Below are 57,671 nucleotides of genomic sequence, written 5' to 3' on the forward strand. Positions count from 1 at the left end.
TTCTTCAGCCTTAGTTAGAGCATCATTCACAGCTGAAAGAACTAGATCTTGCAGCATTTCAACATCTTCTGGATCTACTGCTTCTGGCTTGATTGTTACGCTTAGAACTTTCTTGTGTCCATTTACTTTAACCGAAACAACACCGCCACCTGCAGTACCTTCGATTTCTTGTTGACCCAATTGCTCTTGCGCTTTAAGCATTTGCTCTTGCATTTTCTTCACTTGCTTCATCATTTGGTTCATATTGTTCATGGGTTCATACTCCTCTGCATATTAAAGTTTGTTTACTCGTCTTTGATCGTAACGAGATCCTCACCAAAAAGCTTAAGTGCTTCGTTCACATGGTCCATCTTACCCCCGCTAGCACCTGGCTCATCCTGCGGTTCGAGTTTCAACTCCTCGACCGGGGGAGCTGCTGAAGATTTCGCATCTGCCCAATCTTTAGCCATTGCGGTTACAAGACTTACCTTCTCGCCAAGGATTTCGCTCATCGCCTGTTCGATCAGCAACTTATTGTCCGGCTTCTCCGTCGTATCCCGATGCATGACACTTCGAAATGTAACGAGCAGCGCATCTCCATGATACGCTACTGGTTCGCCGTCTACAAGCCATGCATGAACGGTAATTTTGCGCTCTTTGACAACACTCAAAATTTGACTCCATTTGGAGGCTGCCATGCGTAAAGCGGCGTCATCTCCGCCGCTGACGAACCGGTCGAGCTGCGCTCTCGACCGGGCACTTGCTGCCGCCCCGCCCGATGAGGATGGGGCGCGTCGCCCTGGCGCCCGTGCTCCTTGGGCGCCTGTGGTGGTGCCGGCGCTAAGCGCGGCGCCACCGTTTTGGAGCAGCTGGGTGAGCTGCTCCTCCATGCGCTGGACGCGTTGCGCCAGCGCACCCGCATCTTCGCCGCTACCAGCGGGTGAGGATGCGGGCCTTGACCCGCGGGGCACAGCGGCGGGTGAGGTTTGTGCCGCTGAGGCTGTGCCAGCAGCAGGCTCTTCTGCAGCACACATCCGCAATACAGCAATCTCTAGCAGTGTCTGCGGTTGGACTGAATATTTCATTTCACTGTGATAATGATTCAATGTTTCAACCATGCGCATTAAATGATCGGGCTCAAAATGATGTGCGATGCCACGTAAACGTTCACCATCAAAAACCCGTTCCGTTAATGTGGATGAATCTGGAATCATCCGCAGCAACAATAAATCTCGAATAAAATGCATTAAGCCTTCTGTGCATTTATCTGCACTTTTACCCGCTTGCATAAACCCGTCAATCAACTGCAAGGCTTCGCCAATATTTTGTGTTCGCACAGCATCCAGTACTCGCTCAAATCCTTCGGTTGGTAAGCCGCCTGTCATCGATAGGACATCATCTAATGTGATACAGCCTAGGCTAAATGAAGAAGCTTGGTCAAGCAAACTAAGTGCATCACGCATTCCACCATCGGAAAGTCTCGCAATATAATGCAGCGCATCCTCTTCAACTTCGAGTTGCTCCTGTTCACATACGTATCGCAAGCGTCCGATCTGTTCCGTCAAAGCGACTCTACGAAAATCGAATCGCTGACAACGCGATAAAATCGTCGCTGGTATACGATGTGGCTCAGTTGTGGCTAATATAAATATCACATGGGCAGGAGGTTCCTCTAATGTCTTAAGAAGCGCATTAAACGCTTCTGTTGTAAGCATGTGAACTTCATCGATGATATAGACTTTATATCGAACCTCGGTTGGTGCATATTTCACCTTGTCACGAAGATCTCGAATCTCATCTACACCACGATTAGAAGCCGCATCGATCTCAACAACATCGATAAGCGCCCCTTCTGTCATTCGCCGACATGCCGAGCATTCATTGCACGGCTCTTCAGCTGGACCATTTTCACAATTGAGTGCTTTAGCCAAAATCTTGGCTGTACTCGTCTTACCCGTACCACGTGGACCGCTAAATAAGTACGCGTGTGTGAATCGGTTATCACGAAGCGAATTTTGCAGTGTTTGGGTAATATGCTTTTGTCCGACCACCTCGGCAAATGTTTGCGAACGCCATGTTCGGTATAAAGCGATATGAGTCATAGTGTCCCTCGCAATTCATTGTCAATGTGTTCATTATACTATATCACTGGCTTGGAATAAACCGCGTCATGGGTAGGGGATGCAAATGGTAAAGGTCGTTCCAAAGCCTTTGGATGACACCCTAATCTGTCCGCCTAAATCATGAATAATACGCTGGCAGACAGATAGTCCAAGCCCTGTCCCCTCTTCTTTAGTTGTGAAAAAGGGGTCAAATATCTTATCTATAACATATAACGGAATCCCTGGCCCTGTGTCGTGAATTTCCACACGTACGCTGCGTTCCTGCACGTCCACACGTTCTGTAATACTTAAAGCCCCTCCATCTACCATCGCTTCAATCCCATTTTTACATATGTTAAGAAACACTTGTTTGAGCATTTCCTGATCCGCGATGACATCTGGCAAATGATTCTCTGTCTCATAGGACAATTGCACATTATGAAGTAATGCCTCACTTTGAATAATCGGCATCAGCCCACGAAGCACACCTGTAATGTTGGTTTTTTGGAACTTGGCGTTTTTAGGTTTGGATAATTTCAAAAACTCATTCACCAGTTCATTCACACGGTTAATTTCATCTAACATAATTTCGACATATTCTTGTTCTCTACTCAAACCCAATTGATCAAACGATTTCCGAAATACTTGTAAAAAACCTTTTATTGAAGTGAGTGGATTTCGAATCTCATGAGCTGTCCCGGCAGCAATCTGCCCAATCATCGCCAGTCGATCACTTCGTTCCACTTGTTGTTCCAATGACCTTAGGTTCGAGACATCTTTAAAAATGACATAGGCACCAACAATCACCCCACGTTTATCCCGCAGCACATTGGAATCCAGCAACAGTTCATAACGCTTCTGATCGTTCATCCAAGACATCGCATGATTACGAACAATAACACCGTCTAAGATCGTCGACTGCACAAGGTGATATTCAATTGGTACAGACATGAACACTTCATTCATTGGTTTGCCGGTCACAGCTTCTTTTTCAAGTCCAAGGATTTTACAAGCCACTTCACTAATCTCGACGAGTGTGTAATCGGTATCTACGAGCAGAACGCCCAAATTCACATCCTCTAAAAATGCCCCAGAGAAGCGCTCAAATAAATTTTTGATATTCTCTTCTACGTCTTTTAAAAAGAGCACAAAACCCGCACGTTCCCCTTCAAGCTCAATGACTTTACATTCCTTTACGACTGTTGTTCCTGTTAGCGTCCGGATGCGCAAGTAGTAGGGAACCCCTTTGCCCCCCAGCTCTGTTGCAAGATGACCATGGTTGCACAATTCCTGTAGAGGCAATTCTAATACAACGATATCACTGATCCGAGTCCCGGCTAATTCCGCGGATGAATACCCAGTCAACGTTTCAAAATTAGTATCGCACCTTACTATCTTATAATCCGGATCTACTTGAATCACACCTACATCCGTAATTAAGCTCCAACACCGACTCAAATCTCCAAATGTTAGATGGCCGGGTGAATTACTAGGATTGAACATCAGATCACCTCATTCTTTAAAAAGGGCCGATTGGTTATATTAAAATATAAAGTTCGTTCTAAAGCGCCTTATTCCTTCCTTACATTACCAATTACACAAAAAAACGTCCATTCCAAACCTAAGATAATCTTAGCTCTCGAATAGACGTTTATTCTTATAAATTTATAAACCGTGCACCTATTATTGAATATGCGACCGAAGCGTTCCCTTACAGTTAGCTCAAACCAGGCTGCCCTCCGGCACATGAAACGTCCTGCTTACGGCTGCTTCCTTCCAGACCTGACCGGATTCACAGGGTTCCATTGCGGAGGACCCGACTCTCAACACCACTTATAAAGGACAGACCAACCATCGACATAGCCTCTAATAGGAATTCAACCCCGCTACAGCGGACTGCGGGTTACAGGGCACCGCTACCTCCCCATCTAGCACGGCAAAAATAAGTATAGCTGATTGTCCACCAAATATCAACCTTAGGAGAATTTTCCCTCTGAAGTGACCTAACTTTTCGAACACACTTTAAAAAGAAAAAACCTCCCATAAAGGAGGTTTGATTGTAAAAATTAGATGCCGTATTTCTTTTTAAATTTATCAACGCGGCCACCCACATCAATAAACTTCTGCTTACCAGTGTAGAATGGATGACAAGCGGAACAAATTTCCACACGAAGGTTTTCCTTGATGGAACCTGTTTCAAATGCATTACCACATGCGCAAGTCACGTTAGTAACATGGTACTTCGGATGAATAGCTTCTTTCATTACGTTCACCTCTTTCCGCCCTGGCGTCTTTCTGCGACCCAGAGATAATGGAATTAACTTCGAAATTATATCATAGTTTTTTTGGCATAACAAGCTTATTTGCCGCTTACTTTCTGGAAGAAATCCGGTGTGTGTGTATAAGAACCAATGACCACATCCGGCAATTCTTGCTCAAAAATCTCCATCATTTGCTTCATACCGAGCATCTCTCCGCGTGCTTTCGGAATTAAATTCAGATAACTCTCCGGATCAATGTTCAAGTTACGCATTTGAATGAGCTTCAGTCCTGAACGACGAACAAATTCGATCATCGCTTCTACTTCTTCCTCACGGTCGGTCACACCTGGGAATACTAGATAGTTAATGGAAGTAATGACCCCTTGATCTGTTGCATAACGAATCGACTTTTCTACATTTTTAAGTGTATAAGCCCGAGGTTTGTAATACGCATTATAGTGATCATCTAGTGCTGAGATCGTACTAACACGCATTAAATTAAGACCTGCATCTACTATTCCACGAATGTGGTCGGTTAATCCTGCATTGGTATTGATGTTAATAAATCCCTGTTGCGTATGTTGACGCACTTCTTTAATCGCCTTAATAATAAGAGGCGCTTGTGTAGAAGGTTCCCCTTCACAGCCTTGACCAAAGGAAATAATGCTTTGCGGTGTGCGAAGATGCTCAAGCATCACTTGAACGACATCTTCTTGAGAGGGTTTGAAATTCATACGTGTCTGCGGAGCAGGGAATCCACTGTCATCCGGCTGTTCAGAAATACATCCAAAGCAACCTGCATTACAGGAATAAGATACAGGAACTGCACCTTCCCAGCGGTTTAGGAATGTATTGGACGCCGTTAGGCATTCATATTCAAGTGCACAATTGGATAAGTGCTCGTACAATTTATTGTCTGGATACTGCTCACGAATTCGCTTCACACTTAGCTCAAGCTCATTCACATCACAGTTGCGCGGGTTCCAAGGCTCTGGATCATCCGTACAGCGAGCTGCTACATAAAACCCATCATCTTTCCACACGACAGCTGTATAACCGAAGAGTGGGAAAAGCTGTGTTTGATCTGTCTTTACATAGCTTGGCAGTAGTAAGCGGGTGAAGCCTTGCGGCAACAATGCACCAACTGCTTGTGTGCCATCCAATCGTTCCATTTGGCCCGTTTCAGGATTCAAACCTACCGCATTGGTAAAAGGTAACGATACTAAAGTCGCACCTTCCGGCAATGGAATAAGCTCTTCATCCATAATTTCCACAATCATATCCGCACTACGTGCAAGACCTATAAAATCCGGATCGTCATAAACTTGTCCGGAGTCATCTGCATAAACCAAATTCATAGCGTTACTCCTCTATGATGCCGAATTTTTGACTTTCCCTTCACGCGGCTCTCTGCCTCTTGGTGAACTTCCACTTGAAGAGGAAGAGCTACTACTCGTTTTAGGTGCATTTGTTCCTTTTGGCATCTGAATATTATCTAAGAATTCTTGATTTGTCTTCGTTTCACCAAGCTTCTTAATAAAGTTTTCCGTATATTCGTAGGAATCGTTCATTCCTTTGCGAAGCGCCCAAATTTTATCGAGCTCATCTTTACCTAACAAAATTTCTTCCCTTCTCGTACCCGAGCGACGAATATCGATAGCAGGGAATACACGGCGCTCTGCAAGCTTGCGATCCAAATGTAATTCCAAGTTACCCGTACCTTTAAATTCTTCATAAATAACGTCATCCATACGCGAACCTGTTTCAACTAGGGCCGTCGCCAAAATTGTAATGGAGCCACCCTCTTCAATGTTACGCGCTGCTCCAAAAAAGCGTTTTGGACGATGGAATGCCGCAGGGTCTACACCACCCGATAATGTACGACCAGATGGAGGAACTACAAGATTATAAGCCCGTGCAAGCCTTGTGATACTATCGAGTAAAATGACGACATCTTTCTTATGTTCAACGAGGCGCTGAGCCCGTTCCATAACAAGTTCTGCCACTTTAATGTGATTCTCCGGCAATTCATCAAATGTAGATGCAACAACTTCACCTTTTACCGAACGCTGCATATCCGTCACTTCTTCTGGTCGCTCATCAATTAGCAAAACGAACAATTCAATATCAGGATAATTGGTAGAAATGGAGTTCGCAATTTCTTTAAGTAAGAGTGTTTTACCTGCTTTAGGAGGAGCAACGATCAAACCACGCTGACCAAGACCAACTGGGGCAAGCATATCCATAATACGCGTTGAAAGTGCGGAAGGGGTTGTTTCTAAAGTAACTCTTTCCTGTGGGTAAAGGGGAGTTAAGGCTGGAAAATGAAGACGTTCTGCTGCTGTCTCCGGCTTTTCACCGTTAACGGCTTGCACATTAAGTAGTCCAAAATAACGTTCATTCTCTTTGGGTGGACGGCATTTCCCCGATACCAAGTCACCCGATCGGAGATCAAACTTCCGAATCTGTGAAGCAGAGATATAAATATCTTCAGCACTCGGTAAATAGTTAATCGGTCGGAGAAAACCGAAACCTTCCGGTAAGATGTCGAGGATTCCCTCCATGAACATAAGGCCTCCGCGTTCTGCCTGTGCTCGCAAAATCGCAAAAATTAATTCTTTCTTCTTCATTTGCCCGTAATACGGGATTTGAAATTTCTTCGCTAACGTGTATAGCTCCGTCAGCTTCAGCGCCTCTAATTCGGCTAGATGCATGTCCACTGGATTCAACCACCAAACTATTAAATTTTCTATTCTAGATTACTAGGAAATACTATTCATTGTTGCCGGACAAAACGAGCTTTATTCCGTTTTATCCGTACCGTTTATTATTCTTTAATCGTTTCACGCCAAATTTCAGCGCCCAGTGAGGTGAGATTTTCCACTAAATTATCGTACCCGCGATCAATATATTCAACACCGGTCACTTCTGTTATCCCTCTGCCGCTTGGTACAGTTAAGCCTGCAATAACCAGTGCCGCACCAGCACGTAGATCCGTTGCATGAACTCTAGCAGGGCTTAAGGTAGCACCTTCAATAATCGCAGAACGACCTTCCATCTTAACTTTAGCTCCCATACGCAATAGTTCTGGGATATGTTTAAAGCGGCTACCGTAAACATGATCAGTTAAAACACTGACACCACTGGATTGTGTCATGAGTGTACACATTGGAGATTGCAAATCCGTTGCAAAGCCAGGATACACAAGAGCTTTCACATCCACATGGTTATATTCGGGCTGGCCTACAATCCGAATCGATTCATCCATCTCATAGACTTTTACACCCATTTCTTGCAGCTTAGCCGTAACAGCTTCCATATGTTTGGGAATGATCTGATCGATTGTCACATCACCACGAGTAGCAGCTGCAGCAATCATATAAGTACCTGCTTGAATGCGATCTGGTATGATCGAGTGACGACAGCCATGCATGGTGTCTACACCTTCGATGCGAATGGTCTCCGTACCCGCACCTTTGATATTCGCCCCCATCGAATTCAGCAAAGTTGCTACATCAACAATCTCCGGTTCTTTAGCTGCATTTTCAATTAAGGTCGAACCCTTGGCTCTGGAAGCAGCCAGCATGATATTAATTGTTGCACCGACACTCGCCATATCTAAGTATATTTTCGCGCCGCGAAGTTCTTTCGCCTTAATGTGTAGCGCGCCATTTTCATTCGTAACGATTGCACCTAAGGCTTCAAAGCCCTTAATATGCAAATCAATCGGACGTGGTTCAAAGTTACACCCACCAGGAAGCCCAATAACTGCCTCTCCGAATCGTCCTAATAATGCTCCCATTAAATAATAAGAAGCTCTCAATTTCTTCACATTTCCATTCGGCATTGGAGCTGATCGCATCCCAGATGGATCAATTATCATTTCGTCAGCATGCCAAGAAATCGATGCACCCAGCTCACTCAGAATTTCACCATAAATGGCAACGTCACTTAATTGCGGCAGATTATCCAACGTGACGGTCGTCTCCGCCAAAACAGCAGCAGGAATTAACGCGATTGCGCTATTCTTCGCACCACTAATACGGACGGTTCCATGGAGTGGACGCCCCCCAGAAATCATCAATTTGTCCATTAAATCTATTTCCCCCTAAAGCGCTGCATCACAAAAACAACTATTCATTTTATTCAATCTATCAAAATACCACTTTTTCAACTAGGAAAATATAGAAAACATGCCTGAATACCAAGAAAAACGGTTTCACCGTCTTAAAGAGAAGATTTTTACCTCACTAATAAAAGGGAAACGCATCGGAATCGATGTGTTTCCCATATTTATCAATGACTAGACTTGCTATTCAAACAAGCAGAATCGCTAAGCGATTAAGCTTGATTCTCACTACCGAAGATCTTAATTTTGGATTTAACGACTTCAACCATTGCTTTGCGGGCTGGAGTGAGGTATTTACGAGGATCATACACTTTACCGTCAGCGTTCAATACGTCACGGATTGCTTGTGTACATGCAACTTGGTTCTCTGTATTTACGTTGATTTTACCAACGCCAGCTGCGATTGCTTTCATAAGCATATCGTCTGGTACGCCGGATCCACCGTGTAATACAACCGGTACTGGAATCGCTTTGGATACTTTCTCGATAATATCAAAGTGAATGTTCGGCTCACCAGCATACATACCGTGCGCAGTACCAACAGCGATTGCTAAGCAGTCAACGCCAGTTTCTTCATAGAAACGGATTGCTTCTTCTGGTTTAGCAAGACTTGCATTCTCTTCGTCAACGGAGATATCATCTTCAACGCCGCCGATTGTTCCAAGCTCACCTTCAACGGAAACGCCCATTGCGTGTGCAGCTTTAACAACTTCTTTCGTCAAACGAATGTTATCTTCAAAGGAATGGTGGGAACCGTCAAACATAACGGAACTAAATCCTCCACGAATACATTGCATTGCAACTTCAAAAGTTGATCCATGATCCAAATGTAAAGCAATTGGCAATCCGGATTGTGCTGCTGCAGCTTTAGCAATTGCAACTGTGTATTCCATACCCATATACTTTAGCGCGCCCTCAGATACACCGAAGATGAACGGAGAGTTCAATTCTTTCGCTGCTTCCGTAATCGCTTGCGCAAACTCCAAGTTGTTCATGTTAAACTGACCTACCGCAAATTTGTTGGCTTTTGCTTTTGGCAAAAACTCATTCATAGAAACTAATGGCATGTTCTACTCCTCCTAGTTAAGTGATTGAAATTAAGATTCGTTACCCTCTTCCATCACACTGTGATATTATAACACACATGGATATAAAAGATAACCGAGCCCTTGAAAAACCAATTTTTGGATTTAATACTCCAATATTTTCTCATTAAAAAAGACCCTAATCCATTGACGGAATTAGGATCTTTTTATTATCCAAGCTTGCGTTCAGTAGTTGGCGTCATGAACTGCTCATTAACTGCATGACGTAATTCATCAATATCAAACGGTTTGGTAAAATGTTTAAGCACACCGAGTTCCGTTGTTTCTTTTATCATATCGAGCTCACCATAAGCTGTCATCATGATGACTTTAATTGATTCGTCCATACGCTTGATATGCCTCAAAATGTCCAGACCGTCCATACCTGGGATCTTCATGTCAAGCAAAACAAGATCAGGCGCTTCTCGGCTTACAATATCAAGCGCAAGTCTGCCATTGGAGGCTTGAAAAGTCGTATACCCCTCAGCGTTAAATACTTCCGTTAGCAAGATTCTGATGCCAGTCTGATCATCAACGATCAACAGCTTTTTATTCAATCCAATACCCCCTTGAAACAAATAAACGAACAACCATCACTTCTATCTTATTCGCCATTTACTTCCACTTTCCTCCTGAAAATGTAGGGAGTATTGTATGAATTGTAAAAAAATGACTATCTTTTGCCGTTCAATGCCGCTTTTACAAATTCACGGAACAACGGCTGTGGGCGATTCGGGCGAGATATAAATTCCGGATGGAATTGTACGGCCAGGAACCAAGGGTGATCTTTTAATTCTACAATCTCCACTAAACGTCCATCAGGCGAAGTACCTGAAATCGTAAGACCTGCTGATTCAATCAAATCGCGATATTCATTGTTAAATTCATACCGGTGACGGTGTCTTTCGTATACAAGCTCATCATTATAGCATTGCTCTGCAATCGTACCAGTAACAAGTTTGCACGGATATAGACCCAGACGCATTGTACCGCCAAGATTCTCGATGTCTTTTTGTTCAGGTAACAAGTCAATTACAGGATAAGCTGTTGTTGGATTGATTTCCGAAGAATTCGCGCCTTCTAATCGTGCAACGTTTCGTGCATATTCAATTACAGCTACCTGCATACCTAAGCAAATACCGAAGAACGGAATTTTCTTCTCACGCGCATAACGAATTGCGGATACTTTACCTTCGATACCACGATCACCGAATCCACCAGGAACGAGGATACCATCTACACCCGCAAGTAACTCATCTACGTTGTGATCGTATACTTCTTCCGCATTTACCCAACGAATGTTCACGGATGTATTCGAATCAAATCCTGCATGGCTCAAAGATTCTACGATACTCAGGTAAGCGTCATGAAGTGCCACGTATTTACCAACGATCGCAATTTCAGTCGTATGCTTCAAGTTCTTCACGACATCAATGAGTTTTACCCATTCTGTCATATCCGGTTCTGGAGCAGTTATTTTCAAGTGATTCAATACAATGTCATCCATACCTTGATCACGAAGCATCATTGGTATTTCGTACAGTGTCTCTGCATCACGTGCTTCAATTACAGCATTCGCATCAATATCACAGAATAAAGCAAGCTTGCTCTTCGTATCTTCGGTCAAAGCTTTCTCTGTCCGGCATACGATAATGTTCGGCTGTATACCAATCGAACGCAATTCTTTTACACTATGTTGGGTTGGCTTTGTCTTGATCTCACCCGCTGCTTGCAAGTAAGGAATCAAGGTCACATGAATGTACATCACATTCTCGCGGCCAATATCACTTTTGATTTGACGAATCGCTTCTAAATACGGCAAGCTCTCGATGTCGCCTACTGTACCCCCGATTTCTGTAATGACAACATCGGAATGCGCTTCACGTCCTGCGCGGTAAACGCGATCTTTAATTTCATTCGTAATGTGTGGAACAACTTGTACCGTTCCACCCAAGTAGTCACCGCGACGTTCTTTCGTAATAACTGAAGAGTATACTTTACCCGTTGTTACATTGGAGTTCTTAGACAAGTTAATATCAATAAAACGCTCATAATGACCCAAATCCAAATCCGTCTCCGCACCATCATCCGTAACGAATACTTCACCATGCTGGTAAGGGCTCATTGTCCCTGGATCCACGTTAATGTACGGATCAAACTTTTGAATCGTAACTTTAAGTCCGCGGTTTTTAAGCAATCTACCCAACGATGCAGCTGTAATTCCTTTGCCCAGCGAGGACACGACGCCTCCTGTGACGAAAATATATTTGGTCATTATATTGCCTCCTTAGAAGTTTTGAACATAAGTTCTGAATTTTGTGAAACACTTGTCTTAGTTTCCAGTAAACCGGGGTTACTTAACCAAAAAAACCATAAAAAAACAAAAAAAAGTGACACCCGTAGCGAGACGGGGCACTTTTTTATACATAATATCCGTTATTCTTTTTAAAGCCCAGAACATAGTTTACTCAAAAGCAGGCTGACTGTCAAGAAAACTTATAGCCCAATTTTCAGTACATGAACGATCGATTATTTATCGTCTTCATCCTCGTCATCCGAGTCATCTTCATCATCAGAATCTTCGTCATTTGAATCCTCATCCGCTACTGCTTCGTCGATCTCTTCGTCTTCTTCTATCTCTTCATCGCCAAAGAAAGCTGGGTCTTCCTCTTCTTCTTCAGCTTCTGACTCATTGTCAAATTCATCACGAGGTGAATCAAAGGAATCAAAGCCTTCTGTATCGTAGCTTTCTTCTTCTTCAGCGAAGATATCCTCATCTAGATCGTCGTCTTCATCATTAATGATACGAGGACGTTTGGCACCTGCAACTGCATCTTCACCTTTTTCAACTGGGTACCAGCGCTTCAATCCCCATAGGTTTGCTCCAACACAAGCAAATCGTCCATCGATGTTAATTTCCGTATATAGTTGTGCAATTACATCCATCATTTGTTCAGAGGATAAGCCTTTAATTTGCGCAATTTCTTGCATCAGATCACGATAATAAAACGGAGTATTCGCAGATTTTAACAATTCAAACGCAAGGTCAACCATCGGCATTTCACGGGCTTGATCCTCGGAAATTTTAAGTGTATATGAGTTACTCACGGCAAAACACACTTCCCTTCAACTACATTTATTCATTCGGAGCTATAAGAACTACCTTATCCAATATCTTCATTAAGTAAAACCTATTTTATGTAAAAATGCAACTTCACGCAAGTCATCTCCAAAAAATAGCAAAGCGAAGGTTTCCCTTCGCTTCAGACTGTACCCTGCAGAGACTTTTCTTACGAAGCCCCTCACTCTCAGAGTATGTTGATTTCCTCACCTTGACACGGCTGAAACCTTATTTATTTCATATGGGGCATATCAATCAATCTTGTGTTTGCGCATGTACATACAATGAGGAGAGATTCGACATCCGGTGTAAGGTGGGAGGTGGCTGCAGTGGACCCCGAACCATTTATTGAAACGTTGCATGATGAAATCCATCTCTCAAGCAAAGCGAAAAAAAGACAAATTATTCGCTTTGAGAATACTGAAGACTATGACGCATGTATCGATTTCATCAAAACTTGGCAGGCCCCTCCAGAAGAAAAGCAATCGATTCAAGAACTAAAAATCATTCAAGCGATTTCATGTCCTATTCATTCCTTACAATCACTGATGAAATTTACCCATGCTGTGTCCATTGAGGAAGATAGCACCTTAAGCATCCACTATCAAGCTGATAACTATCATTCTTTCACTAATCAATCCTCAATTAGAAGCCATTTTTATCCTGTCGGTAATCAATTGATCCCATGGGGAGTCAAGCAAGTGAAGGCGCCTCTAACTTGGACTAAAACACGTGGTTCTGAAGTACGAATCGGCGTCATTGATACGGGAGTCGATCCCACTCATCCTGACCTAAAACCATCGATCTATCGAGGTGTGAACTTACTCTTCCCGGGCATGCTTCCAAACGATGATAATGGACATGGCACTCATATTGCTGGAATTATCGCGGGGGCGTCGACGAGAAAAGGTATTCTTGGCGTTGCTCCACAAGCTTCTATTCATGCAGTAAAAGCGTTTGATAGACTCGGAAGTGCTTATGTATCAGATATTATTGCCGGCATTAACTGGTGTGTTGAAAATAATATGGATATTATCAATATGAGCTTTGGAATGTCATCTTACTCCAAAGCACTCGAAAATGCCGTGCAGCACGCTTATAAAGCGGGTAAAATCATTATCGCATCATGCGGGAATGAAGGAAAAAAAGCATCTGTCGATTACCCCGCACGTTTTCCGCAAGTCGTATCCGTTGGTGCTATTACACAATTAAACCGAATTGCCCCTTTTAGTAATAAAGGAAAACGGATTGATATTTATGCACCTGGCGAAAAAATATATTCTTGCTGGTTGAATGGTAATTACAACGAGCTAAGCGGTACTTCGATGGCCACGGCGCACGTCAGTGGAGTTGTCGCTCTCATGCTCAGTACGAAACCAAATCTCAAACCACTCCAAATCAAAAAGACGCTTAAGCAATATGCAGTTACTTTAACAAAAGAAGTAAAAGCATCTGCTGGACAAATTAACGCTAGGCGAGTGATTAATGCCATTACCAAAACACGCAGCTTACAAAAGAAAAAGATTGCTCGCCGCTCAATAGACGGTCACTCCTTATAGAATCCATCCAACATAACAAAAGGCACTGTTTACGGGAGAATCCCATAAGCAGTGCCTTTAATGTTATATCAGTTCCTACATACGATCCGGTGAAGATACCCCAACTGCTCTTAATACGTTGCGAATCACGATCTGTAGAGCGCCTAACAACGCGAAACGCGCTTGCGTCTGCTCAGCATCCTCTGTCATTACCCGCTCCGCTTTATAGTAAGAGTGGAACATGCTTGCAATATCATATACATAACGAATCAAACGATGAGGAGCATAAAGACGTGCAGCTTCCGAAATCTCTTGAGGAAGCTCGCCCATTTTACGAAGAAGGTCGAATTCTGCTTCTGATGTTAAGCAATTAAGATTGACTTGTGACAAGTCGACGATTTCAATTCCTTGCTCTTCTGCTTGACGGAAAATCGAGCAAATACGTGCAAATGCATACTGTACATAGAAAACAGGGTTCTCATTCGACTTAGAAACCGCCAAATCCATATCAAAATCAAGATGAGAATCCATCGAACGCATCGTAAAGAAGTAGCGAATGGCATCGACACCCACTTCATCCATCAAATCTTCCATCGTAACGGCTTTACCTGTACGCTTGGACATCTTTACTTTCTCCCCGTCTTGGAACAAGGAAACCATCTGCGCGATAAGTACAGTTAGCTTAGAAGCATCGTATCCAAGAGTTGTCATAGCCGCTTTTACACGCGGGATATAACCATGGTGATCCGCTCCCCAAATGTTAATCAATTGGTCATAACCGCGCTCATACTTATTGCGGTGATACGCAATATCAGGTGTTAAATAGGTAAACGAACCGTCATTCTTTATGAGAACACGATCTTTGTCATCGCCAAGGTCTGTTGTACGCAGCCATGTTGCTCCTTCTTGCTCATATACATAACCGCTATTACGCAGTGCTTCTAAAGCTTGATCCAGCTGGCCGCTCGTATAAATAGATGTTTCGGAGAACCACTCGTCGAATTGCACACCAAATCTCGCTAAATCTCGCTTGAGCTTATCCAGCTCTCGGGTCAACCCATATTCACGGAAAAACGCTAAACGTTCTTGTTCATCAAGTGCAAGTAAGCTGTTGCCCTTTTCTGATGCAAGCTCATCTGCAAAGCCTTTGATGTCTTCACCATGATAACCGTCTTCTGGCATAGGTACATCTTGACCTAGCGCTTGCATATAACGAGCTTCAATCGAAAGAGCTAAGTTATTCACTTGATTCCCTGCATCATTAATGTAGTACTCACGTGTTACATCATAGCCTGCTAAATCAAGTACATTACATAGCGCATCCCCAACTGCTGCCCCACGAGCATGTCCCAAGTGCAAAGAGCCTGTCGGATTTGCAGAAACGAATTCTACTTGTACTTTGCGACCTTGTCCATCATTAATCTGACCATAACGATCACCTGATTGATAGACCTCGCCTACAACTTGATATAAATAGCTTTTATCCATATGAAAATTAATGAATCCAGGACCAGCAATTTCAACTTTAGCAATATGAGCCTTCTCTTGTTCCAATTTCGCAATAAGCTGCTCTGCAATTACACGCGGATTCTGCTTTGCAATCTTAGTCAATTGCATCGCAATATTGGTAGACAAATCACCGTGTGTTTTCTCCTTTGGTACTTCTAGTACGATTTCTGGCAACTGGTCTGCCGTAACGAGACCTGTGTCTATCACAGCCTGTCCAACTACCTCACGAACCGCAGACTTCACTTGTTCTAACACGTTCATTAAGTTAACCCTCCTGATTGTCGTTCATTTTCTTAATGGATAGTTTTATTTTGAATCGCCCGGCGTGGTCGCCTGCGACATACAAATCATAGTTCCATTTGGCATCGCCAAGTCCATTCTCATCTAATCGCATTTGTAACGAATGCGTTCGAATTCGCATATCAAGCCGGCCTTGTGCGGTGTGGTACCAGCCTTCTGTCCACTCACCCGGAAGGAATGTTTGCTCTGATCCGGTCTCACCTTGTCTAATAATGCGAAATTGATTATCACTAAACTTAAGTAGTGTCGTCGTGCGACCTAACTCTTCCTGTATTTCCTCATACCTGATGTAAATATGTCCATTCTTTAAGTACAAATCACCCTCCGCATGCTGCAAGAGCTGCTGATCGCCATTTGTACTATCAATGGTAATACGAACCTGTTGTTTCATTGGACATGTAACTCCCTCATGTCAAGTTTAGCTTCTAGTGTATAGTATCGTGAAAATAAATTCAATTGCTGAAGGATACAGATCACATCGCTCAGGTACGACATAGACCCTGTCTCAATCGATCAAGGTCCCTGCATTTGAACACACTTGCATAAAAAAAACACCGCCAAGTGGATTGACGGTGTCAGGAAACGATTTATTTTGTCGGTACAAGACCAAGCAAAATTTCACGAATGATTTTGGATGCAACAATTTGTGTCTGCTCAGTCGGATCATATGCAGGAGCTACTTCTACGACATCAGCACCGATTACGTCCAGGCCTGCACCCGCAATCGCATGAATAGAAGCTAGCAATTCCTTAGATGTGATGCCGCCTGCTTCAGCTGTTCCCGTACCAGGAGCTGCTGAAGGATCAAGAACATCGATATCGATCGTCAAGTATACCGGGCGTCCTGCAAGCTCTGGCAATACTTTGCGAAGCGGTTCAAGTACTTCAAATGGATGGAAGTTAATGTTCTCACGCGCATATTGGAATTCTTCACGTGAACCAGAGCGGATACCGAATTGATAAATATTTTTGCCACCAATTAAGTTAGCAGCTTTACGAAGTGGTGTAGAGTGAGAAAGCGGTTCGCCTTCATAGTTCTCACGCAAATCCGCATGCGCATCAAAGTGAATGATCGCAAGATCTGGATATTTTTCATAAAGTGCTTGGAAGATTGGCCAAGAACACAAGTGCTCACCGCCAAGACCAAGTGGGAACTTATCGTCTTTCAGTAAACCTGTTACGTAGTCCTTGATGATATCAAGGGAACGTGCCGGGTTTCCGAAAGGAAGCAACAAATCGCCTGCATCGAAATATTGGATATCCACGAGGGATTTATCTAAATACGGACTATATTCCTCAAGTCCGATGGACACTTCACGAATACGTGGAGGACCGAATCGGGAGCCTGGACGGAATGACACCGTGAAATCCATAGGCATGCCGTAAATAACAGCTTTGGAAGCTGCGTAATCATCAGAAGAACAAATAAATACATTACCCGAATAAGCTTGATCTAAACGCATAATCAAACGCACATCCTTTCGTTCATCGCTAGCTGCAAAATGAAATTACTTCACCAAATCTTCTACGAACTTCGGTAGAACGAACGCTGCTTTGTGCAAGCGTGATGTGTAATATTTCGTATCTAGCTCTGGAATTGCTGTTTCGTCCACTTGAAGTGGATCATACGTTTTGGAACCCATTGTGAATGTCCATAGACCACTTGGGTAAGTTGGGATATTCGCACCATATACACGAACGATTGGGAAAATTTCTTTCACATCACGGTTAACGGTTTGGATCAGGTCTGCTTTGAACCAAGGGTTATCTGTCTGTGCCACGAAAATTCCATCTTCTTTAAGCGCATCAAAAATGCCTTGGTAGAAACCTTTGGAGAACAATTCAACCGCTGGGCCTACTGGCTCCGTGGAATCAACCATGATTACGTCATACTCATTCTTGTGCTCGTGAATGTGCATGTAACCATCGCCTACGATAACTTCAACGCGTGGGTTATCCAATTCACCTGCAATTGTCGGTAAGTACTTCTTGGAATACTCGATTACCTTACCATCAATGTCAACCAATACAGCCTTTTCTACTTTCGGGTGCTTCATAACTTCACGAATTACACCGCCATCACCACCGCCTACAACAAGCACGTGCTTCGGATTCGGATGCGTAAATAATGCTGGGTGTGCTACCATCTCATGGTATACAAATTCGTCACGAACGGTTGTCATGACCATACCGTCTAGTGTCAGCATCGTACCCCATTCTTCGGTTTCGATCATCGCTAGATCTTGAAAGTCTGTTTGTTCTCTTACATACGATTCTTTAATTTTAGCAGTAATGCCATAACTCTCTGTTTGTTTCTCCGTGTACCACAAATCCATTTGTACAGCCCCTCTTTCCATTTCATATATATAAATGACCAAAATGCCTGATCTCAGTGTTCCACCTTAGCGTCTTTCCATGCGCAAACTGGTGTCCGCGACACTCTCCTTCATGCACAAATTGTATTATAGTAGATTGCTCCCAAAATGAAAACAATTGTGACCCTTTAGCCAAATATTTTAAGTAAATTTCAACTTATTATGTACATATTTGAATAGGTGGGTCCAACATTTTCCATACTGTGAATAAGATGAGACTTCATTTGACATATTCACAAATAAATACGACCAATGTCGAATTCGCCCGTATATAAATAGATGGGAGAACCAATCGGTTCGGGAAAGGAGTAAAACGTATGGCTGATTCAACATCGAATCAAGATTCACAACAAGAATTGAATACCCAGCAGACGGAGCCCGAATTAACAAATAGTGGCGAGCCTTGTATGGATGAATTAAACACAGAGAAATTAAATGAACAAGAAGCGCGCTCCGAAAAGATCAAGCCAGCTGCAGCCATCCGCTGGAAATTGCGCTTAAAAAAGTTTGCTACAATCGCACTCAAATTATCCATTGTGATGGTAATCTTATTAGGTGGACTTCTTACCTATCTCCGGTTCAAGACGCTGCCCGTTATTACGGTGGAACAATCATCTCAAATGTATGACACACAAGGCGTATTAATCGACACACTTTATCAAGAAGAAAACAGACAAGTTGTATCCCTTCATGATATCTCACCGGATCTGATTCACGCGACACTATCGATTGAAGACCAACGATTCTATGAACATTCCGGGTTAGATTTTCGGGGCATTGCCCGTGCTGCAGTCGTTAATATCAAACATATGAGCATGGTGCAAGGGGCAGGAACCATTACACAGCAGCTTGCACGCAATTTATATTTAACTCATGAACGCACATGGACTCGGAAAGTAAAGGAATCTCTTTATGCGCTGCAAATGGAATTGCAGCTAAGCAAAGATGAGATTTTGGAGCAATATTTAAATCAAATTTATTATGGGCATTCCACCTATGGGGCGGAGACGGCGGCTCAATTATTTTTCGGGAAACATGCGAAGGATTTATCACTTGCAGAAAGTGCGCTCCTAGCTGGCGTTCCAAAAGGTCCGCGCTATTATTCTCCTTATTATGATGCAACAAAGGCGAAGGAGCGCCAAGTGACGGTGCTTAGCACAATGGTGAACACAGGGTACATTACGCAAGCCCAAGCCGATGCTGCTGCTAAAGAGCCACTTAACTATAAAACACTCGAAGGTCGTAAACCCGCCCGTGCGCCATACTTCCGTGATTATGTCAGGATTCAAGCTATCGAGAAGCTTGGGATTACGGAGGATGTGTTTGAGCAGGGTGGTATACGGATTTATACGACACTCGATTTAAAAGCGCAAACTGTCGCAGAGGAAACCATCAGCCATACATTGAAGTCATCTGGGGAACTGCAAGGCGCGCTCGTGGCGATTGATCCGCGTACAGGGCAGATCAAAGCGATGGTCGGTGGGAAGGAATATAAGGATAACCAGTTCAATCGCGCGGTGTCGGGGCTCCGACAGCCAGGGTCTTCTTTTAAACCGATTCTATACTTAACTGCGCTGCAAAATGGGTTTACTCCTCTTACGAAGTTTAAAAGTGAACCGACGGTGTTTACGTATGATGATGGCAGACAGACGTACATGCCAAGCAATTACAATAACTTGTATGAAAATGACATGATCGACATGCGTAAAGCCATTGCGAAATCAGATAACATTTATGCCGTACATACCATTATGGGGGTAGGTCCGCAAAAGGTGATCGATACTGCACACAAGCTCGGACTCAGCTCCGCAATGAAGCCGCTGCCTTCACTGGCATTAGGGACGTTTCCCGTGTCACCAATGGAGATGGCGTCAGCATTCGCAGCGATAGCTAATGGTGGCATGCGTGAGGAGCCAACCGCGATTATTCGAATTGAGGATGCCGCAGGGAATGTATTGTACCAAGCACAGAAGAAGACGGAAAAGGTTGCAGATCCACCAGCAACTTATATACTCACCCACCTCATGGAAAGTGTGTTCGAGGACGGTGGGACAGGCTCACGCGTTTCGGCTACGATTAAGCGACCAATTTCAGGTAAAACCGGAACAACGGATGCGGATTCATGGATGGTTGGATTTACGCCGGAGCTAGCAACGGCGGTGTGGGTCGGGTATGACAAAGGCCGCAACATCACTCCGGCCGAAGCGCATTTGTCGGCGCCGATCTTCGCCGACTTTACCGAGGGCGCGCTGGCAGCCGTGCCGCCTAAGCTCTTCCCCGCACCAGACGGTGTCGTGACGGTGCGGATCGATTCCGCCAGCGGTAAGCTGGCGAATGATGACTGCCGCGCAACATCGCGGCTGGAGTCTTTCGTCGTCGGAACGGAACCGAAGACTTATTGCTCAGAACGTGGTGCTACTGGCTCCGATAAAGATAAAGACAAGAGCAAGCCAAACGGCTCTTGGTGGGAGAAATTCAAGAACTGGATGAAGTAATAGCCGGTGCATTCCTGAAGTCTCACTACTAGTTAGACAACACAAAAAGGCAGGACCGGGCGTCCCCGGTTCTGCCTTTTTGTTGTCCTAGTATATGAGGTAACACATACTAGACATTAGTATACTCAGTTCCTGCATCACCGACAATGGGTGACACATAAAAGACATAAAATTTAGGGTATTGACAATTATGCCAAAGCTTCCTTCAAAGCGTCATCGGAATGCTCCCACCATTGCTCATTATGTGCGATCAACTGCTCACGAAGCATCGACTTTTCCTTGTCGCTTAGTTGATCTACAACTACTTTGCGTTTCATCGCTGCGTCCATCAAATTCACATGCTCCGCAAGAATTTTCCATCCACGACGTGCTTCGGTATCGACCAACATCGGACAAGCCGTGATGCCTCCGTAGAATGCACCTTCTGCATTACGATCAACCGCAACCCAGATCAGCCAGCATGAACGACCATTGGGTACATCCTCTTTATTCATGGAAAATTTAATGCCCTTCTCAACCTTACTTTTGGCATGTAATGCACCCATATCCAAGTAGCACTCATCACCATCTATAATAATAGAAGAAACATTATTCAAATCGATTGATCCTGCACCGAAACCTTTATGATTCACCTTCGAGCTGACAATGTTCAGCGCGATCTTCTTCTTACCTTTATCTTCTTCCACAAGGTCACCTTCTTTCGGAAAATCAGCATTCTGCTATCGATTATACAACGATTCCTCACTAACTTCCATTCGCCTGCCATATCAAGTGAATAACCACTCACAATATGCGTGGTTTACTCCGTGACAATCTTACCTTTAATAATAAGCCGATGTGTCGGGTTCACGATTGGGTAACAGGTCACCAGCGTAATTTCCTTTGATTTTCCATCACTTTCTAGCACCCATACATCTTCGGGCTTGACGAGCAGCTTCTCGGATACGATATATTCGAACTCATTGGTTCCCGTATTCACGTCAATCTGATCTCCGATCGCCAGCTCATCCACCCGATTAAAATTTCTTCCATACGTCGTGTTCCGATGACCCGCAATGGCGTAGTTGCCAAGCTCACCAGCTTTACCCGTATTCTCAATACTGGCTAGCGTGGTTTTCATGTTATCCTTAGTCGCCCCATGAAGGATCGGGAGATACAGGTTGATTTTATCAATCTTAAGCATCCCCTCCACTTTCCCATCGATTGATCGCTCTACCTCTGTATTTGGCGGGGCGGAGTTCTGCGCCGAGGGCTGCTGAGTAGAATCCTCCGAACGATCCGAGCTGTCGATATTTGCAAAGCTGCTCTGCCATTCCCGAGCTAACTGCTGCTGCTCCGCATTTTCCAGCATTTCCTCAAACTTCGGATAGCCAAGTAGAATAAGGCCAACGACGATTAGGATCACGGACAATATTCTAACTTTCACCGGTTGGTTCACCCTCCTTCAACCCTTAACCTATGTACGAATTCGCTTTTTCCCAATTGCCGAACCAGTCTGTTAGCTCTCTGCTCGGCAGCACACCATATTCCATCTGAAGTTGTTCGGACAGCTGATGAAACAACCTTCTCACCTCACCGGGATGATGAAGTAAGGCATGAACTTGCATTAAGCCCGTATAACCATCTTCCCTATAAGGCAGTTTGTCTACCATACGCTGATACAAGGTAATCGCTTCCGTATGCTGTCTAAGCAGCATTCGGCACTGAGCGATTTGCTTGGCATGCTCGATCCAGAGCAGACGAGTGCGTTCCTTCTCATGCTCGGCCCAAGCATACCCATGCTCCTCTAAAAAATCCCCCGAATATTGATTCATGATCGACAAATGCTGATCAAGCGTCTCGGGTGTAACGGGAGGAGCTTGTCTTAGACTGTTCTCCCATTGTTCCGTATCCAGCTTTACATTTCCCCATACGAGGCGATAGCCCTCATCTTGATATTTAATTGTAATATCTAAGTTATAGGTCTTCATCATTTTTCGAATTTGATAAATAGCCGTATGCAATTGGGCAGTTGCTTTATGTAAATCATATTCTGGCCAAAGAAGATCCATTAGGCTTTGCTTGCTCACTGTCTTGTTGCGGTAATGAATCAGATACGCGAATAACTCTGGCGCTTTTAATGTTTTCCAAGGGAAAGACTGCATTTCTTGATGTTGATTCATAAGATGCAGGCTGCGTAGACAGCAAATCGATAATTGGGATTGCGTTGATTGACTTTTTTCCGCAGTGTTTACCTGTTTCGACTGAGCGATCCTATTCATAGTCATAGCAAGTCTCGTAGGATGCACAGGTTTAAGGAGATAGTCAAGTGCATTGACCTCGAAGGCCTTCACGGCAAAATCTTGATGAGCAGTGACAAATACGACCTGCAACTGTGGATGTAATTCCAGCAGTTGGTCAGCTAACTCAAAGCCGCTCATCTCCGGCATCTCAATATCCAGAAAAGCAATATCCGGCGCATCGTTACGGGTCGCGGATACTGCTTCGTATGGATATAGATATGCCCCGATCAGCTCCACATTTACGTTGAAACCATCTTGGGTTTGCAAGAGCTTTGTCATTTTCTGCAAAGCCAAATTCTCATCATCGACGATTATTGCTTTCAAGATTAACTCTCCCCTTATGTTACACTGCTTCTTTCCTATTCTAGCAGTAATGTATCCACAGCGGTACCTTTCGAAGCTACTTGTTCTATATCGCATCTAGGTTTGTCTTGTCATTTATTAAGGTACAGCTCTCCCAATTATCCATCTTCATATACCCTCGCCGAACTAAAGCGAATATGGTAGTCGTCCTACAATACCACTCTGGTAGAGATGATTTCTGATCAGAATCTATTTCCTCTTCCATTGCGTTCTCATACGTCCAATACCCCTGCTTTTTCCAACGTAACAGCTTTCCCCCATGCTCCTGCGCATGTTCCAATGCATCTAGCTGATTATGCGATAAATCCATGTTCTTCATAACGCAACCCTCCTACTTTACTTCATTAAATCATAGGATTCTAAACATAATCTGAACCAAGCATTGGAACGTGCTCCTTATATCTGCTTAGGCGTTTGCAATCCTAGCAACTGAAGGCCTTTTGCGATTATGCGGCTCGCCGCTTCGACTAAAGCAAGCTTGGCATGCTTTTCATCGATGTTATCTACGAGCATTCTTTCCTGATGATAGAACCGATTGAACAGCTGCCCAACAACAAGAATATATTTTGCTAAAATCGACGGTTCTTGCTGCTTAGCGCTCATTTCAAGAATGCCTGGGAACTGCGTTAAAGCTTTGAGAAGCTGCCAAGCCGAGTCTGAGGTTATAAACTCCCCTTTTACATGATCCTGAACGAGTGGCTCGCTTTGCGCATATCCTTTGTTCAAAACGCTTTGCGTTCTTGCATAGGTGTACTGCATATAAGGACCTGTCTCTCCGTCAAAACTTAGCGCATCTTCCATCGAAAAATTAATTTCGTTCATCCGATGATTCTTCAGGTCGTTAAATATAATGGCGCCAACTCCGATTGCCTCTGCTACTTTCGCCTTTCCTTCATCTGTCAGTGATGCGCTTTTCGCTTCGATAATTGACCGAGCTTGACCTACCGCTTCATCCAACACTTCCTCCAGCATCACGATTCGTCCTCTGCGAGTGGACATCTTCTTCCCTTCAAATTTCATGAGACCAAACGGAACATGCACACATTCATCCGCCCACTCGTAGCCCATTTTCTTAAGCACATGAAAGACTTGACGAAAATGAAGCGACTGCTCTCCCCCTACCACATACAGCATCTTCTCACCTTGCATCTGTTCATGCCGATAAATCGCTGTCGCTAGATCCCTTGTTGCATAAATGGAGGCCCCGTCTGATTTCACAATCATACAAGGTGGCAGCCCCTCTTCATCCAGCCGCACAACAAGCGCCCCATCACTTTCTTCAAGCAATTTCTTTTCTTTGAGTTCATCCACCACAGCTTGCATTTTATCGTTATAAAAACTTTCGCCAAGTACGTAATCAAACTGCACATTTAGACGCTCATACATCCGATTAAACTCCGTTAAGCTTTCCTTCACAAAACCCTGCCACAGGGCCGTCGCTTCCTCGTCCTTCGACTCCAGCTTATGAAACCAAGCCCGTGCTTCATCTTCCAGCTCTGGATGTGCCTCTACCTCTTCATGAAATTGTACGTATAACCGCAAGTACTCCTGAATCGGATTTTCCTTCACAGCATCAAGATTAACCCACTTGAAATAGGCAACAAGCAGCTTACCGAACTGGGTCCCCCAATCTCCGATATGATTCACATTCATAACCTTATAGCCTACTGCCTTATATATTTGATACAGTGCATTGCCGATCATCGTCGACCGTAAATGTCCGATTCCAATTGGTTTTGCAATGTTAGGCGCTGACATATCAATAATTACGTGCTTACCTTGCCCTATATTAGACCGACCGAACGTCGGCTCTAGAATGGTGGATAACCACTGTCCAGCTGCAACCTGCCGATCAAACACTACATTTAAATAAGGACCTGCTGCAAAGCATGACATTCCTTCAATCTGAATCGTCTGCGCTAGTTCCCCCGCGATCATGGCAGGACTTTTCTTCCATTGTTTAGCCAATTGAAAACACGGCAGTGCCACATCCCCAAGCTCGGGGTTTGGCGGTACTTCCAAGAGTCTCCGGATCTCCTCCTCAGGTAGCGAAATATATGCCGCAAGTGCCTTTGCTGTCTGTGTAAGTATCATTTTGATTGCCTCCTTTTTCTTTATCAAAAAATACAAAAAACCCCGCCTCGTAAAGAGACGGGGATTGATCCCGTGGTGCCACTCTTATGACTTGATGATGCCAGAACATGCGCGTCAAGCCACTCGGAACAGATAACGGCGTAAACCGGACAAACCTTACACGAAGTTCGGCCTGTCATCTCACGGGTCCTCTTCACAACATGCTTCCGTACCGGCTCTCACTTTCCCGGCTCGCTGATCCTTCTACAATGTGCTACTTTCCCGATCTCAGATGATTGAACAATGATTTCTAAGCATTATATCGAATCCTACATCAATTATCAAACCTAAATTTTTGTAGAAATATTATGGGACTTGCCAACATATACATGCTGTAGATGCTTGTAAGGCGGGTGAAGAAATGAAAAATCGTATGTATAATCGTTGGTTGCAATGGTTTCTGCTTATTGTTGTCGCAGGTTCAACTGTATATGTGGCTTCGAAGCTGTTCCTGCCCCAAAATGAGCCTGCTTTATCCCGAATAGAGGCTCGTGTTGAGCCTTTACCTATCAATCCCATTCCCAATCCCACACCCAAGACCGAACAAGCCCTCAGCAATCGGGTCGTGGAGTACCACATGAATGTGGAACTGCTTCCCGATACAAAAGAGCTTCGTGGACAGCAAGCCATTACGTGGATAAATCCAGGGATGAAGCCTGTCGATCATTTGTACATGCACTTGTATCCAAATGCTTTTGCATCCAAAAAGACGACCTTCATGCGCGAATCAGGTGGTCAACTCCGTGGTGATAAAGCGCTGGAAGATAGTGTTGGCTCCATGAAATTGAATAAGCTGCAAACACAAAATGGACAGGACTTAACAGGCCGTATGTGGTTCGTGCAGCCCGATGACGGCAATACAGACGATCATACTCTACTCAAAATTTCTTTGCCACAAGCGGTTAATCCAGGTGAGAGTATTACGCTTAAAACCGACTTTACGGTCAAAATGCCATTTGCCTTTGCCCGCATGGGCTATGTCGATGATTTCTACATGGCTGGTCAATGGTTTCCGAAACTTGCCGTATATGAAACAGAAGGCACCCGCGACCGTGCTGAAGAAGGTTGGAACTTGCACCAGTATCATGGCAATTCCGAGTTCTATGCAGATTTTGGTATTTATAATGTTAAAATCAAAGTTCCCGCAAGCTATGTTGTAGCCGCAACAGGTTTTCCTATTAAATCTTCACAGGAAGATCCGGCATCCAAGACCAGATCTTATGATTTTTATTCCGATGATGTGCATGATTTCGCTTGGGCAGCTTCGCCCCGATTTCGTTATTATGAGGAGACTTTGGCAACTAAGAATATTCCCGGATTAAAAATAAAACTGTACCTCGATCCCGCACATGAGGCGCTGAAAAGCCGCTATTTTGCCGCTGCCAAAAAAGCACTCACTCGTTATAGTGAATGGTACGGTACCTATCCATACGATACACTTTCAATCGTCATTCCACCTCCTGGCGGAAATGGCGCAGGTGGGATGGAATATCCGACGCTTGTGACTGGATGGGGAGCCGCCGATAAGTCGCCAGGCTTCGAACTTGAACGCGTCATCGTACATGAGATTGGACACCAATTCTTCTATGGAATGGTTGCATCCAATGAGTTCGAAGAAGCTTGGCTCGATGAAGGCTTTACTTCCTATGCTGAAGATGCGCTTATGCAAAGCGAATACGGCGTATCGACTAATCTTCCTGTAGAAGCCAGTTACGTCACCTCCCCAGCAGCTCTTAAGAAAAATGCATGGGAATACCATGGGCATAGCCAATATGCAGATAATGTCTATACACGTGCGAAGTTAGTACTCAAAGAAATTGAAAGTCGTGTTGGCTCTGATACGATGAGTACCATCATGCGCACATACTTTGAACGTTGGCGGTTCAAGCACCCAACCACACATGATTTTCAAAATGTCGTAGAAGAAGTAACCAAACAATCTTGGGAATCTTTCTTCAATCAGTTTATTTATGGGGCCCTGATGGTGGATTACTCTGTCGATGATATTCAGACAAAACGAGTAACCCAGAATGGTAAATTATTATATGACAATTCTGTCCTTATACGTAAACGTGGCGGAACTGCTGCCAACGTGCCGATACGCTTCCATTTTGCAGATGGAAGAACCGTGGATCGCGTATGGGATGGTGCTGAATCACAAGCTCAGTTTAAATTACAACACACTTCACCGCTAGATTGGGTCACGGTCGATCCGAGATTTACGATCGTGCTGGAGAATAAACATATTAACAATTACTTAAAGACAAGCGTAGACTCCAAATGGCAAACACGTTGGAATCTTGGCATCACGCAATTCCTTGATACACTCTTCTCTTGGATCGCTTGGTAACCAGGGCAGATACGTTTCTTAAGGTGATACGACTCTATCAACGAAAAACTTGGAGGGAATTTATGCTAAGGTATATGAAGGATGGTCTCATTTCAACGTGGAAGCAGCCGTTTGTCGTCATCACCTTGTTCTTGTATCAGCTTGTATGGGGAATTATTCTGTATAAACTAGTATATTCCATCATCGTTCCGATTCTGCACCGATATCCCGATGCAGAACAGGGCATCTTCGCACGAAATTTATTTTATGCGGAAGGTCAATTTCAAATATTCAAAACTGACCTGCCACAATCTTATTTATGGACCATTGGCACACTCCTCATCGCCCGTATGGTACTCCATCCCATCATAAACGCAGGCGTGTATTATTCCCTTGTAAATAAGCAGCTTAATTCCGGTTACCGATTCGTCGCTGGAATTAAGCAGCTCACTGCTCCTTTCCTACTCTACTACATGATTCAGGTCGTCTTAACGTTATCACCACTCCTATGGTTGTTTCCCAAAGTCACATTTGTGTATCAGCATGCGACGAGCTATGACGGACTCGTCCAAGGCATACTCCCCTGGATCGCGGGGTATCTCCTGTATGGCTATCTCATCAATTTATGTTTCATGTATATTCAATTCGGGTGCGTACACCGTGTAAAAGCATTCTCTTCGATCCTCACTTGGTTGCGTCTTAGTCCTAAGATCATCGGATTATCATTCATACTCTTACTCATCACTTGCCTATTCGCAGCTGCCGCTATGACGACTTCCTACATCTGGGCAGGACTTCTTGCACTCTTGCTTTATCAGGCTTACCCCTTCATTGAGATGTTCCTTAAAGTGTGGTCCATCGCAACACAATATGAGCTTTGGTCATCGAAAAATGTAACGCTATAAACTAAAATAACAATCGAGGAAGAGCTTATGCTCTACTATCGATTGTTTTTTGTTTGTCATCTGCAACTTTCATTTCGTAGTAAGTTCACTATTTTTACCTTCGATAGACTATTTCCACTTCCTGTCTAGCCCCTCGCGGATTCTAGCAAAATGCTCTCAATCACACCTTCTGTCCGATTTCAAGAATAATAAGAAGTGTTAGAATGATAGAAAACGTACCACAAAGATTTAGCCAATGGAATAAGAAGATGTGGAATAAGTAAACTGTACAACCTATTATCTTTAGACTGATCTTTAAAATAAACAATTATTTTAAATAATTTGTTTTTTCGGCAGGATAATCACAAATGATGGCGAATTTAATAAAGTCGAAAAAAATCAGAACAGCCGAATTCTCTTTTTAGAGAAACGGGGGAACCATTCTTTGGGTGAATTGATCTCGCATTTGAGTGATCATAGGGAACCTTCAACCGAACCCTTAGCTAACCTCGTAGGCAGAGGAAGGGGCAATACGTAAGTGAAGAAGTATGTAGCTCTAGTATTAAGCCTAGTTTTTGTTTTAAGCTTCTCAACTGGTAACGCTTTCGCAGCGACATCACTTGAGAAGTCCGTCGAATCATTGGTAGGTACGCCTTACAAATGGGCTGGAACGACAACAAAAGGTTTCGATTGTTCCGGGTTCACAAGTTATGTATTTAACCAATTCGACATCGATTTGCCGCACAGCTCTGGAGGGCAAAGCGGTGAGGGTGAGAAAGTGAGTAAAGGTGATCTCCGTCCTGGCGACCTTGTGTTCTTCGCAACAGGTGGTGGCCGTACGATCTCTCACGTCGGTATTTATCTAGGAGACGGTGAATTTATTCATTCGGCAACGAATGCAGGCGTCGTCAAGAACAAGCTAAGCGAGTCTTATTATGCGACCCGTTATGTCACAGCACGTCGCGTGCTTGATGATAGTGCATATAAGACGCTAGCTGCTGTTGAGTAAATCAACATAAGTTCAAGCATTTCATAGCGAAACCCCGCAATCCACTTGTATAGGAGGATGCGGGGTTTTGTTTATGTCACGCATAACATGATTTTGATGTACAAACAATAACACTTGGTTCATAAACAGATAGCGAAGGAGGAATTTACTATGTCTAAACAACAGGGACATGCGAATAAAAACACAACAACTCGATCCTCAGATAAAAAAGACAAGTCCAGAAGCAAGTAAATCCATTCCCATCCGATCACATTCGCTGCATGACAATACCCCACCATCCACCTAGGAAGGGGATGATGGGGTTTGTATACTTCGGTATATTAAACGTTACTAAGTAAGTGCTTCATATTGTTTGTATAAACCATAGCCGCTGACCAGTTCTTGTAAGGTGCAGGAACTTCGACATTTCCAAGCTGGTCCGGCGTTACGCCCTGCGCTTTAAGCCCTTCCGATGCTTCAAGCAAATCACGTAAGTAATCGGCTGCTTTCGTAATCCATTCCTTCCCACCAATCGGTCCATGACCAGATACAATATACGCAATGTCCCAAGTCTTAAGCTGTTCTAGAATCGAAATCCACTCGGTAATGTTTCCATCCATAATGGACATATGGTTATCTACTGCGACCAAATCACCAATAAAAATAACTTTTGCATCCGGTATGTATAAGAAGGAATCACAAGCGGTATGGCCGCCACCAAGGGTATAGCACTCCACACTATGGCTTGTTCCTTGTAGTTTCCATGTCGATTCAAAAGTTTCAGTAGGTAAAGTTAATTCTAAAGTCGGGAGTGAAACTTCCAACTCTCTCAAAGCGGATATCTGATCGGATAATTGCTGTACCTGCTGTTCATCCGTCGTTTGTTCACGTTTCACTTCTAAAGATAGAATGTAGCCCCGTAATCCTTCTAGGTCTGATCGCTGTTTCTCGATTCTGGCTGGGTGAATCTCTTGCATCAGTTTTGCTGTTTTTGCTGAAGAAACAATCGTCACATCATGAAAAACTTGATTGCCTCGCACATGATCACCATGCCAGTGGCTGTTAAACAAATGCGTGATCGGCTTACTTGTTAACTTCTGAATCTCATCTCGTAGTTCTTGTGCCGCTTGCTGTGTGTTAAAAGAATCAAATACGAGAATAGACTCACCAAGGTCAATGAATCCAGCATTGCCTACAGCGCCTGAACTTGCTTTTACAATGGCAGCATAAATGCCTTCTGAAACTTGTTGCAGGTCGAAATGTTTAAGGTCCGTCATTACATTTTGCATCGATAATCCCCTTTTCGCTGCTAGTAGCAATAATTTTCTGAAAGTTACATTTTTTACTACGTTATGCGCGATTTAGGGTTTCATACTTTGTTCAATTAAGTTCTGCAGTAATTTTTTGCTCTCCATATCCTTAGCACGTGGCGTGCGACCAATCTGCTCGTAAACCACTTTTTCTTCGAGTAGCTGATGAGGGCTTAGCGCACATATCGAAATTCCATATAGGCTAAAATGCTTTAAGGGCAAAGAATCCGGTCTCCATACCCATTCGGGTAAACCATCCGGAATCAGACTTCCATTATGATCTCTCGTCAAATAACAAAATTGGATATCCACGTCACCCTTGCGAAAGTCAGTTTGCCGCTTACTCACGGGGATGCGCTCATATCCTGCTTCCATAAGTGCCTTTTCAAGTTTCTCCCGATGCCTTGCCCATGTGACGAGATCAAGATCCTCATGCGGCCTAGTAATCCGACCAAGCATAAAATCGATCGCCCACCCTCCTCTTAGCCAGCAGCGTGCATGTAGTCTTTTGCATATTTCATTGATCTCATGCAGGACCTGCAACTGGGATTCAGATTTAACGTCTATCATTTGTTGAGACATGCGCACAACCTCCTCCTTTCTTCATTAGCAGGGCTTAGTAATTGTACGCAATACAAAATCAACCTCAGGAATTCGGTAGCCTTCACCCAATACCATAATACCCGAGAGAATTGTAAAATAATTACCTACCAGCTCCTCCAAATTTCCTTCCACAATTTCACCTACTTGCTGTCCATCCCTGAATATAGGTAGCAACCGATCGATATAAGCTTGTAACGGATATTGCTCGATAAGTTGCTGTACCTTCTCAGGTACGCCATCCGAATGATTAGCCTGATAGATCAGCATGAAAAAAGGTGTATTATCTTTTTCCAGAATATGTTTCGTGAGCAGTCTTATCTTTTCTATGGGCGAACCTGGGATGTGATACAGACCTTCAATTGAAGAAATTGATGTTTGTATAGCCCCTTCAATAAGCATGGTGAACAGTTCGTCTTTCGTTTTAAAATAATGGTAAATAAGACCGTGACTGATTCCCGCTTCGGCTGCAATCATGCTCATCTTGGTTCCAATGATACCCCGTCTCGCAAAGACTTTAATCGCTGCTTGAATAATTTGTTCTCTACGCTCATCGCGAATTTTGTGCAATTGTTCTCCATTTAATGGGGACAAAATGGTTCACTCCCCTTTTTTATTTTTGCCAAGGAAAAATGACTTAACAGGCTGCGCCACTTGAATAGGTGAATACCCATTTTCAGGAGATAAGTGATGTAATTTCGGAATCGATAACATTTGTGATTGCTTTATCGTCTGATTCAATTCATGAATCATTTGATGCGTAGGTTCTGGGCTTTTATTTCCCGATATTAAGAGTACATCCGCTTGAATCACCTCGTACTTACGATACGTGGTCGCCAGACGCTGCACTTCTTTATGTTCATTCAAGTTTTCGGGTAGTAGCTGCTCAATCCGATTCCAGTGCTCGCCACGTATGCCGATACGCAAGTTGAAATCTGCAAACCATTTAGGCACGCGAGATAAAAAGGTTTGGCTCGCTCCCTGTACAAATGTAGTAAATGCCCCTCGAAAGTTTTTCTTGCTCATGTCTTCCTCATATTCGGATATCCACTTCCAATGGGCTGGTTCCGAATGAATCACAACTCCAGGCTCGTAAAGTGCTATTTTGGCAAAATTCTGGTTCGCCCAAGCAGTCTCCAAAACTGCAAGACCACCATAACTATGGCCAAATATAAAGTAAGCTCCAGTAGCTACTTGTACCGCCATGATATCTTCACATTCCTTGGTAATGGAGTATTCTGGACCCTGCGGTCCACTACCACCGCGACCACGACGGTCTAGGATATGGACAGTGAATGAATCGGATAGCTCATAAGCCAATTGTGTGAATTGTTCCGAAGTTGTCAGCGCACCCGGTACGACGATAAGACTGGGACCCTTCCCTACGCTTCGATAGCTGATTGTGGTTCCATCCTTGGAAGTAACGGTTGAACGGGTAAAAAAATCAATATAGTCCTCTTTCATCGCTTGTGCCATATCCCTAATCTCCTTTTGATTGATTTAATCAGTCAATTAACGTTAGGATAGGATACATTTCTATATTTTGTCAATAACAAAATTTTCGAACACTATACTGCAAGTTGTTAAATAGATAAGGACCGCAGCAGGTCACTTACTCCAACCTGTCACAGCCCCTCAACACAGCTTATCGCCTCTTACTCTTGCCCCGTCGCAATCGGATTGTCCTCGTAACTGATCCAATCGCTCCAACTCTTATCCCCCCAAGAACCTCGATGTTCGGAGGGTTCCGAAACAAAAAAGTAGGGGTTCCGATCAGCGCGGTGGGAATGCTTCGGAGAATAGCCAGCGCCCATGTGCAACGATCCCCCTTGGCTACGCTTGGGAGCCCATAGCATGCCAGAAGCCCGTGGACGACGGGGCTGACGAAACAATGCGGTTTGAGCCAAGGCGAAGTATACCCCTGTGGCTGGGTCAAGCCGAACGAACCGCCAACAAATGGCCAAGCGAAGCAAGGTTGCACCCAGAGGGTGGATGGGTCTGGGTTGTGGACGGGCTACAACATTCTTGTTTGCAGCCTGTTGGCGGTTGTTTGCAAACCGGTTAATTACTACGCTAAGAAATTACAACAATAATTCCATAGCTGCTCGTTCTTTATCAGCAATCTCGAGCAAAAGCTTGGAAACCTGGTTTAGCTCCTGGTAGCTTCCCGTTCTTCCTGCATGGTCGATCAAAGAAGAAACGCTTATCCACATTGGAGCTATTTTCGTAAACAACCAATATGCTTGTTCTACTTTTGGATCTCCAAACAGATCCACGCATTCTTTTAGAAAATCCCGATATAGATTTCGAAACAAAGCACCACCGGTTCCCGCTCTTTCCATTAACAACGCAGTTAAACATAGATCATGCTCAAAATTTTTGCTGCGCTCAGGCCACTTCAGAATTTCGCTGCTCATTTTCATAATCCCTTTATTCCCGATATTTCGAATGGGCGGATTCAAATAGTCATGCGCATTCTGGGTTAAGGACGCTCGAATAGCAGGTACAAGCGGCGGAAGGGCGTCAACCGACTCTATCGAGAAGGAACGATTTCGGGAGCTCATCGGCCCCTTTGCATTGCGGGCCATGGCCAAATGATCCACACGCGTCTTAACCAGTCCGCCCTGCTGTTTCGTATCCGCCATGTAGGCGAATTCGTCATCTATCCCATAGATCACCGCATAATGGGCGGCAAAGTGCACTTTGTTTGTGAAATAATCCAAATAATAAGAGTCCAGTTTAAGTCCCACTGGAATGCCGTGTTCGATGTAGCTCTTTACGTTCTGCCATGCTTTTGTGACAGACGAGGTTTCTTGCACCCTGATATTCAAATTGAGCCGGGATGCTATGCAAGCAGACAGTTCATCAGGCTTCACCCTCCCCCCAATAAAAGGAAAGTCCATCCCCTTCGAATCCCAATAAATGAATCCCAAGCCTTGCCCGAGTCCGAATAACATGGGTTCCGAAAGCTGGACACCCGCAAATTGAAGCAAATTGCCCATCGTCGTCGTCTCGCAATGTTCGCCCTGATAAGGAACGAAACCTTCAATGATTGCAGCCATGTTATTTCATCTCCTCCAACAATTCGTTGATTAGATTGGCGACAAACGCTTGCTCACTCTCAATAAGACTCATCGGATGAAGGAAAAGTGCCCTTACGTACAGCGGCAATCGAACGCCGCCTTGCGATTCGTACTTCTGCCTTATATTTATTAAAGCGTCCCCAAGAAAATCTAGCCGTTTGCGCAAAGCTTCTATGGCTTCGCCCTTCTCGACAAAAGGTAAAGCTGCAAGCCCGAGATCGAATCGATTATCGCGTTCTCGCGAAGAGGACAGGCCGGCGATAATTTCATTTCTCAGTGTTGTGATACCGTCTTCCGTCATGGCAAATCGGATCGGCATAGGTCCCTTGCCGGATTTCTCGCCGGAACCCTCGGACTCGATCAATCCTTTATCGTTCAATTTCTTCAGTCCTGCGTAAATCGAAGTCGTGCCGATATTCGCCCATTCCCGATAGCCGCGCTGATCGATTAACTTATTGATATCGTAACCCGACGCTTGATTGCATTCGGCGATAACTTGCAACAGCATAAATTCAACATTGGAAAGTTGATTCATGGAGAGACCCCCCACAATTAATATTTCACATGTGTAATATAACAGTAATGAAATATAATGTCAATATCTTCATGTTTATTGAGATTTTCAGCGAGTTCGTGTTGGCAAGCCGTTTGCGCTGAAGACGCAAAAGGACTGTGACAGGAACCATCCAGTAACCTGTCACAGCCCCCAAACCCGCGTCCGACGCGGCCTCTCGGCTCTTATTCTTCTCCTGTTGCAATCGGATTCTCGCTATACGAAATCCAATCACTCCAAGAACCCGCATACAACTTCACTTGTTCATAACCCGCTTCATATAGAGAAAGCACATTTGGACAAGCCGTTACACCTGATCCGCAGTACACAATAATCTCTTTATCCATAGGAAGAGAAGCAAAACGCTCACGCTGCTGCCCTGGACTTAGCCATTTGCCGTCTTGATTCAGTGCATCTTTCCAGAACAAGTTCTTAGCTCCTGGAATGTGACCAGCGCGGGAATCAATTGGCTCTTGCTCACCCGCATACCGCACCGCTTCACGGGAGTCGATAAGCACTTTGCTGCTGCTTCCTAGCTGATCGCGTACTTCTTCCATCGAAGCCAGCATTTGACGCTGCACTCTTGGTGAGAAAATACGCTTCTCCGCAGCAGGAATTTCACTTGTCACTGGATATTCAGCCGCTTTCCATGCCGAGTACCCGCCATCTAATACGTAAACTTCTTGATGATTCAAGAATCGTAACATCCACCACAAGCGAGATGCCATCGCCCCACCTTGATCATCATAAGCAATAACGGTACGTGTCGAATCTACACCTAGATCGCCTACGCAAAGCGAGAATCCACCCAAATCAGGTAATGGATGTCTGCCTCCATGTTCTCTCACCGCTCCAGATAAATCTTTTTCCAAACGGATCGCCAACAAAAGGCCAAGTGAAGCAAGGTAGCACCCGGAAGGGTGGTTGGGTTGTGGTTCGATCAAGACTCAGCTGTTTGCGGACTGTTGATGATCGTTTGCAGCCTCAAGGAACGAAAACAACTGTCGATTCATTTCATCGGCACCTGTTCCAAGCCAAATCAGGTGTCCCCATAAGTCAAGCTCGCAAAGTCGGGAGTTCGGTATTAGTCGACCAGCATGCCGAGCATGATCCACACTTACGGATGCATCATGAATACTATGCATAATTAGAGTAGGGCACTTGATGGCAGCAAGCGCTGAAGTCGCATCTTTACCGGTATGAACCAAATCTATCAAAAAGCCGTGTCCTGACCGCTGTTGAGCTATAATGCTTTTAAATTTCCTACGATCGGCATCATTGATTTGCGGTAATACCTTCTCCTTCGGCAGTTTGCTAAAAGAGGGAATCATATTTCTAAACAGAAAGGACGGAAATAGCTTATTCAAAAGTCGAATCATGGCCCAAACGTATTTTTCTAAAGGAGGCCGAAACAAGAATTGAGCAAATTTATACAGCTTGTCATCTGGACTTAACCAGCATTGGGTTACGGCGGATTGCAAGACAAGGCTTCTTACTCGATGTGGAAATCTGTATGCCAAATGAATTCCGCTCGGGCCTCCGGCGGACATCGCAATAACATTGACCTGGGGAATTTGCAACTCATCAAGCAGCTCGATATATGAATCACATGCGACAATAAGCGATTCTCCAAGTTCCTTGGATGTTCTGCCGTAACCTGGCCTTGAAGGAGTAATGACAGAGAAGTGACGAGCCGCGAGTTCGTTGCTGCCTAATTCTCCATAGCAACTCGAATGGCCCCCGTGCAGAACCAAAACCGGTTCTCCTTGGCCGACAATGCTGTACTCTAAGATAAATCCGTCTTTTGTCTGGTGTTGACGAATAGACTTATTCATTTACACCCTCCATAAATAAACTTAAATTCATTATTGAAGCAAAAAAATCGTAATCCTTTTTAAAAAATAGCTTGCAGACCTTGAAACCAAACTATCACATATTGGCGAACCATTCTTTTGCAATCTTCGGTTCCTTCATGGAGCCTAATAATCTCAAAATATCCTTGTAGAAATAAACAGGCCACGCGACTTGCGGCTTCAAACCCTCCCCGCCCTTATTGCTGTAATCCGCTAAATGCATAGATTCTATTCATAGATGCCCCCGCATATCCGAATTGAGAAAACTCAACTTGAGCACTCTTGATAACCGCTTGCCTCAATTCCTTTTTCAAAACCTGAGCCATAAGTAAACACTTGTTCATTATATATTATAAAAAATTTTCCATAAACGCAAGATGTTTGTTTAAAGCATACCCGCAACTGCCTTTTTCGACTTTATGTTTGCAAGCTGTTGACAGAAAAGCCAAAAGAGGGCCGCAACAGGTTACTTTCTCACCACCTGTCACAGCCCCCAAACCCGCGTCCGACGAGGCTTCTCGCCTCTTACTATTCCCCCGTCGCAATCGGATTGTCCTCATAACTAATCCAATCGCTCCAAGAACCCGCATATAACTTCACTTGTTCATAACCCGCTTCATATAGAGAAAGCACATTGGGACAAGCCGTTACACCTGATCCGCAGTACACAATAATCTCTTTATCCATAGGAAGAGAAGCAAAGCGCTCCCGCTGCTGCCCTGGACTTAGCCATTTGCCATCTTGGTCAAGTGCATCTTTCCAGAAAAAGTTCTTAGCACCTGGAATGTGACCAGCACGGGGATCAATTGGCTCTTGCTCACCCACATACCGCACCGCTTCACGAGAGTCGATGAGCACTTTGCTGCTGCTTCCTAACTGATCACGCACTTCTTCCATCGAAGCCAGCATTTGACGTTGCACTCTTGGTGAGAAGACACGCTTCTCCGCAGCAGGAATTTCACTTGTCACTGGATATTCAGCCGCTTTCCATGCGGAGTATCCGCCATCTAATACGTAAACTTCTTGATGGTTCAAGAATCGTAACATCCACCACAAGCGAGATGCCATCGCCCCACCTTGATCATCATAAGCAATAACGGTACGTGTCGAATCTACACCTAGATCGCCTACGCAAAGCGAGAATCCACCCAAATCAGGTAATGGATGTCTGCCTCCATGTTCTCTCACCGCTCCAGATAAATCTTTTTCCAAATCTAGATAAAAGGCACCTGGAATATGATCTTGCTCGTAAGCTTTCCGACCTACTTCAGCATTTCCTTGGCCCAATTGAAATCTGCAATCGATAATAATGTACTTATCGTCTCCTAAACGTTCATTTAACCATGCTTGGCTCACAACTGCTGACATGTTATCCTCTCTCCTTCATCGAACAATGCGATTTTCATTCCACGGATCAATCGAAAAGACGAGCCAGTCGTCCTTCTTTCCCCCCATTTTCTCATAAAATCGCTGTACGCGCTTATTATCAATTGTTAGAATCATGAATTAATTTTCATTATAGCACCGTGCCTACCTCCATAAAACCCTATAATTTAACAGATTTAATCGGATATTACATCGCCCTCGACCAAAGTCTAGCCGTCAACCCACCCCAAGTACGTATGAAGCCCTCAAAAGCTTCCTTTATACTAAACCAAGTAAATTACATCAGAACGTGTTCCAATATGATTAGGAGGATAGCTATGAGCGATCAAACCATTCTACAATTACGCAATGTAACGAAAAAAATAGGAAGCCGCACACTTGTCGATCATCTCACACTTGATGTACCCAAAGGAGAAGTATTCGGTTTTCTTGGACCCAACGGTGCCGGTAAAACGACTACAATCCGTATGATCGTTGGTTTAATGGGGATGTCACAAGGTGAAGTGATCATTAACGGATTGTCTATCACGAAAAATTTCGAGCAAGCGATGACGCAGGTCGGAGCGATTGTTGAAAATCCAGAAATGTATAAATTCCTTACTGGTTACCAAAACCTCGTCCACTATGCACGTATGAACAAAGGCGTTACGAAAGAACGTATTGATGAAGTTATACAACTAGTTGGACTGCAAAATCGGATTCATGAAAAGGTAAAACGCTACTCACTCGGCATGAGACAACGTCTGGGTGTCGCTCAAGCCATTCTTCACAAGCCGAAATTACTTATTCTCGATGAACCAACCAATGGTTTAGATCCAGCAGGGATTCGAGAGCTTAGAGATTACCTACGCAGACTGACACAAGAAGAAGGCATATCCGTTGTTGTATCTTCTCACTTGTTATCAGAGATGGAGCTGATGTGTGATCGCGTGGCGATCATTCAAGCGGGTAAACTCATCGACGTTCGTTCTTTACATACTAATGAGGATGCAACCTCTGAACAGCAAGTTCTTTTTGAATTGGATGATCCTGTTGCTGCTATTCAAGCCCTTCTAGGTCAAATAGATGCCAGCAAAATCACAGTCATCGATCAAAAAGGAATCTCACTTCCGCTTGAACGTGAACAGATTCCTCGTGTTCTAGCTACATTCGTGCAAGCTGGAATCAACATCTACGGAACTTCATCCCAAACGAAGTCTCTCGAAGATCAATTCCTTGAAATTACTGGAGGTGAGCAAGTTGTCTAACTTTTTCCCGCTCGTTCAAAATGAAAATATGAAAATATACCGTCGTCCGCGTACTTGGATCATGACCGGCTTTATTGTACTTGCACTCATCTTGGTCACGGTATTAATGAATATAAATACACCAAAAGAAGTCGCCAATATGGACTGGAAGCAACAAGTTAGTCAATCGATTGCAAACTATCAGGCGGACTTGCAAAAACCAGAGGAACTCACGGATTTCATGATCGGGAGATTGAATGACAAAATCAAAATTGGCCAGTATCAATTGGAACATAACATCAAGCCTGAAGGAAAAACGTTATGGGGGACAGTTAAAGGGCTATCACCATTAATTAACCTCGTCATCATTTTTACGATCGTTGTAGCAGCAGATATGCTTGCAGCAGAGTTCACTTGGGGCACGATCAAATTATTACTCATCCGTCCTGCGTCCAGGGTCCGCATTTTGGCAAGTAAATTCACAGCATCCTTACTGTTCGCCTTATTCTTAACGGTAGTAGCCTTTATTGTTTCCTTTATCATCGGCGGTGTGATGAATGGCTTTAGTGATTTCAACACACCAGAAGTTTATATAGGCGCGGATGGAATTGTTCATGAAGGCTCAAGCATGCTTAGTGTGCTTAAAACATACGGATTCTTACTTGTTTCTCTCATAATGTACGTTACTTTCGCTTTCATGATCTCCTCTGCTTTCCGGAGTTCTTCCATGGCGATTGCCCTATCTCTTATTGGTCTATTGGCAGGCGGGCCGATGGTATCCTTCTTCAGACAGTATACATGGTCCAAATATATCTTGTTCGCAAATTCAGACCTATCCGTATACTTCGGTGGTACACCATTCCGACCAGAGATGACCTTGGCATTCTCACTCTTCGTACTTGCCATCTATTTCGTCGTCTTCCACATCATTTCGTGGTTATTGTTTGCAAAAAGAGACGTTGCGACCTAATCTGATAACAAAATCCACAAAGGTGTCCGATGGTTAAAGAAATAGCCACAAGGACACCTTTTCTTATGGATAATGGGACAAAATAAATAAGATTTTTACCAACCTCGACCAAAGTCTAGTAACCAACCCACCTGAAGTACGTATATAGTGGACAGAAGTGTGCTATATACTAGACCAAGTGAATATACGTACGCATAATTAAAACTTACAAATACATAGGAGGTTAGCTATGAGCGACCAAACCATATTGCAATTACGCAATGTTACGAAAAAAATTGGCAATCGCACAATTGTGGATCATCTCACATTTGATGTGCCGAAAGGAGAAGTATTCGGTTTCCTAGGACCCAATGGTGCCGGTAAAACGACTACGATCCGGATGATTGTCGGCCTAATGGCTATGACAGAAGGCGAAGTTTTCGTAAACGGAATGTCTGTAACGAAAAATTTCGAGCAAGCGATGACCCAAGTCGGAGCGATTGTTGAAAATCCAGAAATGTATAAGTTCCTTACGGGGTACCAGAACCTCATTCACTATGCTCGTATGAACAAAGGCGTTACCAAAGAGCGTATTGACGAAGTGATTAAACTCGTTGGACTTCAAAACCGGATTCACGAAAAAGTAAAACGCTATTCCCTCGGTATGAGACAGCGTCTAGGTGTGGCACAAGCGATTCTTCACAAGCCAAAGTTACTTATTCTCGATGAACCAACCAATGGTCTCGATCCAGCAGGGATTCGTGAACTAAGGGATTACTTACGCAAATTGACGCAAGAAGAAGGTATCTCTGTTGTCGTATCTTCTCACTTACTATCTGAAATGGAGCTCATGTGTGACCGTGTCGCAATCATTCAGACAGGTAAGCTGATTGATATTCGTCCCTTGCATACAAATGGTTCCGATGCTGCAGCGACGCAGCAAGTCGTATTCGAGCTGGATAACCCGTCAGCTGCGATTCAGGCTTTATCAGGTCAAATCGATACCGGCGAAATTTCAGTTCTTGATGGAAAAGGGATCTCTCTTCCACTTGAACGTGAAAATATCCCTAACATCCTAAAGGTGCTCGTTCAAGCCGGAGTCAACATTTATAGCATTTCGTCCAAAACGAAGTCCCTAGAAGATCAGTTCCTCGAAATTACAGGAGGTGAGCAAATTGTCTAACTTTTTCCCACTCGTTCAGAATGAAAATATGAAAATATACCGCCGTCCACGTAACTGGATTATGACAGCCTTTATTGTGTTAGCCCTAGTCCTTTTTACTGTGTTAGCGCATTTAACCGGACCAAAGGAAGTAACCAATACCGATTGGAAGCCACAATTAACGAAGCAAATTGAAGAAATGAAATCCGCTAATTTTTCCGGTTTACCTGAACCGGCTGTAAAGCATGTGCAAAATGAGATTAAGATCGGAGAATACCAGCTCCAAAATAACATCAACCCCTACGAAAGTACGCTTTGGTCATCAATGAAGGAATTATCGATGATTATTGAACTGGTTTCGATCTTCACCATCGTTGTTGCGGCTGATATGATTGCCGCAGAATTCACGTGGGGAACAATTAAATTACTACTTATTCGCCCTGCATCTCGGGTCCGTGTCTTAGCCAGTAAATATACGGCAACGCTGTTGTTTGCATTATTCTTGACCGTCGTTACGTTCGTCGTATCCTTTATTATCGGTGCGGTGCTTCACGGATTTACCGGCTTTAGTAATCCCGAAATTTATGTAGGGTCTGATGGGCAAATTCATGAGCGTTTAATGGTTCTAAGTGTATTGAAAACATATGGATTCTCTCTTGTAAAAACCCTCATGTATGTAACTTTCGCTTTCATGATCTCTTCTGCTTTCCGAAGTGCATCCATGGCGATTGCTCTTTCACTCGTCGGCATGTTCGTAGGGAATACGATTGTGGCCGTGTTCAGTAAATATGCTTGGTCCAAATATTTATTGTTCGCCAATACTGATTTGACAGTCTACTTCGGTGGTGTACCAATTCGATCAGAGATGACGTTGTCATTCTCACTCATCATGCTTGCCATCTATTTTGTCGTATTCCACATCATTGCATGGTTGATGTTTACAAAACGAGATGTTGCAGCATAATCAGCCTATCATGAACTTTGAACTCTTTCCTTTCACAGAGGAACATGGTCAGCAAATATGTACGTGGCGCTACCCTGCGCCCTACTCTTGTTATAACTGGCCTTCTTGGAAACAGATGGTGCAAGATGAAGAGGAGTTCGCCGATCCCTCGATCAGGCAATCGCAATACCATGCAGCCGTAGATGCCGAAGGGAGAATAAGTGGATTCGTTCAATATTTTCCGATAGTCGGTGTAACCAGACTCGGTCTTGGGCTGCGCCCTGACTTATGCGATCAAGGTCTTAGTCGCTCGTTCCTCACAGCGATCATTGCGGACGCGAAACTTCGCTTTCCAGATCATGAAATCGATCTTGAAGTATTAACATGGAACACACGTGCTATCCGTGCTTATGAACGCATGGGCTTCACCATCACCGATACGTACGAACGTGGTGGGCGATCAGGGATGATCGAGGTGCATTGTATGGTGTTAGCGGAAGATTAAATAGGTCGTTTATATGCAGCAAGGGGCTGTTCCAAATGTCTTAACGACTAAGGAATAGCCCCTTGCTGTGTTCTTTCTATCACTTCTTCTATCTAATAATCTCCAGCATCCGCTTCGACTGCACCCTGCGCATGTTCGCGTAACAAACCAAGGAATGGCTGACCGTAACTACGGAACTTCGCTTCACCGACACCTTTAATCGCGAGCAATCCTGCAGCAGTCGTCGGACATACTTCACTCATCTCACGTAAGGTCGCATCATTGAAAATAATATAAGGCGGTACTTTCTCGCGCTGCGATATCTCACGACGCAGTAAGCGAAGCTGTTCGAACAGCATGTTGCCTGCAGCGGAACTTTCTGGACGTACCTCTGGGCGACGCACTTTCTGATGCACACGTGCAGCACCCTTCAGTACATCGACTGCTGGCCATCCTAATTTCACCGTCGGATACTGTCCTTCTGATAAGGCCAAATAGCCTTCTGCAATTAGAACATTAATAAGGTCTGATATTTCTTTTTCCGACATGCCATTCAGTACACCGAATGTTGGCAGCTTATCGAAGCGATATTCCATAATCCGCTTCGCTCTAGATCCTTTTAGCACACCTGCAACAAGTGAAACACCAAAGCGTTCCCCCATTCTTCGAATACAGGAGAAGATTTTCTGTGCTTCCACCGTTATATCGATACTCTCCCGATCGTCCGTACAGGAAGAGCAGCGACCACACTTCACATGTTCACTCTCATCGCCAAAATAGTCCAGAATGTACGTATGCAAACATTGCGGTGTATAGCAATAATCAACCATCGTTTGCAGCTTGTGGTAATCATTCGCCTTACGATCTTCAGCTTGCGTCCCCTGCTCAATAAGAAACTTCTGCGTAATGATGTCCTGTGCAGAGAATAGAAGCATGCAATCACTAGGCTCTCCGTCACGTCCTGCACGCCCTGCTTCTTGGTAATAACTTTCCATATTTTTAGGCATATTGTAATGGATGACATACCGCACGTTAGACTTATCAATACCCATACCGAATGCATTCGTTGCGACCATTACGCGAATATCATCATAGATAAACGCATCTTGCGCGGAAATCCGTTCTTGATCGGATAAACCCGCATGGTATTTACCTGCGGAGATTCCATTCTTCGCGAGAAAAGCTTGTACTTCTTCCACTTCACGCCTTGTAGCTGCATAAATAATACCAGGTTGATGGGTATGTTCTTTCGCATAACGAAGCACATAATCCCGTTTGTTCTCTCCTCGAAGTACATGGAGCGCTAGATTTTCACGTCCGAATCCGGAGACATGAATCTCGGGATCACGCAAACGCAGCAGCTTCGCAATATCTGCCGTTACTTCACTTGTTGCTGTTGCGGTAAATGCCGCTACGAGCGGTCGGTTCCCAAGCTCCTCGATGAACGGTGCAATATTCACGTAACTTGGGCGGAAATCATGCCCCCAGTGTGAAACACAGTGCGCTTCATCCACAGCGATAAACGGAATGTTAAGTGAAGCCATACGCTCACGAAACCGAATGGATTCCAGCCGCTCTGGTGCGATATAGAGCAGCTTCAGTTCCCCCATCATCGCTTCTCGCAGTCGCTGCTCGACCTCACTTTGTGACAAGCTGGAATTGATAAAAGCCGCTGGAATTCCCACTTGATTGAGCGCATCCACTTGATCTTTCATCAATGAAATCAGTGGTGAAATAACGAGCGTAACGCCGGGCAGAAGCATGGCAGGTATCTGATAACAGATCGACTTCCCGCCTCCTGTCGGCATAATACCTAACGTATCTCGCCCTTCTAATAAAGACGTAATAATCGGCTTCTGACCCGCGCGAAAGTCTGGATAACCGTAATATTTTTGCAATAGATGTATCGCTTCTTGAAAAAGAGTCATCCCCATTTCCTTTCACAATTAGATTATGGCTATATCAAGGAAATAACCGTCGCCAGCCCGCTTGTGGAACGTACGATAATAACATGTCGTTCATGATCATAACGCACAGTCCCTGAACCCACCTGACAGACAGGCTCTGACCCTAATGCATAGAACAAATCATCCGTTAGTGTCCCGATACACTCAAGCTGCTCCTCCTCACAAAGAGCCGTCCAATCGCCTGCCTCCATCTCAAAAAAGGCATGCACATCTTCGATTGTCGAAATCGCTGCTATAAGCTCTTGCTGTATATCGTTATATTCTCTACCGAATTTGACACCCATTGTACGACACGTTCCTCTCCAAACTTTTTACTTCGAGTGTAACATATGTGCCCACGTAAATGAATTAGAGTCAGTAATCCGGTAAAACTATAGAGTGAACAAGGCGAAATGGTTTCTCCGTCTGATTAGACAAAGGAATAATTCGATATCAACGAAAAAAGACTGTCTTTTTATCAGAGAATAGGGGCAAATCTTCATAAAATTTGGTACTATAAAGAGATAGCTTTCTAACATTCCTATCTATCGGAGGAGCGCTTCATGTTGAAACTGCACATTCCGAAAAATCGCATCCAATATTTATTGAAGCAACTGAAGCACTATCACGAGTGGGACGATGTCGAGCAAGCCTGGACTTTATTTCATACAGGTAAAGTTCTTTCCATCGATCTCATAGACGATAATCAGGTGTCTGCTTCCGTGCGAGTAAAAAAGCCCCTTAATGTACGCATTCATCTCGATGAATTTAATCGCAGCAAATGCGCCTGCACAGATCCAAAACCTTGTATACATATGGCTGCCACGATATTTGCGATTTATGCAACGCAAGGTCGTCCTGAAATGATTTTGCAAGAATTAAAAAAGTATATTGCCAAAAAATCGGCTCAGCGCACAGCCAAACTCCGATTGGATGAGAAGAAAGAGGCGCAATCACTTCCTGAGATGAACGATAGCGGAGCGAAGTGGCAGCGTTATTTTGAAGGGCGATTTAATGGGTTTGTCATTTCCCATCAATATACGTTCGAGATGTTCGCTGCAGCCGTGTGGGATACACTCCTTCCGATGGCGAGTGGTTGGAGTAAACCTGAGCGTAGACGGCTTTACGCTGTAAATATCGCCTTGTTTGCCCTTCGTAGAATCGAAAGCTTTTATGAGGCTACCAAGTCTGCCTATTTATCTTCTTATCACGAAACGAGCAGTCAAGCCGCAGTTACTGCTTGTGAACAGCGACTATTGGACATGATGCAAGAAGACATCGGCACCGTGCAGCGTATTGATGAAGGTGCATGGCGGGAAACGATGCTGCTTTTAAGTGATTATGCGCTATCTGGTAAATCAACACCCGTGGATTGGCTTCAAATTTACCGCTTAGTATGGTGGAACCTTGCAGGTGAAATCAATTTAATTGATGCGGAGAAAGTGCGACTGGAGCAGCTACTCAGCAAATATGAGAAGGATAATGGGAATGCACGTCAAAAAGATGTACTCACTATCGCTCGGGCACATTTTGACGTGATGGAACATCGAATTCATGCAGCGTTTGATCGTTTAAAACTCGTTCACACCTGCGTTCCTAGTGACTATTACATCTATCTACGCCGTACTCGAGAGCAAGGGGACTGGGCAGGGCTGCAAGAATGGCTCCACTTCCTGTTACCTGTCATGCATACTGTTAACCAAGAGGACTTTCGCTCCTTGTGCCAGTTCTGGACAGATGCAGCCAAGCACCTCAATTCGGATCAAGAATGGGTTCAGGCTATGGAGACACTCCTCCCGCGTTCTTATTATTACTACACCGCATACTTGCTGCAAACGAAACGATATCGCAAGTGGGTCGATTTGCAATTAGCAACTCGAGTATCCCCGCTCAATTTATATAACGTTGAATTACGAACCGTAGAGGAAGCAGACTGCAAGCTGCTGCTCCCTCTGTATCACCAAGCCATTGAACGGCTCATTTTGGAGAAGAACCGCTCTTCCTATAAAACAGCGCTAACCATGCTAAAGAAGCTAAATGAGTATTATGCAAAGCTAGGAAAAATAGGCGCTTGGCACTTCTACCTTGAAGCGCTGCAAAACAAATTTGCGCGTCTTCGCGCGTTCCAAGATGAACTCATGAAAGGACCGTGGAAGCTATGATCGATACATCAGCGCTAACGGTTCATGCCGCTGCACTGCCTAATGGCTCCTTATTCCTATGGGGTTTGCGAGATCGCGGCGGTGCTTGGGAGGCATTGGACCTCAAGCATATGCTATTTGCTTGGCACGAGCCTTCTTTCTATGGAACGCTAATTGAAGAAAAAGAACTGCGACAAATCGAAGGAATTGAGCTTGATCCTTTAGAAGCGCTTGAATACTTTGCTGCTCCCAGCTGTGCCGAGCATGTGCGTCTAAAATGGGGGGGGAGCGCAAATGCCATTAGGCAGCTTTCCCCTGCCATCCGATCAGCACTCACAGGCGAACGCTTCTTGCCAAGCTATGAGCACTGGCGCAAAGGCGAAGTCGGCTGGAAGCTGGATCTGCCGGTTGAAGCGCAAGCACTTGTTAATGAAGATGCCCAGCGCTGGATGGATGCCGTTGTGCCCGCATGGGTTGCGGTCAACGGCGGTGCAGAACGCCTGCATCAACTCGAGCAGGCGTTCCCACGCATGCGGCAAGGTGAGGTGCCGCATGATCTATGGCTCGACGAGGACGATTGGCTCGTCGCAATCGGTTGGCAGCACGATGCCACCGCATTTCGTACCTGCATTCAGCTCGTAGAGCCTGAAGGCAGGCACGACTGGCAGCTTCGCGTGCTGCTTCAAGATCGCGCGGATGGCGGCATCATCCGCGCCGTGGACGGCAGCGGGGCACTCCTCCCTGGGGAGGCCCCGCTGCCCGAGCATTGGACCCCGCACATGGAGCGGGTCCAGCGGGATACCGGCAAATGGCTGCGCCTATTGCCGTGGCTCTCCACCGCCGACCATGACGGGTCGGCGCATCTGCCCATCGCGCTCGGGCACGATGGGGCTTGGCGCTTCCTATCGGAAGGAAGCGCCAAGCTGATTGCGGCAGGTTACACCGTATTCCTGCCGACATGGTGGGACCGCGTCCGTAGACTGCGGCCGCGACTACGCGCAAAGCTGCGCTCCGAGATGAATCCAGCAAACTCCCGTCAGCGCCAATCGCTGTTCGGCATTTCTCAACTTATGCAGTTCGACTGGAAGCTTGCGATCGGTGATTTGGAGCTAACCGAAGAAGAATTCGCCCAATTGCTGAGTGAAAAACGCAGCTTAGTTCAAATTCGCGGTCAATGGATACAGCTTGATCCAAAAGCTTTAAGTGAAATTAACGCCGCAATTCGTAAACTCCAACAGAGTAAAGGGCTTTCCTTGCGGGATGCACTCGCCCTCCACTTGCTTGGAACAGGCGGGAACAATCGCTCGGATGCCTTTGTCGATGAAGAGTCCGAGCTTGAAGCTGATCGCGCTCGCTTCGACATGGAAGTCGAATTGAACGATCATCTGGAGCAAATGATCGATAAGCTTATCCATACGAAGCATATCCCTGAAGTCGCAACTCCTGAGGCATTCAAAGGCGATCTCAGACACTATCAACGACAGGGCGCTTCATGGCTGCTATTCTTGCGTCAATTTGGACTGGGCGGGTGCCTAGCTGATGATATGGGTCTGGGTAAAACGATCCAATGGATCACCTACCTATTGTCTATCAAAGCCCATGCAGAAGCAGCTCAATCTGCACACAAAGAGGAGCCCGCTTTGGGCCCATCTCTACTCATTTGTCCGACTTCCGTGCTCGGTAACTGGCAGATGGAACTCAAACGCTTCGCCCCTACACTACGAGTTCACCTGCATTATGGACCGCATCGTTTGAAAGGGGAAGCATTCGCAGAAGCGATTCACGATAATGTGGATCTCGTATTGACTTCCTACAACTTGTCACACATTGATGAAGAAGAATTAAACATGATCCATTGGGATTCCATCTGTCTGGACGAAGCGCAAAACATCAAAAATGCTTACACCAAACAATCAGCCGCAATTCGTCGTCTATCCGGTTTCCACCGTATAGCAATGACAGGAACGCCTGTTGAGAATCGCCTTGCCGAGCTGTGGTCGATATTTGAATTTATTAATCCAGGCTACTTAGGTTCCTTACGAGACTTTACACATCGGTACGTGTCACCGATCGAATCTGCTCGTGATCCAGAGGCGCTCGCATCGGTACAAAAGCTCGTACGCCCATTCCTTCTGCGTCGAGTGAAGAATGATCCCGCGATTCAGCTGGATCTGCCTGAGAAGAACGAGACGAAAGTATTCGTCTCCCTTACAGCCGAGCAAAGTTCCTTGTACGAAAATTACATTCAAGATATGTTCGCGCGCATTGACAAAATGTCGACAATGGAACGTCGCGGTCACATTTTAACGGCCTTAACAAAGCTGAAACAGCTGTGCAATCACCCTGCTCTCTTACTGAAAGAAGGACCAAATGCCGTATGGGAGCATCGTTCCAATAAAGTCGAGCGTCTGACCGAGATGGTTCAGGAACTGCGCCAAGAAGGAGATAAGTGCCTGATCTTTACTCAATTTGTCGAGACAGGGTATCTGCTGCAGCGCATTCTACAACAAGAAATTGGCGAGAATGTCATCTTCCTGAATGGAGCTACGCCGAAAACGCAGCGCGATACGATGATCGCTCATTTTCAAAACACATCCCTGCCTGAAACGGAGCAGAACAACATCTTCATTCTCTCCCTCAAAGCAGGTGGAATCGGGCTTAACCTAACGGCTGCGAACCATGTGTTCCATTTTGACCGTTGGTGGAATCCAGCCGTTGAGAATCAAGCGACAGACCGTGCCTATCGAATCGGTCAAACTCGCAATGTGCAGGTGCACAAATTCATTACAATCGGTACGCTGGAAGAACGTGTGAACGAACTGATGGAAGGCAAGCTCGGACTTGCTGAAGGTATTGTCGGCAAAGGCGAAAGCTGGATCACCGAGATGTCCGAAGGCGAGCTGCGCGAATTGTTCACTCTACGAACGGAGTGGCTGTAACAAAATATTTTACAAAAAATCCCTCTTCCAATAGGTTCTATAGGAGAGGGATTTTTGCAGCAGGCAATATATTATCACTTCATTGCTTCATTCTTTTCTTGTTATCCGAAAACACCTTTTCATCCACACTCCGCAGCCATCTTCCATGCTGAAAATCCCTGCCTCTTACTCGTACATGATCACCATATACTTGCACGACCAGCCCTTCACTTGCTTGACCCTTTGCTGATTGGGACAGATTATCTTTCGTTAGCGGTTCCCATACGGATGAGGAATTAACCATCGTAAATCGTTTACGAACAATCGTCCCAATCTCACCCAATTCCGAATGCGTATGACCCGAAAATAAAATGACATTGGGGTATCGCTCCAATATCGCTCTTAACTGCTTATACTGCACAACCCCTCGATTATAAGTGGTCGAACCGCTGCCCGCTACCGAATCAGGCAAAGGCTGATGCAGAAACACAAAAATCGGATGAACCTGATTCATCGGAGTTCGCTTTGACTCCTTTTCTTTTAGCTTCTCCTCCAACCACTTTAGCTGCTCCGATGATAAGTACGCATCTTCCAAATTCGACTCATCCGTAGAACGATACTTCTCCGAACCCAGCATAATAAAATGATACCCTTGTATCCATCGATCCTGATAGACACGCTTCTCGCCTGTGAACTGTAAAAACCGCGCAATCGACATCTGGTCCGTCTCCTCATTGGGAAACGTCCATCTGCTCCAATCCCCTCTTCGGTTATACCATGCCTGATAAAATTCATGATTACCGATTGTATACATCACTTGCGACGGATGCGGTACAGTCTGCATGATCTTATTGAAGCTGGCATAATTGCTCGGATGACCGTCGCCAAGATCCCCATTTACGACAAGAGCTTTCGCATCGGGTGCTGCTACTTGTAGATCTCGCAGTGCCTGCGTGCATTTGTCTACCGCGATTGGACTCGTTACATGTAGATCGCTAATCAGCCAGAATGTTAAATTTGCAACTCGATCTCCTGCCGGCGTATCATCACGAAATTCCATTGGCCCCGTACTCGCATTCGCAAACCTAGCATTGGAGCTAATTCCCATACATACAAGTATGACAGCGATAAGGCAGCGCAATTTTTGCAGCATCTATAGCGACTCCTTTTTCATCCAAATCTTAATGCCCTTAGTTTGTCATAACCATGTGGATAGTATGTCAATTGTTACGTCCATATGGGTGATGTAGGCATATTTCATCATTCCCAAGCACAAGCTATACCCAGCTCCCATGGAAAGGACGTGCATCTATGAAAAAGAAAGATCTCGAAGACGACTACGTCGGCACAACGAACATGCAAGTTAAAAATCAAGATATGGCTTTCGTTAATGACACCTTGGACCTTGCAGAAGATAAGCATGCGATTAAAAAAACACCTTCAGAGCAAGAATCCGAGGACGAGTAATCAGAACATAATCAAACTGACTCGAAAAAGGCAGGATGGGCTTACCTATCCGCCTTTTTTTAAATTTTGGTATCAGGAATGAGCAAGGACGACAACAAACGTCAGCATTAACCGCACGACTTGTTAAAGAAGATTGGGACGTCATTGTCGCTAGTGATCTATCACGTGCATACGATACAGCAGAGGCAATTGCTCAAGCGAAGGGTAAAAAAGTGGACATTGTTGATCCAAGACTTCTTATCAAAGGGAGGTGGATGTTAATTTTATGAAAATCAAGCTTGAAGCCACCCTTGAAATTGATATGGAAGAAATATTATCCGATTGCTACTATCTCGCTCCACGGGATGAAATCACAAGAGAAATTAAACAACTTGTTATTTTTTGGGCGGAACAACGACTTACAGAAGATGGGTGGCCTATTCCTTGCTCCATTAAAGACATACGTGATTATTTGATTGAGAACGAATTAATTTCCGTTTAAAAAATGATCAAATCCTGTTCTACTCTACATTTCGTCGACAGGTAATCTTTTTATTTTTAAATCTTCGCGATTTTTGTTAAAATACCTAGTAGAGCTTAGGACAGGAGAGATTGTAGGTTTATGTTAATTATTGGTATTGCAGGCGGAACAGGGTCGGGGAAAACATCAGTTGCTCGCTCAATCATAGAAAGACTCGGTGAAGACCGGGCAGTCATTATCTCCCAAGATAATTATTACGTGAACTATGCAAATCTTCCTTTCGAGGAACGAGAAGCACTTAATTACGATCACCCCAACGCACATGATAATAAATTGCTGCTCACACATTTAAACGAACTCAAGCTAGGACGCGGTGTAGATATACCTGTCTATGACTTTGTCAAACATGAGCGGTCAAGTCAGACGATTCGCATTGAACCTAAATCGATTGTGATCGTTGAAGGTTTGCATGTGCTAACCGATGAAGATGTACGCAGCGCACTTGATGTCAAAGTATTCGTGGACACAGATGCCGATATTCGCATTTTGCGACGTGTAGTACGTGATATGAATGAGCGTGGGCGTTCGTTACAGTCGATTTGCAACCAGTACATGTCTTCCGTGAAACCGATGCATGATGCTTTTATCGAACCGTCTAAAAAATATGCGGACGTCATTATCCCTGAAGGGGTTAAAAATGAAGTCGGCGTCAATCTGCTCATGATTTTAACAGAACGTTACATGAGCAAGAGCGAATTGAGCATGAAGCCATAGAGTATGTTCAAAAGTCTGATCAGAAAGTTGAACACGCTCTTAAAAGAAAGAGTGCAAGATGTGGATACCCACAGCTTGCACTCTTTTTGCTTACTTGTCGACTGTTATTGGTGTGTTGTTATTCGTGTATAACCTGATGATTGTAAGAAACGATCGAACGCTTGTTGTCCGGCTTCATCACGTTTATAAACACCTGCGTCATGCAGCACTTGCAAAAATTTCTCCCCGACAGACTGCTTCAAGATTTGATCGGCTTGTTCAAGGGAAACGACCCTTCCATGCAATTCATGGAGCTCATCAATCCACGCAGCATGCGGTATGATTGAACTTGGTAAATCACCGGCTGCTACAGCAGGTTCCGTTAGCAGCTTCGCAATTGCCGCAAGCTCGGTGTTAAGGCGCGGCGGTAACACGGCAAGTCCCATCACTTCGATTAGCCCAATATTTTCTTTCTTGATATGGTGCAAGTTACGATGTGGATGGTAAATGCCCTCGGGATATTCTTCGCTCGTACGATTATTACGCAGAACCAAATCCATTTCGTATTCCCCATCTTCGTTTTTTCTCGAAATCGGAGTAATCGTGTTATGCGGCACATCTCCACTGTATGCGAGTACGCCTGCTGCTTCATCGCTGTAAGCTCGCCACTCGCTTAACACATGCTCAACTGCCTGCAAAAGCTGCTCTTTATCGGAACTTGCTAACCGGACAACCGACATCGGCCAGCGTACGATTCCGCCATGCACACCTGGGAAGCTTGAATGTGCGTAAAATTGCTCGATGGGTGATTGTTGCAGAGGGAAAAGGTGTCTGCCGCATTGATAATGATCATGTGATAAAATCGACCCGCCGACGATTGGCAAATCGGCATTAGAGCCGATAAAATAATGCGGTATCTCATCTGTAAAATCGAGCAAGCGTCTAAATGTCTGCGGTGTAATTCGCATCGGTACATGCTGACCGCTTAGTACAATGCTATGCTCGTTGTAGTACATATAAGGCGAGTATTGAAAAAACCATTCCTCACCTGATAAAGAAAGCGGCAAAATACGCAGATTTTGCCTTGCTGGATGATCTAATCTGCCCGCATAGCCCACGTTATCCACACATAATAAACAGCTCGGGTAAGAATTCTGCCCAACGTTGGCAAGGAGCGCAATTTCTTTTGGATCTTTTTCTGGTTTTGATAAGTTAATTGTAATTTCCAGTTCCCCATATTCCGTGTAGGCTGGCCAAATCCTATTCTTCTCGATCCGATCCATCCGTATGTAGCACGAATCGATGGACAAGCGATACCAGTATTCCGTTGCTGCTTCAATCCCTTGTGTCCTACGAATTTCCTGAAACTTCGCAGCTGCTTCAGAAGGACGCGGCATGAGTAGTCCCATCAGCTTTGCATCCAGCAAATCTCGATACGTCGTTGTATGATCTGGCAAAATGCCTACTTGGTAGGCGTAGTCCATGAGCACGGCAAGAAGTGCGTTAGGGGACGTAGTACTTACGTCACTGGAGTGATCCTGGTCCTGCGCATCCAAAGCAGGATCATAAGGTGCTGCGAGGCGCAGCTCGACGAGCAAAGCGTTACGAGCCGCGCAAATATCCAGCGGCTCAATCATCCCTGCGCGCAGGGCGTACTGCAAGAGCCCCTCCAGGGCTCTTGCAGCAGCATTCGGCGCGATGTCTTGATTAGCGATGACATCGTTCATCGCATAGCCCCCTTTCATCCCCGGTATCCTCGGGGATGGCCCTGGTGCCAGCGCCAGGCGCTGGCCACAATGTCCCGCAGCTCTGGGCGTTGCGGGACCCAACCGAGCTCCGCTTGCGCTCGGTTGGCTGAGGCGACCAGCACGGCTGGATCGCCAGCTCGGCGGCCCTGAATCGCCGCCGGAATCGCATGGCCCGTTACCTCGCGGGCCACATCAATTACTTCACGGACGGAGAATCCGCGTCCGCTGCCAAGATTGTAGACGGTGCTATTCCCACCGCCTCGAAGCCGATCAAGCGCACGAACATGTGCGTCTGCAAGATCACTGACATGGATGTAGTCCCGGACGCACGTACCATCCGGTGTCTCATATTCTTCACCGAACACCGCAATTTGCTCACGCTGCCCTAGCGCCACTTGTAAGATCAGTGGAATAAGATGCGATTCTGGGGTGTGGTCCTCCCCGATCTTCCCACTCTCATGCGCACCTGCCGCATTAAAGTAACGCAGAGCCACATACTTAATCCCATGTGCGGCATCGAACCAACGCATCATCCGCTCCATCACAAGCTTTGTTTCCCCATACACACTTGTTGGATCCGTGCGGTCGCCTTCTTCAATTGGCACGCGTTCTGGCTCACCGTACGTAGCTGCAGTAGACGAAAATACAATGTATTTCACACCATGCTTATTCATTTGCTCAAGCAAGCCGTTCATGCCCGATACGTTGTTGTCATAGTATTTACCAGGCATTTGCATGCTTTCTCCAACCAAGGAGTTCGCCGCAAAGTGAATGACTGCCTCAATTTTATTTTCCGAAAACACGCGATCCATGAATGCATGATCACGAATATCGCCAACCTCAAGCTTTCCACCCAGAAGTGACTCGCTATGCCCCTGCTGCAAGTTATCAACAACAACCACTTCTTCACCACGAGATAGCAGCTCTGCCACCGTATGTGATCCAATATATCCCGCTCCACCTGTTACCATAATCGCCATGATATTGTCCTCCTCCGATTTAGCCTAGCCGATTCCGACTTACCAAACTCACTACTACTCCACGCGACGCACACCATCACCGATTTTACTCACATAGAACTCACCCGTTAGACCTGTCTCACGTAAGTACGTATCCCCTACAACATGAATAAATTCATCAACCTGATCTTCATGCACTAGCGCTACTGTACAGCCACCAAAACCTGCACCCGTCATGCGCGCACCGAGCACTCCAGGAATTTGCAGGGCTGCCTCCACCATCACATCAAGTTCACGGCAGGATACCTCATATAGTTCTCGCAATGATTCATGCGACAGCACCATCATCTTGCCGAACTCCACTAAATTCCCTTGGCGAAGCAGATCAACCGACCGCAGCACACGTGCATTCTCTTCCACAACGTGGCGTGCTCTCCGCTGCATGACTTCATCCTTAAGTTCACCTGCAATTTCACTAAATTGCGCTTCATTCAAGTCTGCAAGCCACTTCAAATTTTCAAGACCCGGCACCACTGTACGTAAGATCTGAACGGCTGCTTCACACTGACTTCTTCGCTCATTGTAAGCGGAATGTGCAAGCTCTCTGCGTTTATTCGTATTACCGATTACTAGCTGATAGGAACCACTTTCAAAAGGTACCTGCTCATAATGCAAATCGTTACAGCGCAGCAGTACCGCATGATCTTTCTTGCCCTGCGCAATTGCAAATTGATCCATGATCCCGCATTTGACACCGATATATTCATTTTCCGCGCGCTGAGCGAGCCGTGCAATGTTCGTACGATTGATTTCGCGTCCTTCTTGATCTAAGATTGCAAAAGCCGTAACGACCTCGATGGATGCTGAAGAGGAGAGCCCTGCTCCGTTTGGAATGTTCCCATAGAAGAGCATATCAAAACCGGACAGAAGTGCTTGCTCCGCATGTAAAATGGAAATAACCCCTTTTGGGAAGTTACTCCAATCATCTTCCGCTTGGTAGCTGAGATCGAATAAGGATTTTTGTACAGTTAATGAAAAACCCATTGACGCCATATGCAGCTTATCATCGGAACGTCGTCTCACGAGCAGCGCAGTTCCAATTGTCAGTGCTGCTGGAAATACATAACCACCGTTATAATCAATATGTTCCCCGATTAAATTGACGCGCCCAGGTGCATGGTATACCGCAATATCTACAGGATTTCCCCCATGTATTTCGATAAAACGTTCTTTCAGCTGCTCGATCAATTTCACATCCACCTACCAACGCCTCCTCTTAAATCCCCATCATTTCACTATTATTTCTTAATCTCAGTATATCGCTTTCATTCCTAATCCCCAATGGAATCTTGTTATCTTCACATGGAAAAATGTGACCTTGGAAGCTATACTATTAATGGGTGCTATTCTTTATTTGGAGGTGTATTCCCTCATGTCTCTACCCCTACCCGCTTATACCTATGTGGTCGCTTCAAACCCCAATCCAGATTTGTCTGTCGATCCTATCGTTTTATTTGCTGGTGAGAGTCAGACGAAACCTGGTCATACACTCGGGCCTAAGCTGATTGATTACTACTTGCTGCATGTTGTCTTATCCGGTAAAGGAACCTATACATGCGCAGGACATACCTATAGCTTACAAGCAGGTGACAGCTTCCTCATTGAACCGGATCAGCTTGTCACGTATTCTGCAGATCCAAGCGAGCCCTGGCATTATCGATGGATCGCCTTTCGCAGCTCGAACTTTAGCGATATTTTGCATGCAGTTGGGCTCACACCCGAGCATCCCGTCTCACGTAAAGGAAATAATTATAATCGCATAGCTGTCTTATTTAAACGCATATTCACGGTATTCCG

52 protein-coding genes, 1 other RNA gene, 1 riboswitch and 1 other annotated feature (2 of these 55 cut by a window edge) are annotated in these 57,671 nt (G+C 44.9%); of the genes, 17 read left to right on the top strand and 36 right to left on the bottom strand.

Features of this window, described 5'->3' with window-relative positions; translation table 11 throughout:
- The 12 genes from ACSBOP_RS19400 to rpoE form a co-directional block, all read right to left on the bottom strand.
- On the bottom strand, positions 1-252 hold the 5' portion of the coding sequence (locus tag ACSBOP_RS19400) for a YbaB/EbfC family nucleoid-associated protein (protein WP_442602123.1). 60 nt of this gene lie to the left of the window's left edge; only the first 252 of its 312 coding nucleotides appear in the window; the start codon lies at positions 250-252; its stop codon lies beyond the left edge, outside the window.
- A 32-nt stretch (positions 253-284) separates the two neighbouring features.
- Positions 285-2,081: a DNA polymerase III subunit gamma/tau gene (gene dnaX / locus ACSBOP_RS19405; RefSeq protein ID WP_442602124.1), complete on the bottom strand. Its 1,797-nt coding sequence runs from the start codon at positions 2,079-2,081 to the stop codon at positions 285-287.
- Positions 2,082-2,147: 66 nt separating this feature from the next.
- A complete protein-coding gene (locus ACSBOP_RS19410; protein WP_442602125.1) occupies positions 2,148-3,584 on the bottom strand; it encodes an ATP-binding protein in 1,437 nt (478 codons plus the stop codon).
- Positions 3,585-3,753: 169 nt separating this feature from the next.
- An RNA gene (gene ffs / locus ACSBOP_RS19415) (signal recognition particle sRNA large type) lies at positions 3,754-4,018 on the bottom strand.
- A 129-nt stretch (positions 4,019-4,147) separates the two neighbouring features.
- Positions 4,148-4,345 (bottom strand): 50S ribosomal protein L31, encoded by a 198-nt coding sequence (gene rpmE, locus ACSBOP_RS19420; RefSeq protein ID WP_442602126.1) that lies wholly within the window; start codon positions 4,343-4,345, stop codon positions 4,148-4,150.
- A gap of 95 nt (positions 4,346-4,440) precedes the next feature.
- On the bottom strand, positions 4,441-5,700 hold the full coding sequence (locus ACSBOP_RS19425) for a radical SAM protein (protein ID WP_442602127.1): 1,260 nt from the start codon (positions 5,698-5,700) through the stop codon (positions 4,441-4,443).
- A 12-nt stretch (positions 5,701-5,712) separates the two neighbouring features.
- Entirely contained in the window at positions 5,713-7,062 is a 1,350-nt protein-coding gene (gene rho / locus ACSBOP_RS19430) for a transcription termination factor Rho (RefSeq protein ID WP_442602128.1), read from the bottom strand.
- Positions 7,063-7,169: 107 nt separating this feature from the next.
- Complete coding sequence (locus ACSBOP_RS19435; RefSeq protein WP_442602129.1) at positions 7,170-8,435, bottom strand: UDP-N-acetylglucosamine 1-carboxyvinyltransferase; 1,266 nt, start codon at positions 8,433-8,435, stop codon at positions 7,170-7,172.
- Positions 8,436-8,683: 248 nt separating this feature from the next.
- Entirely contained in the window at positions 8,684-9,538 is an 855-nt protein-coding gene (gene fba, locus ACSBOP_RS19440; RefSeq protein WP_442602130.1) for a class II fructose-1,6-bisphosphate aldolase, read from the bottom strand.
- Between the two features lie 188 nt (positions 9,539-9,726).
- The gene (locus ACSBOP_RS19445; protein WP_442602131.1) at positions 9,727-10,113 is read right to left on the bottom strand and encodes a response regulator; all 387 of its coding nucleotides are present in this window, start codon (positions 10,111-10,113) and stop codon (positions 9,727-9,729) included.
- A gap of 116 nt (positions 10,114-10,229) precedes the next feature.
- On the bottom strand, positions 10,230-11,831 hold the full coding sequence (locus ACSBOP_RS19450) for a CTP synthase (protein WP_442602132.1): 1,602 nt from the start codon (positions 11,829-11,831) through the stop codon (positions 10,230-10,232).
- 254 nt (positions 11,832-12,085) lie between these two features.
- Positions 12,086-12,664, bottom strand: coding sequence for a DNA-directed RNA polymerase subunit delta (gene rpoE, locus ACSBOP_RS19455; RefSeq protein ID WP_442602133.1), 579 nt, complete (start codon positions 12,662-12,664; stop codon positions 12,086-12,088).
- Between the two features lie 342 nt (positions 12,665-13,006).
- On the opposite strand from rpoE, the gene ACSBOP_RS19460 reads away from it, so the two are divergent.
- Positions 13,007-14,236, top strand: a complete 1,230-nt coding sequence (locus ACSBOP_RS19460) for a S8 family peptidase (protein WP_442602134.1) — start codon at positions 13,007-13,009, stop codon at positions 14,234-14,236.
- A gap of 75 nt (positions 14,237-14,311) precedes the next feature.
- Here the strand turns inward: ACSBOP_RS19460 and argS (ACSBOP_RS19465) are convergent, their stop codons facing one another.
- From argS (ACSBOP_RS19465) to speE, 4 genes are all read right to left on the bottom strand, one after another.
- Complete coding sequence (gene argS / locus ACSBOP_RS19465) at positions 14,312-15,985, bottom strand: arginine--tRNA ligase (protein WP_442602135.1); 1,674 nt, start codon at positions 15,983-15,985, stop codon at positions 14,312-14,314.
- A gap of 4 nt (positions 15,986-15,989) precedes the next feature.
- Positions 15,990-16,415 carry a DUF1934 domain-containing protein gene (locus ACSBOP_RS19470; protein ID WP_442602136.1) on the bottom strand — a complete coding sequence of 142 codons (426 nt, stop codon included), beginning with the start codon at positions 16,413-16,415 and terminating at the stop codon, positions 15,990-15,992.
- Between the two features lie 196 nt (positions 16,416-16,611).
- Positions 16,612-17,487, bottom strand: coding sequence for an agmatinase (speB, locus tag ACSBOP_RS19475; protein WP_442602137.1), 876 nt, complete (start codon positions 17,485-17,487; stop codon positions 16,612-16,614).
- Between the two features lie 45 nt (positions 17,488-17,532).
- Positions 17,533-18,360: a polyamine aminopropyltransferase gene (gene speE, locus ACSBOP_RS19480; protein ID WP_442602138.1), complete on the bottom strand. Its 828-nt coding sequence runs from the start codon at positions 18,358-18,360 to the stop codon at positions 17,533-17,535.
- 446 nt (positions 18,361-18,806) lie between these two features.
- On the opposite strand from speE, the gene ACSBOP_RS19485 reads away from it, so the two are divergent.
- Positions 18,807-20,894: a transglycosylase domain-containing protein gene (locus tag ACSBOP_RS19485; protein ID WP_442604535.1), complete on the top strand. Its 2,088-nt coding sequence runs from the start codon at positions 18,807-18,809 to the stop codon at positions 20,892-20,894.
- Between the two features lie 188 nt (positions 20,895-21,082).
- Here ACSBOP_RS19485 and ACSBOP_RS19490 read toward each other — a convergent pair whose 3' ends face one another.
- From ACSBOP_RS19490 to argS (ACSBOP_RS19510), 5 genes are all read right to left on the bottom strand, one after another.
- Entirely contained in the window at positions 21,083-21,580 is a 498-nt protein-coding gene (locus ACSBOP_RS19490) for a YwhD family protein (protein ID WP_442602139.1), read from the bottom strand.
- Positions 21,581-21,693: 113 nt separating this feature from the next.
- Positions 21,694-22,320 (bottom strand): class D sortase, encoded by a 627-nt coding sequence (locus tag ACSBOP_RS19495; protein WP_442602140.1) that lies wholly within the window; start codon positions 22,318-22,320, stop codon positions 21,694-21,696.
- A gap of 25 nt (positions 22,321-22,345) precedes the next feature.
- On the bottom strand, positions 22,346-23,500 hold the full coding sequence (locus ACSBOP_RS19500) for a response regulator (protein ID WP_442602141.1): 1,155 nt from the start codon (positions 23,498-23,500) through the stop codon (positions 22,346-22,348).
- Positions 23,501-23,585: 85 nt separating this feature from the next.
- Complete coding sequence (locus ACSBOP_RS19505) at positions 23,586-23,858, bottom strand: hypothetical protein (RefSeq protein WP_442602142.1); 273 nt, start codon at positions 23,856-23,858, stop codon at positions 23,586-23,588.
- A 77-nt stretch (positions 23,859-23,935) separates the two neighbouring features.
- Complete coding sequence (gene argS / locus ACSBOP_RS19510; protein ID WP_442602143.1) at positions 23,936-25,633, bottom strand: arginine--tRNA ligase; 1,698 nt, start codon at positions 25,631-25,633, stop codon at positions 23,936-23,938.
- Positions 25,634-25,683: 50 nt separating this feature from the next.
- Positions 25,684-25,911, bottom strand: a binding site (T-box leader).
- Between the two features lie 122 nt (positions 25,912-26,033).
- Between argS (ACSBOP_RS19510) and ACSBOP_RS19515 the strand changes: the two genes are divergently transcribed.
- The 3 genes from ACSBOP_RS19515 to ACSBOP_RS19525 all read left to right on the top strand — a co-directional run bounded on the left by ACSBOP_RS19515 (position 26,034) and on the right by ACSBOP_RS19525 (position 29,894).
- Positions 26,034-28,022 carry a M1 family metallopeptidase gene (locus tag ACSBOP_RS19515; RefSeq protein WP_442602144.1) on the top strand — a complete coding sequence of 663 codons (1,989 nt, stop codon included), beginning with the start codon at positions 26,034-26,036 and terminating at the stop codon, positions 28,020-28,022.
- A gap of 62 nt (positions 28,023-28,084) precedes the next feature.
- Positions 28,085-28,906: a hypothetical protein gene (locus tag ACSBOP_RS19520; RefSeq protein WP_442602145.1), complete on the top strand. Its 822-nt coding sequence runs from the start codon at positions 28,085-28,087 to the stop codon at positions 28,904-28,906.
- Positions 28,907-29,281: 375 nt separating this feature from the next.
- A riboswitch (cyclic di-AMP (ydaO/yuaA leader) is annotated at positions 29,282-29,418 on the top strand.
- Between the two features lie 5 nt (positions 29,419-29,423).
- Positions 29,424-29,894, top strand: a complete 471-nt coding sequence (locus tag ACSBOP_RS19525) for a C40 family peptidase (protein ID WP_442602146.1) — start codon at positions 29,424-29,426, stop codon at positions 29,892-29,894.
- A 320-nt stretch (positions 29,895-30,214) separates the two neighbouring features.
- Here ACSBOP_RS19525 and ACSBOP_RS19530 read toward each other — a convergent pair whose 3' ends face one another.
- From ACSBOP_RS19530 to ACSBOP_RS19570, 9 genes are all read right to left on the bottom strand, one after another.
- Positions 30,215-31,162: an MBL fold metallo-hydrolase gene (locus tag ACSBOP_RS19530; RefSeq protein ID WP_442602147.1), complete on the bottom strand. Its 948-nt coding sequence runs from the start codon at positions 31,160-31,162 to the stop codon at positions 30,215-30,217.
- Between the two features lie 72 nt (positions 31,163-31,234).
- Positions 31,235-31,765 (bottom strand): nucleotidyltransferase domain-containing protein, encoded by a 531-nt coding sequence (locus ACSBOP_RS19535; RefSeq protein WP_442602148.1) that lies wholly within the window; start codon positions 31,763-31,765, stop codon positions 31,235-31,237.
- A 24-nt stretch (positions 31,766-31,789) separates the two neighbouring features.
- A complete protein-coding gene (locus ACSBOP_RS19540) occupies positions 31,790-32,377 on the bottom strand; it encodes a TetR/AcrR family transcriptional regulator (RefSeq protein ID WP_442602149.1) in 588 nt (195 codons plus the stop codon).
- Positions 32,378-32,383: 6 nt separating this feature from the next.
- The gene (locus tag ACSBOP_RS19545; protein ID WP_442602150.1) at positions 32,384-33,259 is read right to left on the bottom strand and encodes an alpha/beta fold hydrolase; all 876 of its coding nucleotides are present in this window, start codon (positions 33,257-33,259) and stop codon (positions 32,384-32,386) included.
- 605 nt (positions 33,260-33,864) lie between these two features.
- Complete coding sequence (locus ACSBOP_RS19550; RefSeq protein WP_442602151.1) at positions 33,865-34,845, bottom strand: BtrH N-terminal domain-containing protein; 981 nt, start codon at positions 34,843-34,845, stop codon at positions 33,865-33,867.
- A 1-nt stretch (position 34,846) separates the two neighbouring features.
- On the bottom strand, positions 34,847-35,401 hold the full coding sequence (locus ACSBOP_RS19555) for a PadR family transcriptional regulator (RefSeq protein ID WP_442602152.1): 555 nt from the start codon (positions 35,399-35,401) through the stop codon (positions 34,847-34,849).
- 203 nt (positions 35,402-35,604) lie between these two features.
- Positions 35,605-36,291: a sulfurtransferase gene (locus ACSBOP_RS19560; protein WP_442602153.1), complete on the bottom strand. Its 687-nt coding sequence runs from the start codon at positions 36,289-36,291 to the stop codon at positions 35,605-35,607.
- 75 nt (positions 36,292-36,366) lie between these two features.
- Positions 36,367-37,254 carry an alpha/beta fold hydrolase gene (locus ACSBOP_RS19565; RefSeq protein ID WP_442602154.1) on the bottom strand — a complete coding sequence of 296 codons (888 nt, stop codon included), beginning with the start codon at positions 37,252-37,254 and terminating at the stop codon, positions 36,367-36,369.
- 546 nt (positions 37,255-37,800) lie between these two features.
- Positions 37,801-38,640 carry a sulfurtransferase gene (locus ACSBOP_RS19570; RefSeq protein WP_442602155.1) on the bottom strand — a complete coding sequence of 280 codons (840 nt, stop codon included), beginning with the start codon at positions 38,638-38,640 and terminating at the stop codon, positions 37,801-37,803.
- A gap of 335 nt (positions 38,641-38,975) precedes the next feature.
- Between ACSBOP_RS19570 and ACSBOP_RS19575 the strand changes: the two genes are divergently transcribed.
- The 5 genes from ACSBOP_RS19575 (at position 38,976) to ACSBOP_RS19595 (ending at position 43,443) form a co-directional block, all read left to right on the top strand.
- Positions 38,976-39,905: an ABC transporter ATP-binding protein gene (locus tag ACSBOP_RS19575; RefSeq protein WP_442602156.1), complete on the top strand. Its 930-nt coding sequence runs from the start codon at positions 38,976-38,978 to the stop codon at positions 39,903-39,905.
- Complete coding sequence (locus ACSBOP_RS19580; protein WP_442602157.1) at positions 39,898-40,854, top strand: ABC transporter permease; 957 nt, start codon at positions 39,898-39,900, stop codon at positions 40,852-40,854. Before ACSBOP_RS19575 ends, ACSBOP_RS19580 begins: the two co-directional genes overlap by 8 nt.
- Positions 40,855-41,083: 229 nt before the next feature.
- Positions 41,084-42,016: an ABC transporter ATP-binding protein gene (locus tag ACSBOP_RS19585; protein WP_442602158.1), complete on the top strand. Its 933-nt coding sequence runs from the start codon at positions 41,084-41,086 to the stop codon at positions 42,014-42,016.
- Entirely contained in the window at positions 42,000-42,959 is a 960-nt protein-coding gene (locus tag ACSBOP_RS19590; RefSeq protein ID WP_442602159.1) for an ABC transporter permease, read from the top strand. The genes ACSBOP_RS19585 and ACSBOP_RS19590 overlap by 17 nt, the downstream gene beginning before the upstream one ends.
- A 10-nt stretch (positions 42,960-42,969) precedes the next feature.
- Complete coding sequence (locus ACSBOP_RS19595; RefSeq protein WP_442602160.1) at positions 42,970-43,443, top strand: GNAT family N-acetyltransferase; 474 nt, start codon at positions 42,970-42,972, stop codon at positions 43,441-43,443.
- A 92-nt stretch (positions 43,444-43,535) separates the two neighbouring features.
- Here the strand turns inward: ACSBOP_RS19595 and recQ are convergent, their stop codons facing one another.
- On the bottom strand, positions 43,536-45,350 hold the full coding sequence (recQ, locus tag ACSBOP_RS19600) for a DNA helicase RecQ (RefSeq protein WP_442602161.1): 1,815 nt from the start codon (positions 45,348-45,350) through the stop codon (positions 43,536-43,538).
- 29 nt (positions 45,351-45,379) lie between these two features.
- The gene (locus ACSBOP_RS19605) at positions 45,380-45,673 is read right to left on the bottom strand and encodes a hypothetical protein (RefSeq protein ID WP_442602162.1); all 294 of its coding nucleotides are present in this window, start codon (positions 45,671-45,673) and stop codon (positions 45,380-45,382) included.
- Between the two features lie 258 nt (positions 45,674-45,931).
- Here ACSBOP_RS19605 and ACSBOP_RS19610 point away from each other — a divergent pair, with 258 nt between their 5' ends.
- The gene (locus tag ACSBOP_RS19610; RefSeq protein ID WP_442602163.1) at positions 45,932-47,530 is read left to right on the top strand and encodes an SWIM zinc finger family protein; all 1,599 of its coding nucleotides are present in this window, start codon (positions 45,932-45,934) and stop codon (positions 47,528-47,530) included.
- Positions 47,527-50,448: a DEAD/DEAH box helicase gene (locus ACSBOP_RS19615; RefSeq protein WP_442602164.1), complete on the top strand. Its 2,922-nt coding sequence runs from the start codon at positions 47,527-47,529 to the stop codon at positions 50,446-50,448. The genes ACSBOP_RS19610 and ACSBOP_RS19615 overlap by 4 nt, the downstream gene beginning before the upstream one ends.
- A gap of 79 nt (positions 50,449-50,527) precedes the next feature.
- Here ACSBOP_RS19615 and ACSBOP_RS19620 read toward each other — a convergent pair whose 3' ends face one another.
- Positions 50,528-51,580 (bottom strand): metallophosphoesterase family protein, encoded by a 1,053-nt coding sequence (locus ACSBOP_RS19620; protein WP_442602165.1) that lies wholly within the window; start codon positions 51,578-51,580, stop codon positions 50,528-50,530.
- Positions 51,581-51,738: 158 nt separating this feature from the next.
- Between ACSBOP_RS19620 and ACSBOP_RS19625 the strand changes: the two genes are divergently transcribed.
- From ACSBOP_RS19625 to udk, 4 genes are all read left to right on the top strand, one after another.
- On the top strand, positions 51,739-51,894 hold the full coding sequence (locus ACSBOP_RS19625) for a hypothetical protein (protein ID WP_442602166.1): 156 nt from the start codon (positions 51,739-51,741) through the stop codon (positions 51,892-51,894).
- A 35-nt stretch (positions 51,895-51,929) separates the two neighbouring features.
- Positions 51,930-52,163 (top strand): histidine phosphatase family protein, encoded by a 234-nt coding sequence (locus ACSBOP_RS19630; RefSeq protein ID WP_442602167.1) that lies wholly within the window; start codon positions 51,930-51,932, stop codon positions 52,161-52,163.
- The gene (locus ACSBOP_RS19635) at positions 52,160-52,375 is read left to right on the top strand and encodes a hypothetical protein (RefSeq protein WP_442602168.1); all 216 of its coding nucleotides are present in this window, start codon (positions 52,160-52,162) and stop codon (positions 52,373-52,375) included. The genes ACSBOP_RS19630 and ACSBOP_RS19635 overlap by 4 nt, the downstream gene beginning before the upstream one ends.
- Positions 52,376-52,495: 120 nt before the next feature.
- Positions 52,496-53,128, top strand: coding sequence for a uridine kinase (udk, locus tag ACSBOP_RS19640; protein WP_442602169.1), 633 nt, complete (start codon positions 52,496-52,498; stop codon positions 53,126-53,128).
- A 104-nt stretch (positions 53,129-53,232) separates the two neighbouring features.
- Here udk and ACSBOP_RS19645 read toward each other — a convergent pair whose 3' ends face one another.
- Genes ACSBOP_RS19645 through ACSBOP_RS19655 form a run of 3 tightly spaced genes read right to left on the bottom strand, consistent with a single transcriptional unit; the run spans position 53,233 to position 57,068 of the window.
- Positions 53,233-54,834, bottom strand: a complete 1,602-nt coding sequence (locus ACSBOP_RS19645; RefSeq protein ID WP_442602170.1) for a UDP-glucose--hexose-1-phosphate uridylyltransferase — start codon at positions 54,832-54,834, stop codon at positions 53,233-53,235.
- A gap of 14 nt (positions 54,835-54,848) precedes the next feature.
- A complete protein-coding gene (galE, locus tag ACSBOP_RS19650) occupies positions 54,849-55,835 on the bottom strand; it encodes a UDP-glucose 4-epimerase GalE (protein ID WP_442602171.1) in 987 nt (328 codons plus the stop codon).
- 54 nt (positions 55,836-55,889) lie between these two features.
- On the bottom strand, positions 55,890-57,068 hold the full coding sequence (locus tag ACSBOP_RS19655; protein ID WP_442604536.1) for a galactokinase: 1,179 nt from the start codon (positions 57,066-57,068) through the stop codon (positions 55,890-55,892).
- 178 nt (positions 57,069-57,246) lie between these two features.
- Between ACSBOP_RS19655 and ACSBOP_RS19660 the strand changes: the two genes are divergently transcribed.
- On the top strand, positions 57,247-57,671 hold the beginning of the coding sequence (locus ACSBOP_RS19660; RefSeq protein ID WP_442602172.1) for an AraC family ligand binding domain-containing protein. 430 nt of this gene lie beyond the right edge of the window; 425 of the gene's 855 nt are visible here — the first part of the coding sequence; the start codon lies at positions 57,247-57,249; its stop codon lies off the right edge, out of view.

The organism is Paenibacillus sp. KN14-4R (genome assembly GCF_052180255.1).
In the GTDB taxonomy this organism is placed as follows: Bacteria; Bacillota; Bacilli; order Paenibacillales; family NBRC-103111; genus Paenibacillus_AM.

Bases quoted from the DNA above. Each gene is read 5' to 3' on its own strand.
- ACSBOP_RS19565 (WP_442602154.1), bottom strand. From the start codon at position 37,254: ATGAATAAGTCTATTCGTCAACACCAGACAAAAGACGGATTTATCTTA.
- ACSBOP_RS19605 (WP_442602162.1), bottom strand. From the start codon at position 45,673: ATGGGTGTCAAATTCGGTAGAGAATATAACGATATACAGCAAGAGCTT.
- ACSBOP_RS19630 (WP_442602167.1), top strand. From the start codon at position 51,930: ATGGGCTTACCTATCCGCCTTTTTTTAAATTTTGGTATCAGGAATGAG.
- speB (WP_442602137.1), bottom strand. From the start codon at position 17,487: ATGCGTTTAGATCAAGCTTATTCGGGTAATGTATTTATTTGTTCTTCT.
- ACSBOP_RS19625 (WP_442602166.1), top strand. From the start codon at position 51,739: ATGAAAAAGAAAGATCTCGAAGACGACTACGTCGGCACAACGAACATG.
- ACSBOP_RS19470 (WP_442602136.1), bottom strand. From the start codon at position 16,415: ATGAAACAACAGGTTCGTATTACCATTGATAGTACAAATGGCGATCAG.
- ACSBOP_RS19520 (WP_442602145.1), top strand. From the start codon at position 28,085: ATGCTAAGGTATATGAAGGATGGTCTCATTTCAACGTGGAAGCAGCCG.
- ACSBOP_RS19535 (WP_442602148.1), bottom strand. From the start codon at position 31,765: ATGTCTCAACAAATGATAGACGTTAAATCTGAATCCCAGTTGCAGGTC.
- ACSBOP_RS19585 (WP_442602158.1), top strand. From the start codon at position 41,084: ATGAGCGACCAAACCATATTGCAATTACGCAATGTTACGAAAAAAATT.
- ACSBOP_RS19645 (WP_442602170.1), bottom strand. From the start codon at position 54,834: ATGAACGATGTCATCGCTAATCAAGACATCGCGCCGAATGCTGCTGCA.
- speE (WP_442602138.1), bottom strand. From the start codon at position 18,360: ATGGATTTGTGGTACACGGAGAAACAAACAGAGAGTTATGGCATTACT.
- udk (WP_442602169.1), top strand. From the start codon at position 52,496: ATGTTAATTATTGGTATTGCAGGCGGAACAGGGTCGGGGAAAACATCA.
- ACSBOP_RS19410 (WP_442602125.1), bottom strand. From the start codon at position 3,584: ATGTTCAATCCTAGTAATTCACCCGGCCATCTAACATTTGGAGATTTG.
- ACSBOP_RS19595 (WP_442602160.1), top strand. From the start codon at position 42,970: ATGAACTTTGAACTCTTTCCTTTCACAGAGGAACATGGTCAGCAAATA.
- ACSBOP_RS19545 (WP_442602150.1), bottom strand. From the start codon at position 33,259: ATGGCACAAGCGATGAAAGAGGACTATATTGATTTTTTTACCCGTTCA.
- ACSBOP_RS19505 (WP_442602142.1), bottom strand. From the start codon at position 23,858: ATGAAGAACATGGATTTATCGCATAATCAGCTAGATGCATTGGAACAT.
- galE (WP_442602171.1), bottom strand. From the start codon at position 55,835: ATGGCGATTATGGTAACAGGTGGAGCGGGATATATTGGATCACATACG.
- argS (WP_442602143.1), bottom strand. From the start codon at position 25,633: ATGATACTTACACAGACAGCAAAGGCACTTGCGGCATATATTTCGCTA.
- recQ (WP_442602161.1), bottom strand. From the start codon at position 45,350: ATGACTCTTTTTCAAGAAGCGATACATCTATTGCAAAAATATTACGGT.
- ACSBOP_RS19575 (WP_442602156.1), top strand. From the start codon at position 38,976: ATGAGCGATCAAACCATTCTACAATTACGCAATGTAACGAAAAAAATA.
- ACSBOP_RS19550 (WP_442602151.1), bottom strand. From the start codon at position 34,845: ATGGCTGCAATCATTGAAGGTTTCGTTCCTTATCAGGGCGAACATTGC.
- ACSBOP_RS19620 (WP_442602165.1), bottom strand. From the start codon at position 51,580: ATGCTGCAAAAATTGCGCTGCCTTATCGCTGTCATACTTGTATGTATG.
- ACSBOP_RS19530 (WP_442602147.1), bottom strand. From the start codon at position 31,162: ATGCAAAATGTAATGACGGACCTTAAACATTTCGACCTGCAACAAGTT.
- ACSBOP_RS19570 (WP_442602155.1), bottom strand. From the start codon at position 38,640: ATGTCAGCAGTTGTGAGCCAAGCATGGTTAAATGAACGTTTAGGAGAC.
- fba (WP_442602130.1), bottom strand. From the start codon at position 9,538: ATGCCATTAGTTTCTATGAATGAGTTTTTGCCAAAAGCAAAAGCCAAC.
- dnaX (WP_442602124.1), bottom strand. From the start codon at position 2,081: ATGACTCATATCGCTTTATACCGAACATGGCGTTCGCAAACATTTGCC.
- rpmE (WP_442602126.1), bottom strand. From the start codon at position 4,345: ATGAAAGAAGCTATTCATCCGAAGTACCATGTTACTAACGTGACTTGC.
- ACSBOP_RS19615 (WP_442602164.1), top strand. From the start codon at position 47,527: ATGATCGATACATCAGCGCTAACGGTTCATGCCGCTGCACTGCCTAAT.
- ACSBOP_RS19610 (WP_442602163.1), top strand. From the start codon at position 45,932: ATGTTGAAACTGCACATTCCGAAAAATCGCATCCAATATTTATTGAAG.
- ACSBOP_RS19555 (WP_442602152.1), bottom strand. From the start codon at position 35,401: ATGAATCAACTTTCCAATGTTGAATTTATGCTGTTGCAAGTTATCGCC.
- ACSBOP_RS19635 (WP_442602168.1), top strand. From the start codon at position 52,160: ATGAAAATCAAGCTTGAAGCCACCCTTGAAATTGATATGGAAGAAATA.
- ACSBOP_RS19515 (WP_442602144.1), top strand. From the start codon at position 26,034: ATGAAAAATCGTATGTATAATCGTTGGTTGCAATGGTTTCTGCTTATT.
- ACSBOP_RS19435 (WP_442602129.1), bottom strand. From the start codon at position 8,435: ATGGACAAATTGATGATTTCTGGGGGGCGTCCACTCCATGGAACCGTC.
- ACSBOP_RS19450 (WP_442602132.1), bottom strand. From the start codon at position 11,831: ATGACCAAATATATTTTCGTCACAGGAGGCGTCGTGTCCTCGCTGGGC.
- ACSBOP_RS19425 (WP_442602127.1), bottom strand. From the start codon at position 5,700: ATGAATTTGGTTTATGCAGATGACTCCGGACAAGTTTATGACGATCCG.
- argS (WP_442602135.1), bottom strand. From the start codon at position 15,985: ATGAACGTGTTAGAACAAGTGAAGTCTGCGGTTCGTGAGGTAGTTGGA.
- ACSBOP_RS19485 (WP_442604535.1), top strand. From the start codon at position 18,807: ATGGATGAATTAAACACAGAGAAATTAAATGAACAAGAAGCGCGCTCC.